This window comes from Caballeronia glathei (assembly GCF_000698595.1).
Classification (GTDB): Bacteria; Pseudomonadota; Gammaproteobacteria; order Burkholderiales; family Burkholderiaceae; genus Caballeronia; species Caballeronia glathei.
Genome location: NZ_JFHC01000022.1, coordinates 57,672 through 108,218, shown reverse-complemented (window position 1 = coordinate 108,218; position 50,547 = coordinate 57,672). Strand labels below are relative to the sequence as shown.

The window sequence follows — 50,547 nt, the reverse complement described above, 5'->3', positions numbered from 1 at the left end:
CGCGTCGAGCGCGGCGAACGGCTCGTCGAGCAGCAGCAAGCGGGGCTCCTGCACGAGCGCGCGCGCAAGCGCGACGCGCTGCGCCTGACCTCCCGAGAGATTGCGCGGCCAGTCGCCGAGCCGCTCGCCGAGACCCACTTCAGCGAGCGCCGCGCGTGCGCGCTCCTCGCTCTGCGGACGCGGCGGCAGGCCGAGCGAGACATTGCGAAGGAGCGATTCCCAGGGAAGGAGGCGCGGTTCCTGAAACACGACGGCAGGCCGGCGCGGACCGTCGATCGCTCCGCCGTCGATCGCATCCAGTCCGCACAGGGCGCGCAGCAGCGTCGTCTTTCCGCAGCCGCTTTCGCCGAGCAGCGCGACGAACTCGCCGCGCCCGATCTGCAGATTCAAACTGTCGATCACGACACGCTCGCCATACGCGCGCCGCAGATTGCGCACGACGACCGCGGGCTTCGTCGTGTCGTCAGGATGCGAACTCATGAGCGTGCCCCCTTCGCGTAGTTCGGATGCCATGCAAGGAGCCGGCGCTCGAGAAAGCGCGCCAGCGCATCGGCCAGAACGCCGATGCCTGCGTAGATCACGATCGTCATCACGATGACGTCGGTGCGGAGGAACTCGCGTGCGTCCATCGCAAGAAAGCCGATGCCAGTGCTGGTCGCGATCGTCTCCGCCACCACGAGCGCGAGCCACGCGGTCGCGAGCGCATAGCGCACGCCCGCGAGTACCGACGGCAGCGCGCCCGGCAACACGATGCGCCGGATCAGCGTGCGTGTGGGCAACCCCATCACGCGGCCAAGTTCCAGCAGTTTCGGATCGACCTGCCGGATGCCGAGCACGGTATTGATATAGATGGGGAACATCACGCCGAGCGAGACGAGGAAGATTTTTCCGGCCTCGCCGACCCCGAACCACACGATCACGAGAGGCAGCGCGGCGAGAAACGGAATGGCGCGCAGCATCTGTATGTTGCGATCGAGGAAGGCTTCCGCGACGCGCGAAAAGCCGACGGCGGTGCCGAGCGCGAAGCCGAGCGCGCCGCCTATCGTGAAGCCCGTCGCCGCGCGCAGGAGGCTCACCGCCATGTCGCCGATGAGGCGCCCCTGCCCGATCAGCACGAACGCGGTCCGCGCGACGCTGGATGGCGCCGGCAGCACTTGCGCAGACAATACGCCGGTGCGCGCCAACGCTTCCCAGATCAGAAGGATCGCGAGCGGCATCGACCACGACACGCCGCGCAGCCACCGCGGCGTACCGGCGCGATTCGATGCCTGCCGATGAGCGCCTGCCGGTCCCGCTCGCGGGCCGGCGGTGTCGTGGGGTTCGAGCGGGGACACCCGGCGGGGAAATACGTCCGACATCGTTAAGGCTCCTCGTTCTTTCGCATGGACATGTCGACGCAGCGCCTGCGTCATGCGTGCGCGATGCGCGTGTCCGAGATCGCACGCACGTCGATGTGCTTCGGCAGCATCGCGTCCCGATACGCGATGTCGGCCACCTTCTGAAGCGCGGCGATGTCATCGTCGGCCACGAAGCGCTGCCTGAGTGCCGAGCGCGCGGTGATCTTCCTGGCGGCATCGAGCGGAAGCCGCGTGAGCGATGCATAGACCTGCGCGTAGGCATCCGGATGGGCGATCGCCCAGTCGCCGGCACGTTGCAGGCGCTGCAGGACATCCGCTATGGCGACGCGCTTTTGCGGGTCCGCGGCGGCCGCACCCGAGGCGGTGACGAAGCCCAGCCCGCTGTTGATGCCCGTGCCGTCGCGCAGCACGCGCGCACCGCGCTCGACCGCGGTGCCGTAGTAGGGATCGAACGTAGCCCACACATCGATGCGTTCGGATTCGAACGCTGCGAACCCGTCAACCGGCATGACAAAGCGCACGCTCACATCGTCGCGCGAAATGCCTGCTTCGGCGAGCGCGCCATAGAGCTGGAACTGCGAGATGCTGCCTCGCGCCGACGATACGTACACGGTGCGGCCCTTGAGTTCCGCCACGCTGCGCAGCGTGGAATTGCGCGGCACGAGGATGCCCAGTTGCGCAGCCGAGCCGACGCGGGTCGCAACGATCTTCAGCGTGGGGTCCCCGACGGCGGCGGCGAGCACGGGCAGATCGCCTGCGGGCGCAAGATCGACTGCGCCCGAGCGTTGCGCTTCGAAGAGCGGCGCCGCGCCCTGGAAGTTGGCCCAGCGAAATGCGTAGGGCGTGCCCTCGAGCACCTTCGCGGCTTCGGCGAGCGCGCGTGTCCCGCCCGCCTGATCTCCCAGCACGAGCGTCACCGACGAGAGGTCCGCGCTTGCCGCCCGCGCCGCGCTGAGCGCAAGGCCGTCGAGCGCGATGGCGGCAGGCGCAGCGGCGAGCATGCGCAGAGCACGGCGGCGTCTTGCGGAAAATTCGGGATCGAAGGCTTGCATAAGTCCTCATCGGCAAAGTCACGATAGAGATTAACCACGCGACTCGACCGTGGGAATCATTCAATTTCGATATGTTTATTCGATCGGCGTGTTTAAGGTTTGCATGTCGCGACGTCGTAGCGATTCCGTTCGGCGCAAGGGATGTACGCGCCGTTTCGGGGCTTCGGCAAGGAGCGGTTCGTTGCTCGTCTACGAGGTTGCTGTCTGCACTTTTGAATTGGTGGCGCATTGCGGGGGCCGTGCGTGTCCCGGCCCGGCAGGCCCCGCTATTCCTGTCCCGGAGAAGGGATGAAGGCTGCCACTTTGAAAATGCTGGACCCGGAGACTTCCGCCACGAAGAAGTTGCGGGTCCGGGTTTGCGGGGCGGACGAAGTCACGATATGCGTTGATGTTGAGGGCGCGACCCCGTGCACGCTCAGGTGCAGGAAATCGTGCAGACCGTCGCGCGTGGCGAACTAAGAGTCGCGACGCGCGTTCGGTCGCGTGCTGCTGCGTCCATGAGGCCAGCTTGCCGATGGAAGGATTGGTGTTGAAACAGGCGTCGGCAGGTCCGCGGGGCTAAGCCCGGACCCGAGCGCCGGCAGTCCGGCTCCTCCGTCACGCGTTCCTGAGCTGCACGCGCTTGATCTCTCCGACGATGACCAGATAGCTGACAATCGCGACCAGCGCGTTGCAGGCAACGAAAACCAGCGCCCCGCTGAAATTTCCGGTGGCCTTCACGATGTAGCCGATCACGATCGGCGTCGTGATCGCGGCGACATTGCCAAACGTGTTGAACATGCCTCCGCTCAGACCGGCAATTTCCTTGGGCGAGGTATCGGCGACCACGGCCCAGCCCAGCGCGCCAAGACCCTTGCCGAAGAACGCGAACGCCATGATCGCCACGACGAGCGTCGAGGAACTTACATAGTTGCAGGCAATCATGGTGGTCGACATCAGCATGCCGACGACGATCGGCGTCTTGCGCGCGAACGTCAGCGAATGGCCCTTGCGGATCAGGTAATCCGATATCAGACCGCCCAGCACGCCGCCGATGAAGCCGCATATCGCCGGCAACGCGGCGATGAAGCCCGCATTGAGGATCGACATGCCGCGCTCCTTCACCAGATAGACCGGAAACCACGTGAGAAAGAAGTAGGTGATCGTCGTGATGCAATACTGGCCGATGTAGACGCCGAGCAGCATCCGGTTGCTGAGCAACTGCTTCATGTAGCCGAGCTTGGGTGCCGCGTTGGCAGCGGGCCCCGTGGACGCCAGGATATCGGCGCTCTTCACGACCCCCGGCTCGACGTCTGCCTGCTCGACGTAGTCCAGTTCAAGCTCCGCTTCGGTGACGCGCTTGTCCTTCTTCGGCCGGTCCATGTCCACCAGCGCGCCGCCCTGCTCGATGTAGTCGAATTCGGCCTTGCTGATTCCCGGATGCTCCCTGGGGCTGTGGATGACCTTGAGCCAGAGCACGCTGACGACGATGCCGACCGCGCCCATGAAGTAGAACACATAGGGCCAGCCGAACGCATGCGTGATCCAGCCCATGATCGGCGCGAACAGCACGGTGGCGAAATACTGGGCGGAGTTGAAGACAGCCGAAGCGGTGCCGCGCTCGGCGGCTGGAAACCATGCGGCGACGATGCGCCCGTTGGCGGGAAACGATGGCGCCTCGCTGAGTCCCACCAGAAAGCGCAGCGTGAAGAGCATGCCGATTGCACTCGCGACGCTGAGGTAGCTGACGGCGCCCTGCAGGAGCGTGAACACCGACCAGATGAAGATGCTCGCGGCGTACACGGGTTTCGAGCCGAAGCGGTCGAGCAACCAGCCGCCCGGCAATTGCCCGATCACGTAGGACCAGCCGAACGCGGAGAAGATGAATCCCATCGTGACGGCGTCGAGACCGAGGTCCTTCGAGAGCGACGTGCCCGCAATCGAGATCGTCGCCCGGTCCGCGTAATTGATGGCGGTCACGAGGAACAGCATGGCGACAATGCCGTAGCGGACACGCGTTGTCTTCAGGTCCATCACACCGCTTGCATTCATCGTTGCATCCTCCATGACGGGCGGCGCTTGCCGGCCGTTGGTCTTCGTCTTCGAGCGCCCGGTGCGGTTGCCTGCGAACACGCGCGGCGCCGTCGGCGCCCGCTGGCGCTCATGTTGTCTGACGTCTGATTTGATATTACCGTCATTTGCTTGGCTTACGAACGCATGTAAACCCCGATATTTGGGCTATTTTTGCCACGTTATTACGTATCTGGCCTCGCCACAGTTATACGATGACCTATATCATCCGGAAATAGATGCATCCCGAACGAGAAACGCGGCCGCAAATCCGATTGCGAGCAGGAGACCGTTTTGCCATGCGTACACTGCCCTAAACATCTAGACGTCTATACATAATCAGACGATAATGAACCGCCAAACCATCCCAGGACCAGCATGCTCAGCTATACAGGCGGTCTCGTCATTTTCGCAGCCCTGCTTCACGCGACCTGGAACGCGATCCTGCATGGCAATCGCGACCGGTTCGTATCAATGACATGGATGAGCATCGCCATTGCGACGATCTCTGCCGCCGTCGTGCTGGTGACGCCTTTTCCGCCAGCGGCCGCGTGGCCGTATATCGTCGCGTCCGGCCTCGTTCATATCGTCTACAACGTCAGCCTCATCTATGCCTATCGCCGCGGGGATCTGGCAGAGGCCTATCCGATCGCGCGGGGCTCGTCGCCGGTGCTCGTCGCGTTCGGCGCAGCGCTGTTCGCAGGCGAGCGCATCGGCGCCGTACACGGTCTCGGGATTGCGATGGTATCGGGCGGAATCGTCGCGCTGGCGCTCCAGGGGCGCCACGTATCGCGCGCGAATGCGCTGGCCGCGCTGCTGACGGGCGCCACGATCGCCGTCTATACGGTGATCGACGGGGTCGGCGTGCGGCTCTCGGGCGGTGACGCCCTCGCCTACACCGCGTGGATGTTCCTCTTCTATTGGCTGATGCCGCTGATCTTCATCGCGGTGCGTGGACCGGGTGCGCTGTGGTCGTCACTGCGCGCCGCGCCGATGGACGTCGGCACATCGCTCTGCGGCGGCGCGGTGTCCATCGCCGCCTATGGCATCGTGATCTGGGCGATGCAGCTGGGCGCGATGGGCGTGGTGTCGGCGTTGCGCGAAACCAGCGTGGTGTTCGCGGTTCTGATCGGCCGGGTGTTTCTGCGCGAGCGGGTCAGCGCGAATCGTCTGATCGCGTGCTTCGTCATCGCAGCGGGCGCGATCTGCATCGGCACCTGAGCACTCCGGGCTGCACACGCGGGCTACTGCTCGACTTTCAGACTCGCACCGAAGAACCGGAGCGCCGCGCCGCCGATAAACTCGTGAATGGCGGAACGGCCGGCGGCCACAAAAACAATGCGGCTAGGTCGCGTCGAGACCGCCATCGACGGTGATCACCTGCCCCGTGATCCACGCCGCATCGGACGATGCAAGCGACACGATCCAGCCGGCGACGTCATCCGGCACGCCGCGCCGCCCCAGTGGAATGCGTGCGCGTTCCTGTGCCTTGACGGCTTCGACCTGTTCGTCCGAGAGCTTCATGCGCTCGGCCAGGAAGTCGGTCTCCGTGGGGCCTGCCGCGACGGCGTTTACGCGTATGCCGTCGGGCGCGAGTTCGAGCGCCCAGCATCGCGTCATGTGCTCCAGCGCCGCCTTGCTGCCCGCGTAGTGCGAGAGCGACGCCGCAGCCTTGTGACCGAAGGTGCTCGACACGTTCACGATCGTGCCGATCGATTTCTTCAGGTGCGGGAGCGCGGCGGTCGCGAGCATCGAAGGTCCGAACACGTTCACCGCAAAGATCTCGGCGATCTGCCCGGCACTCGCCTGAGACAAGGGCAGGATGGCGCCCGCGCCGGCATTGTTGACCAGCACGTCCAGACGCCCGTACCGGCTCACCACTTCTTCGACGGTTCGTGCAGCATCCGCGGGTTTGCCGGCGTCGGACACCAGGTAGTCGATGCCGGGGTGGCTTCGCGAAGCCGATGCCAGCGGCGGCTCCCGGCGCCCGGTGATGACGACGCGTGCGCCACGGCGCGCAAAGCCGACGGCGGCAGCGAGTCCGATGCCGCCTCCGCCGCCGGTGATCAAAACAACTTTATTGTCGAACTGTGTCATGGGGATGCTTTACAAGATTGGCTTAATGTTTGGCGCTGTTCGCGGCGAGGCACCCTGCCAGCGTGGCCGTACTCTTGCGCACGTTGACCCGTGATCTTGAACTGCGCCGACGCGCCGCACATGCAGGTGGGCGCGCCGAAGATGATCGCGTCCATCTCCTCGAGCGACTCCCATTGGTCGTTCGCGCGGATCAGCACGCTGCGGACGCCCTCGACACCGGCGACGGCTTGCGCCTGTCTGGCGGAATGACCGAAACCACGATGGCAGACAACGGCGACTCCAGGGTCGGCAAACCGACTCACATTTCTCGCCCGGGTATCTGGTGTGCGGCTGCGTTATTCGATCGGCATGTCGGACACTGGCATCTGCATGCCGATCGCCATGCGGTTCCAGGCGTTGATCTGCGCGATGGTCCAGCACAGTTCGACGATCTCCTGATCGCTGAAATGACCCTTCAATTCTTCGAAGTCCGCGTCGTGGCTGCGATGCCCGATGAGCTTCGTCATCGTCTCCGTCCAGTTCAGTGCGGCGCGCTCGCGCTTGCTGTAGAGGCTGGTTTCGCGCCACGTGGAGAGGCTGTTGATGCGTTGCCACGTCTCGCCGTGCTTGCGCAGGTCGCGCGCATGCATGTCCAGGCAGAAGGCGCAGCCGTTGAGCTGGGAGACGCGGGTCTGCACGAGCTCCATCAGGACGGGGCCGAGCGAGGACTTCGCGGTGGCGGCGTTGACGCTCGCCATCGCCTGATAGGCCTTGGGAGAGATGTCGGTCCAGTGAAGGCGGGGCTGGTTCATGATATTTCCTTGTGTCATGGTTGGGTTCACAGACATCAAGACGTTCCAGGACGCTCCCTTGTGACATTCAGATCGCGACCGAGCATGGCGGCGATGCGCGCGAGCTTGTCGGGATTGCGCTGAACGTGAATGCGCACGATGCGCTCGCCGTCCGTTTCGAACGACTGCGCTGATTCGAGCGCGCCGTCGATGAAGCGCAGCAGCCCCCATTGGCCGTTCAGCACCACCACTTCGAGCCGCACCAGGCCGGGATATCGAAGCGCGGTGGCGAGGTACAACTGGGCAATGCGTTGCCCGCCCACCATCGGCACGCCGAGGCTCGGCACTTTGCCGCCGCCGTCGCCGATCAGTTGCGCGTCGTCGGCGAGCATGGTCTTGAGGGCGGAGAATTCGCCGCGCACGGCGGCGTCGGCGAACGCGCGCAGCAGCCTCATCTGTGTCTCGCGCGCGACGGTGTGCCGCGGGCGTTCGTCGCGCAACTGGGCTTTGGCGCGATGGACGATCTGGCGGCAGGCAGCCTCGGACTTGCCGAGGGCCTCGGCGACTTCGCCGTAGTCGGCATCGAACACTTCGCGCAGCAGATAGGCCGCGCGAGCTTCCGGGCCAAGGCGCTCCAGCAGCGTGAGAAAGGCGACGGATACATCGTCGGCCCGTTCCAGCACCTGTTCCGGCGACACGGGGGAGTCGGAGAGAAGCGGCTCGGGCAGCCACGTGCCAACATAGTGCTCGCGCTGGATCTTCGCCGAGCGCAGCCGGTCGATGGCGAGCCGCGTGGTGACGGAGACGAGCCAGGCTTCGGCGCTGTCGAGTTGCGCCTGGTCCGTCTCGTGCCATCTCAGCCATGCGTCCTGGACGATTTCCTCGGCCTCGGCCGGAGAGCCCAGCATGCGGTAGGCAATACCCTGAAGACGAGGGCGCAGGCGGTTGAATGTGTCGGTTGCGTCGTTCATACCTACCCCAGAAGTTTGATAGCGCCATTTTGTGATGCGGCGCCTGAATTTGGAGGCCCGAAGCCCCGTTCACGCGTTCGAACGGGCGTGCGCCTGTATGCAGTAGCCGCTCCGTGCCCGTCGGCTTGAACGTTCGGGGATGCGCACGGCGCATGCTTTGCGAAGGGGCGGGCAGGACCTTGCCCGTCGTAGCGCCTGCTTTGCAAGCTTCGGGATCACCGGCAGCGGAAACGTGCAGGCGGATTGTTTCGCTTGTCGAAACGACGGATCGGCCATGCATGGCGGCATGCGGACCCATGCACAGGAATACCGGGTTTCGCGGGTCCACGCAAACGCGATGACCGGCCCGCCTCGATAGAGCCAGCCAGTCCGGTGTTTCAGTTTGTCGCTTCGTGGCGGGGAGGATCAGCGCGCGCGGAGCCGCTGCGCGATTCGGCCAGCGTGCCGGAGACGGGAAAATCGGGGACGCCCGACTGTCGAGCAGGATAGCGTGGTGTATCGGTGCCCCGGCCTCATCCCGCCCGTGCAGGGTTCTGTTCGCGAAGCAGCGAGTCGAAGGCTTCCCGCGCGTCTTTCAGCTCCTCTATCGCAGCAGCGAAACGCGCCAGTTCGAGCGTGGTCGGTGAATGGGACGCGCCCTCTACAAAGTGCACCTCCAGCGCCAGCGAGGCCGCCTGCACTTCCCGCGCGGCATCCGCGACGCGCTCGAGCGCACTCGCCTCGCTTGACTTCTTCTTGCTCTGTGTCATCGGATGCAATCGGGCTAGCGTGCGAAATCCTGCGATGTGAGGTCGATCTTGTCCACCGACAGGCGGCGCGCCTTGCGCTCGGCAATGGCGGAGATCCGCTTCTGCCCGTCGAGAAACGTACGCAGAAGGCGAGTTTCACCGGCTCCTGGCTGTAACCAGAAGTGATCTTCGAGCGCCTCGCGGGTAACTGAACATGTGATCATCCGTCCGCGCATGTCGATCTCGAACTGCACGGCATCACCGTTTCTAATTACCGTCGCCAACGACACAACGTTCGCGTCCACCTTCGCACCTGCGTTCTTCTTTCGTCTTAAACAGCAGCCGCGGCAATTAAACCAGCGGTGCCTCTCTCACTCTTCCCGACACAACCGGAGCGCTAGAACTCCGGGTTGGCGAGGTCGCCTTCCACAATTCGCTCGCCATAAATCTGCGCCGCGGCCAGCGCTTCCGTCTGCGTCGCAAACGGTCCGATGTCCTCCGCGCCTTCGAACGGATAGAGCATCTTTCCATCTGTTTTCCGTACCACCCGCAGTCTTCCGAAGAAACGCCGATAGCCCTTCAGCCGATAGCTCGTCAAGACTTCGAAGTCATCCTCGGTCGACGCCGGAACGCCGGGCCTGAAACCAATGTTGCTCAAAGCTGTTTCCCTTTCTCTGTTGCTCTCAGAGCAATTCCTTGCACACGACCATCATTCTTTGCACCACAGTGCTCGCATGGTTCAGCCCCATCTCTCCCGTGAACAACGCCTGCACGTCCGACTGGCGCACCGTGATACCGGCATCGCGCAGGTCCCGCCTGGCGACTTTCAGCGCCAGCTGGCCCAGTTGGACGCGTTCGAGCCAGTGCATCACGACCGCGTTTCTCGTCAGCCAGATGCGGCAGCTCTTGACAACGTGATCCACGCGCCACTCTTGTGTGAGCGAATGCGAGGCGGCGGCGGTCGCCACCAGGAAGCACAGCAGTTCGGCGCGAGCGCCGGGCCGTTCATCGATATCGTACTTCGACATTCCCTCTCCTACGCAAGTCACCGTGTCATTTATGGGCGGAAGCGCTCTAATCAACGGCGCGGACAGGATCGCGCCTCACGCAACGGATGCTCGCGCAAAAGCAACCGACACACCGTTGCGTCGGTCACCATCCGTCACCAAAACGGGGCAATTCGCTGCTGGCCTTTTCGACAGTTACTGTACATCCACGCGGCAATTGGCGCCAATTGCCGCCTTACGGAAACACGCCGAGCCGATGCGCCGAGCGATGCGTCGCCGGCTCGAATCGCGCGTGCGCGTAGAGACGGCCGGCATCGACTGCCCGGTGCAATGTTTGGAATTTCACGGTGGCCGCGTGCCGCGGAGTGCGTGAGCCGGGCCGCGGATCGATGCGGGCCGGGCGGACAGACGTCTTATTGCAATACGATTACAAAAAAATAGTCGCGACACCGCCATCCCGTTCATCAGGATGTTATCGGCTAGCGGAGCGAGATCCGTGACCGGCAATGAGCGGCGCGCCGGGAGCGTCGCTCTCCCGGGCCGACGATTCGAAGCTCTACAGCGGCTGAATAGTGGAAGCCTGCTTGCCCTTCGGACCCTGCTTGATCTCGAAGCTCACTTTCTGGCTTTCCTGTAGCGACTTGAATCCCTTGCCCTGAATCTCCGAGAAATGCGCGAACAGGTCTTCGCCGCCGTCATCCGGCGTGATGAAACCATATCCTTTCGCATCGTTGAACCACTTCACCGTACCCGTTGCCATTTTCCTGGACCTCTGCAATTGATGGACACACGTTGACCCTGCACTGACGAAGCGCGAACGTCGTCAGTGCATCAGCTTTTTAGCACGTCAGCCTCGGTTATCTCAATGGGCATTTTCGTTTAATTGAATGACAAGATGCCGTTGGTCGATCGCGTCTGTATACCCACGCAGCGTAATCGATTGGCGCGGCCAGAAGCCGCTGCCGGAGGCGTGTATCACTTTGGTGCTTCGCGCGGATTGATGAACCTTTTCTCCATGCCGATGCATGATTCGAGAGCGATGACGAACTCGCGGAAAGCATCCACTTTGAACGCTGCATGCCGATTCGCCGCAGCAAGCCCGTTCCCTGTTCCACGATTGCGCAATCGCCGCCGCTTGCCTGCAGCGGCGGCGACGGTCATTCCGGCCGCCTCGCGGCCTCGACAAGCTGAGAAACACGCCTGATCAGGCGCTCGAATAGTTCCGCGGACGTATTGCCGTATCCGAGCACGAGGCCGTTGTCTTCGGGCAGGGGACGCAGTGCGAAGCTCGAAAGCGGCGCGGGTGCAATGCCGAGACGGCGAGCCGAATCGACGACCTCGCGGTCCGGATAGCACGGCGGGAGCCGCACGGTCAGATGCATTCCGCTATAGCCGCCTCCGATGACATGCGGCACGCTCAGATGCCGCATCAACGCCTCGCGCAGCGCATGCTGCCGTTCGCGGTACAGGCGTCGCATGCGGCCGAGGTGGCGCAGGTATTGGCCACTTTCGATGAATTCGGCGAGCGCGAGCTGCTCGTGGCGGTGGCCGCCGCGCAGCATCTCCTGCAATGCGGTGCGCGTCTGCGTCAGCAGCGCCTCCGGCATCACCAGAAAGCCGAGACGCAGCGACGGAAACATCGTCTTGCTGAAGGTGCCCACGTACAGCACCGGTGCTTGCGCGACAAGGCCCTGCATCGCACCTATCGACTCGCCCGCATGACGGAATTCGCTGTCGTAGTCGTCTTCGATGATCCACGCGCCGTGTTCCCGGGCCTTCGCGATCAGCGCGAGACGGCGCGACGCGCCGAGCACGGCGCCCGTCGGGTACTGATGCGACGGCGTGGTGTAGATGAGCCGCGGCGGCTGGGACGTCCATGCGGCTTCCGGCACGACCACGCCCTCGCCGTCCACGCGCACCGGCACCATGTGGAGGTCGCCCGCGTGCATCGCGGCCTTCGCACCCCGGTAGCCGGGATCTTCGATCCAGGCCGTGTCGCGAGGATTCGCGAGGAGACGCACGCAAAGTGACAGCGCTTCCTGCGCCCCCTCGGTAATCACGACTTGCTCCGGAGCGCAGCGCACGCCGCGCGCGACACCGAGGTGACGCGCGATGGCCGAACGCAGCCCGGGCTCGCCCAGAGGGTCGCCGTAGCCGAGGCTCGACACCCCCGCGCGGCGAATCGTCCGATCGAGCGCGCGGTGCCACGCGCCCAGAGGAAACTGGGACAACGCCGGCACGCCGGGACGCAGCGCGCCCGCGCCGGTGTCGCTTCGCGCACTCGGCAGGATCAACGCAACGCGCGAAGCAACCGGCGGCGCAGGCGGCGTGTCCTCCGTCCGGGAACACAGCGCCGGACGCGACAGCTCCGCCACCCGCGTACCCTTGCGATCCAGCTGCAGAAAGCCCTCCGCCGCGAGCAGGTCGTACGCCGCCGTCACCGTGTTGCGCGAGATCGACAGGGCTTCCGCCAGCGCCCGGGAACCCGGCAGGCGGCAACCCGGCGCGAGGCGCCCGTCCAGCACACCCGTCTTGATCCGATGATGCAGTTGCCGCTGCAACGGCATTGCGCCGCGATCTCTCGCCATCGGAGATTCGAGCAATACCTGAAGCACGAGGGGCGGAGGAGTCGTCGCCATGAAAGATGCGCCAAGGTCCGTGCCGAGGCGCTCGTTCGCGCGTGGCACCATGAGATTGCGAAGCGGTGGAGCTTTTAACGGGTCCACGAATCGCGTAATTTAGCAGACATGTGCTCATCCGAGGAAGCCGTCGTGCCCCAGATCCTGAATCCCTATCAGCAACCCATCGGCGAACCCGTGTCTGGCTGGACCGCGCGTCCGCTGCCCCCTCGCACGCCGATCGACGGACGGTACTGCCGCCTGGAACCACTCGATCCTCAACGCCACGCCGCGGAACTCCATGCGGCGTACAGCGAGGCGCCCGATGGCCGCGACTGGACCTATCTGTCGGTTGGCCCGTTCGAAAGCGCATCGAGCTTTCGCAGCCATGCGGAGCGTTTCGCGCTCAGCGCGGACCCCCTGCATCACGCGGTCATCGACACCCGCACGGGACGCGCCGTCGGAACACTCGCCCTGATGCGGATCGACCCGTCCAATGGCGTGATCGAAGTGGGGCACGTCACCTTTTCCCCGCTCATGAAGCGCACGCCGATTTCCACCGAGGCCCAGTATCTCCTGATGAAGCGTGCGTTCGACGAGCTGGGCTATCGGCGCTACGAATGGAAATGCGACAGCCTCAATGCGCCTTCGCGGAAGGCGGCCGAGCGACTGGGCTTCCAGTTCGAAGGCGTGTTTCGCCAGGCAATCGTCTACAAGGACCGCTCCCGCGACACGGCGTGGTACTCGATCATCGACCGCGAGTGGCCCGCCTTGCGCGCGGCCTTCGCGGCGTGGCTCGCGCCGGAGAACTTCGACGCGCAAGGGCGGCAGCGCAGGTCGTTGACCGAGATGCGCGCGACGCACTCCGCCCGCGCGTAGCTTTTTCCGGCCCGCGACGTGCGATGCCGTCGATGGCGAACGCCCGTGCGGAACTCCTGCCACCCCTGTCGTATGGAATGACCATGAAACTCACGCACCAGCCCGTAATCAAGCCATTCGCTTCCGGCGACTTCGATGCGTGGCTGCCGTTGTGGCGCGGCTATCAGGCCTTCTACAAGACCGACATCGCCGAGGAAACGACCAGCGTGACCTGGACGCGGCTGCTGAATCCCGCGGAGCCGATGTTCGGTGCGCTCGCGCTGATCGGCGATCGTGCAGTCGGCATGGTGCACTGGATCATGCATCGATCATGCTGGACCATCGGCGACTACTGCTATCTGCAGGATCTGTACGTCGACGAGGAACTGCGAGGCTCGGGAATCGGCCGCAAGCTGATCGAGACGGTGTATGCGAGCGCCGCCGAGGCGAAATGCTCGCGGGTCTGGTGGCTGACGCACGAAACCAATACCTCGGCCATGCAACTGTACGACCGGATCGCAGACAAGTCCGGGTTCGTGCAGTATCGGAAAGCGATGGCGTAGGGACATGAATCGGGTGAAGACTCGGGGCCGGGAGGGCCAATCGCCGTGCGATCATCCGTTATTGACAGACTGGTCCATAACCCATATGCTTGATTCATGGTGAGACCAAGAGAGTTCGATCGGGACGAGGCGCTGGACCGCGCTACACGCGTGTTCTGGGCGAAGGGTTATGCCTCGACTTCAACCGAGGATCTGCTGGCTGCGATGAATATCGGGCGGCAGAGCCTCTACAACGCGTTCGGCGACAAGAAGAAGCTCTATCTGGAAGCACTGGAGCGATATCAGCAGACAAGCAACGCCGGGCATCTCGAACGCCTGAACAGTAGTGAATCGCCGCTCGGCGGAATCGAGGCGCTGCTGCTGGGCCTCGTTTCAGACAATGACGACGCCCGCGCACTCGGGTGCATGGGCGTCGGTGCGGTCGGCGAATTCGGGACTGCGGATCCGGACCTTGTCATGCTGCGCAGCAAGGCGGGGCGAGCCCTTTCCAGACGATTGGTCGAACGCCTGCGCGAGGGGCAGGCACGCGGGGAAGTCGATCCTGCCATCGATGCCCGGGAAGCCGCCGCATTCTTGCAAATGACGATGCAAGGCATTCAGCTCGGCGCCCGCGCGGGCGGTGACGCGCGGAATCTGCGTGCGCTGGCGAGGTTTGCAATCCGCCGTCTTGGCGCGCGCTGAGCGATGAGGACCGACGCGCGTTCAATGCACGCCCATTTATGGACTGATCTGTCAATAACGGAGTATCGAGTGAACGAAGGTCGCAAGCTTGCAGGGAAAATTGCCATCGTCTTTGGCGGTTCAAGAGGCATCGGCGCAGCAGCGGTCAGGCGTCTCGCACGAGACGGCGCGAATGTCGCCCTGACCTACGTTTCGGCGCCTGAACGGGCCGCCGAAACGATCGCCGCGATCGAAGCCGATGGGCAGGCCGGCATGGCGATCAGGGCCGACAGCGCCGATCCGGCAGCCATTGAAGCCGCCGTTGCGCAGACCGTCGATCGTTTCGGGAAGCTGGACATAGCGGTCGTCAACGCGGGCATCCTGCGGCTGGGTGACATCGCGACCGTGAGCGTGGATGATCTCGACACGATGCTGAATATCAACGTGCGGGGAGTGTTTCTTTCGATCCAGGCTGCGGCCGCGCGTCTTTCCGACGGGGGCCGGATCATTACGATCGGCAGCAATACGGCCGTGCGGAGCGGGCATCCCGGATCGAGCGTCTATTCGATGACGAAAGCCGCAGTTGCCGTCATGGTGAAAGGCATTGCCGTCGACCTCGCCAGCCGCGGCATCACCATCAACAATGTGCAACCCGGCCCGACCGTCACGGACATGACGGCCGCGCACATCGACGCCATCAAACCCCTCATTCCGCTCGGGCGGGCTGGAGACCCGGACGAGATTGCCGGCCTGATCAGCTACCTCGCCAGCAAGGAGTCGGGCTATATGACGGGCTCCAGTCTGACCATCGACGGCGGCATGGCACTGTGAGCGTCCGGCGATCACTGCTCCGAATCCTGAAGCGGGGAGCCCCTTGCTGATCCGTCGACGCAAGGTTGATGTGGATCAACAAGCGATCGGGAATCGCGCCTAGAGTAAAGCGATTCGCGCGCTTTTTGCGCCTGCCAGGAGATCGAGCATGAAGGCACTCGTTTATCACGGACCGGGCCAGAAATCCCTCGATGAGCGGCCCATGCCGGAAATCGCGGCGCCGACCGACGCCATCATCAAGGTCACGCGCACGACGATCTGCGGCACCGATCTGCACATCCTGAAGGGCGACGTGCCCAGTTGCCAGCCCGGCCGGATACTCGGGCACGAGGGCGTTGGCATCGTCGAGCAGGTGGGTGGAGCGGTCGCGGCGTTCAAACCCGGCGATCACGTCCTGATCTCCTGCATCTCGTCATGCGGAAAGTGCGACGCCTGCCGGCGCGGCATGTATTCGCACTGCGCGACGGGCGGATGGATTCTCGGACATCGCATCGACGGAACGCAGGCCGAGTACGTCCGCATTCCGCATGCCGACACGAGTCTCTACCCCGTGCCGCAGGGTGTGGAGGAAGAAGCGCTCGTCATGCTCTCCGACATCCTGCCCACCGGCTTCGAATGCGGCGTGCTCAACGGCAAGGTTCAGCCCGGCAGCACCGTGGCAATCGTCGGGGCCGGCCCGATCGGCCTCGCCGCCCTGCTCACCGCGCAGTTCTATGCACCGGCGCAGATTGTCATGATCGACCGCGATCCCAACCGCCTCGAAGTCGCGCAGACGTTCGGCGCAAGCGCCTGCATCGATATCGCCCGCGCGGACCCGGTCGCCGAAATCATGACTCTCACGGACGGTGCGGGCGTCGATTGCGCGATCGAGGCCGTGGGCGTGCCCGCTACGTTCGAACTGTGTCAGGCGATCGTCGCGGCGGGTGGCACGATCGCCAATGTCGGCGTGCATGGCGTGAAGGCCGATCTGCATCTGGAGACGCTCTGGGACCGCAACATCACGATTACGACGCGCCTCGTCGACACCGTGAGCACGCCGATGCTGCTCAAGACCGTGCGCGCAGGGCGCCTCGCGCCGATGAAACTGATCACGCATCACTTTCGGCTCGATGACATCATGAACGCCTACGACACCTTCGGCCGCGCCGCCGAGACCGGTGCACTCAAGGTGATCATCGAAGCTGCATGAGGCAGTGCCTCTGGAAGACATGCAGGCGCGGCTCGTTTCGCGTTATTCGAAGGACAGGCGCGTCAAGGAGGCGATAAATGAACACACCCGCACCCAACGCAGGCGTCGAGGGCTTTTCGCGCATTCTTTTGTGCGTCGACGGCTCGCCTGCTTCCGAACAGGCTGTCGCTTTCGTCCGGCGGATGGCGCAGGGCGGCACGACGGTGCGCATCGCAAGCATCGTCGAGAACCCGCGCAATCTGGTTCCGCTCGCTCCGCTCAGCGGATTCGATCTGGGCGCAATTCACGCAGAGATATTGGAGGATGCCGAAGCCGCGCTTGCCCGGGCGCAGGAGGCGTTCGCCGGTTTGCCCGCCACCGTCGAGCCGCACCTCATCGATCTGGTCAAGCAGGGCGGCGACGTCGTGCACGCGATCGCTGCCGCGGCGCACGAATGGCGCGCCGATGTGCTCGTGCTCGGCGCGCGCCAGCATCGCGGCTTGTTGCGCTGGGTCGAGGGCACGGTGTCCGAGCCGGTGACGCGGCTTGCACCCTGCCCGACGATCGTCGTACCGGGTACGGCCACCGGCAACTCGAACACGCCGCCCAAGCGGATCCTGTTTGCCATCGACGGCAGCGAAACGTCGAGCAACGCGCTGCGGACCGGTGCGAGGCTCGTGAGCGAGGGGGCATGCGTTCGCATCGTCTACGTCGTGGATCGGGCGGTGCGCTATAGCGACATCGTGCCCATCACGCTGCTCGAGGACGCCTTCGTCGAAGAGGGTCGCGCGACGCTTGCACAGGCAAAGGAGATGTTCGCCCAATTGCCGGGCCTGGAAACGGTTCCGCTGGAAGCGGCCCTCGTCGACACCGAAACAAGCAACGACGACATCGCGCACGCCATCGTTCGCGAAGCGCAGCGCTGGAACGCGGATCTGCTCGCGCTCGGCACGCACGGACGACGCGGTCCCGCGCGCTGGCTGCTCGGCAGCGTCGCGAGCCGCGTGGCGCGCATTGCCACCACGCCGCTGATGCTCGTGCACAAGGACGAGCAGGAGTAAGCAGGCATACGTGCAAGCCGGCGCGGGTGACTCCGCTGAATCTACGAAATGGGCGTGGAGTGAAACGCGTCAAGAGCCTTCGCCCGCTCCGACAGCGCGTGAAGCGCGGGATACGCGCCAACGCGTGAGGCCGCTGTATCCGGCAGAATGTGTTGCGCGAACTGCCACGCGACGGCGGCAGTAACATCGGCTTGCGTGACGGAACGGCCGAAGAACCACGGGTCTGCCGCAAGCGCGTCCTGTTCGATCAGACGAAATGCCGCGTCCATTTGCGCCTGCACACGCTCGACCCACGGTGCATGACGCTTTTCCTCTGGCCGGAAAAAGCCTTCATAGATGGTCTGGATCGTCTTTTCAGCCGCGGCCAGTGCCAGGCCCGTGACGCGCAGACTTTTGCGGCGTTGCATGGCGTCGACCGGAATGAGCGAACGACCGGGACTCGCGAGCGACTCTGCGTAGTCGATGATCAGCGTCGAGTCGATCAGCATGTCGCCCTCGTCGGTAATCAACGTGGGAGCCTTGCCGACAGGATTGACCTCGCACAATGCATCGAAATTGCGCACTGCGCAAAGCGCCCGACGCTCGAACGGCAGGCCGAGCAATTTCAGCGTGATCGCGACACGGCGTACGAACGGCGATTCGAAGACTCCAACCAGCACCATGGGCTCAACCTCGCCGTCAAGAAACCGAACGCGGGGTCCAGACTGAAACGATCCTGTCCACGATACACCCACTTCCCATGTCACGCCATGCGTTCGGGCGGCAAAGCCCTGAGCGCTTCAAGGCTCTTCAAACAGGCCCTCGCCTCGCGCACCTTTGCACGGCATGCGTTGCTCCGCGAGAGGTCGCCCTTCGATAGCGTGCTGCGCAAGAAACATGATGCCGCGCACGTTCACGGCAATCCGGACCGTTCATGACACGCCTGACCAAGATAACGCCCACCCGATCTGACACGCGCGAGCCTGAATTTGATTGCGGCGTTAAAGCAAACTGCCCCGGAGTCGATCCTTCTACAGACTGGATTCAGGCGCCCAGTTCGTCTTCCAGAAAACGGATCGCAAAGCTAATGACAGGTTGCCTCACACGCAACGACCTCGAAATCCGTTCCCATAACAGTTCACCATCGAGACGATGAATAATAAGTCACTTCATTTTTGCCGCTCGTACGCTGAAAATCGTCTGGACGTCATGCTGGACGACGCCGATCTCCCGCCCGATTCACGGCGTCGATACCTCTGCTGATCGACGTGCTCGCGTGCTTCAACGGAACCATTGTGCGAAGGCCGCCGTCAAGCATGATGGGTTCAGAAAACGGAAGCGAGTAATCGACATGACTCGATCAATGAGTGTTGCCGTTATCGGCATGGGAGGAATCGGCGGTGCGGTAGCAGCCTGCCTCGCACTATCCGGCCGGCACCGCGTGACGGCGTGCGTGCGACGGTCCATCGGCGAGATCACGCTGGACACGGCAGAAGGGTCGGTCCGTCTTGCTCTCGACACGGCAACGAGCCCGGCAAGCGTCAATGCCGTCGATTGGGTACTCGTGTGCACCAAGGCGCACGACACCGCCTCGACGTCGTCCTGGCTCAAGCGGCTTTGTGGCCCGATCACGCGCGTCGCCATGATGCAGAACGGGATCGGACACGCAGACCGGGTTCCGCAGTTCGTCAGCGCATCGGCCGTCGTACCGACCGTGGTCCATTTCAATGGAGAGCGCACCGCGCCGGATCATTTCCGGTTACGGCACGCCAGCCATCAGGACGTGTCGGTTCCCGATACGGAGGCCGGGCGATCGTTCGTCCATCTCTTTGACGGAACCTCCTTGAAGACGGCATGCAGTGCGGATTTCCATACGCTTCAGTGGAGCAAATTGTTGATCAACGCCGCCGCCAATCCCGTCACGGCCCTTACCCGTCAGCGACTCGCCGTGCTACGCAGGGACGACATCCGGACCTTATGTCTGCGGTTGCTCGACGAAGGGGTAGCAGTGGCCCGTGCGGACGGTGCCAATCTCGCCGAAGATGCCGCCCCGCGCATCTTCGATGCACTGATGGAGTATCCACCCGAAGTCGGAACCTCGATGTACCTCGACAGCCTCGAAGGCCGGCCACTCGAAGCCGACGCCCTGACAGGCGCGATCATTGACGCGGGCACCAGATTGGGCATCCCCACCCCGGTCAACGAGACGCTGCTTGCGCTGCTGCACGCCATCAGCGCCCCGGAGGCATAGGTTCGGCTCGGCCCGTGGATGCCGTATTCCGCCGATTCATTCCCGAACCGATTGCGCGAAAACAACTTGAGTCAGGCATTCATGTGCGCATGAACGTCCCGCGATTCTGCAATCCGTTGCGGATCGCGAATCAATCGAAGGACACGAACCGTGACGGGGATCACGTCTTTACTCATGTTCCAGGAAAGCATCGCTGTTCGTCGACTGCGAATCGAAAGAGAATGGCGATCGGGTTTGTGCCTTGTCTTCCGAACGCGGTACGCACTTTATGCCGCGTGAGGCGTATGGCCTTAGACGCCGGCTCGCATGATTCAGCGATCGATTCTTCGCGTCATGCAAACTGAACCCGCCATAGCGAGCGATCGCATTCGGGTATTTGGAATAAAGCTGCAATCGAGTTGTTCTATGTTGCGAAGTTCAAACCGACATAGAGGACTTATGCAGAGCACCAAGCGGATACACACTCTCCCAATCGTTGCCGCAATCGCGATGTTTGCCTCCGCGGCGCAAGCGGATACCGTCGTCAAGATCGGCCACGCCGCTCCATTGACCGGCGAGATCGCGCACCTTGGCAAGGACCAGGAGAACGGGGCACGGCTCGCCGTCGAAGAGATCAACAAGAAGGGCCTGACGATAGCGGGTCAGAAGGTCACCCTGGAACTCGATGCACAGGATGACGCCGCCGACCCGCGAATTGCTACCCAGGTCGCGCAGAAGCTCGTCGATGACAAGGTCGCCGTGGTCATCGGGCACCTGAATTCCGGAACGTCCATCCCGGCGTCGAAGATCTATTCCGATGCCGGCATCGCGCAGATCTCGCCTGCCGCGACGAATCCGCAATATACGTTGCAGGGCTTCAAGACCACGTTCCGCGTGGTCTCGACCGACGCGCAACAGGGCCCCGCGCTCGCGAACTATGCGATCAAGACGCTCAAGGTCAAGACCGTTGCGGTGGTCGACGATGCCACCGCGTATGGCAAAGGCCTCGCAGACGAGTTCGAGAAAACGGCGAAGGCCAATGGCGTCACGGTGCTGTCGCATGAGACGACCAACGACAAGGCGGTCGATTTTCGCGCGATCCTCACCAAGATCAAGGGCGAGCGTCCGGACGCCATCATGTACGGCGGCATGGACGCGACAGGCGGTCCTTTCGTGCGCCAGGCGAAGCAGCTCGCGATCAAAGCGAAGGTCTTCGAAGGCGACGGCGCCTGCACCGAGAAGCTGTCCGAGCTCGCCGGCCAGGGAACAGACAACGTGATCTGCTCGCAGCCCGGCATGGCGCTCTCCAAGATGCCTGGCGGCCCGGCGTTCGAGCAGCGTTACGTGGCGCGATTCAAGCAGCCCGTCCAGATCTATGCGCCGTTTGCCTACGATGCGGTGTACATTGCCGTCGACGCAATGAAGCGCGCCAATTCGACCGACCTCGCGAAGATCCTGGCGGTGATGCCCTCGACCCGGTACAACGGCATCAGCGGACTCACGCAGTTCGACGCGAAAGGCGATCTGAAGACGCCGGTCATTTCGCTGTACCACTACACTGGTGGCAAGAAATCGCTGCTGGACGTCGTCACGATGTAGGCCCTGCTGCGGTTGGGCACGAAGAGTGCGCCGGCTTTGCCGGCGCATTTTTTTAGAGCACGAGATGCGAGACGTTTTGTCGTTAGTGGGCAGGTGATTTCACGGACCGGCTATCATGTGCGGAATCCATAAACCCGCCGCCCCTTGCCGGCAATCCGGCCGGAGACTCCATGGCCTCATCTCAGGAAAGCGTCAGCATGGCGCTGTTTTGCGACTTCGAGAACGTCGCCCTCGGCGTACGCGACGCGAAGTTCGAAAAATTCGACATCAAGCCCGTGCTCGAGCGTCTGCTCCTGAAGGGAAGCATCGTCGTCAAGAAAGCCTATTGCGACTGGGACCGGTACAAGGCCTTCAAGGCGACCATGCACGAGGCCAACTTCGAGATGATCGAGATTCCGCACGTGCGGCAGTCGGGCAAGAACTCGGCGGATATCCGGCTGGTCGTCGATGCGCTCGATCTCTGCTACACCAAGTCGCACGTCGATACGTTCGTGATCATCAGCGGCGACTCGGATTTCTCGCCCCTCGTGTCGAAGCTGCGCGAGAACGCGAAAAAGGTGATCGGCGTGGGAGTCAAGAATTCGACCTCGGATCTCCTGGTCGCCAACTGCGACGAATTCATCTTCTACGACGACCTCGTGCGCGAGCAGCAGCGAGCGACCGAGAAGCGCGAGGCGCGCGATGCGAACGCCGCGGCTGCGCGCTCATCCGAAGAGGAAAGGCAGCCCAAACACGAGGTGGAAGCGCGCAAGGCGAAGGCCATTGCGCTCGCGGTCGAGACGTTCGACGCGCTCGCCTCCGAGCGCGGCGAAAGCGGGAAGATCTGGGCATCCGTGCTGAAAAGCGCGATCAAGCGCCGCAAGCCGGACTTCAGCGAGTCGTACTACGGTTTTCGCGCATTCGGCAATCTGCTCGACGAAGCGCAATCGCGTGGTCTCCTGCGCGTCGGCCGCGACGACAAGTCCGGCGCTTTCGTCTACCGGCCCAGTCAGAATCAGGCCGCTGCAACCGAGGCGGCGAAACCTGCCGAAGCTCCGGTGCCGGAAGCCGTTGCCCCGGCGCCGCAGTCTTCCAGCGAAAAGGGACGCCATCGGGGCCGAAGCGCCCGAAAGCAGGCTCAGGCTCGCGAGCAGGTGCCGTTGATCGAGGAAATGCCTGTAGTCGTTGCGGAGCAGGCGATCGTCGAGCAGAGCGTGATCGAGTTCGACGAGCCGCGTGAGGCGCCGAAGGACGAACGGCCCGCGCCTCGCCGGGGCCGCAAGACCGCGGCGAAGAAAGCGCCGGCCGGCGCCGATCAGGTCCCGCGTGACAAGGCTCAGGCAGCGGCTCCGTCCGTGGATCCGGCGAGCACCGACAAGCCTGTCAAGCCGTCGCGCAAATCGTCATCGCGAGCACGGCCCAAGCGCGAGGCCGCCGCTCCGGAAAGCGGGCGCTGAGCTGGGAGCGCGCGTGCCGCTCGACGAGGCATCGCCATTGCGGCATCGATCCCGTCCAGGCACGCTTCGCCCGCTTGCGAGCCGTTCATTCGACTACGCCAGCGAGATCCTCGATGTTCTTCTCGATACGGCCGCGGGCTTCCCTGATCGCCTCGTCGCGCGTCTTGGCGATCAGCGGAAGGACCACCCCCGTGCCCTTGATGTCGTGCTCGAACTGCACCCATCCGGCATAGACGCACACGCCGGATGCCTTTTGCACCACGTTGAGTGTCACGTCGTACGTGCGTCGCTTGCCGCGCATGCGGGTGTACTGGAACTTGGTGATAACCGGTCTGTACATTGGTTCGCCCTTCTTGCTCCGTGGATCAGTGAGACTCGCTTGCCGACTGACACGCCGCGCGCTATTGGCTCGCGCCCGACGCGGGAGCCGCATCCGATGCGGCGGCGGCCGGCGCCGACGCGGCGGCGGCGTCGCTGGCAGCAGCCGGGGCAGCCGTCTCGCCAGGCTTGTTGCATGCGCCGAGCGCGAGCGCGCCCAGCAGAAGTGCTGCGAGGAGAGATTTGTTCACGATCAGCTCCTTTCATTGGTCAGGCACGAGCAATGCAGATGTGCGCGGCTGCTTCGCCGGACACCGCCGCACGCGTGCACCTGGGTGGAATTCGATCGACGCCCGTCCGAGCGCCGACATTCGCGCCCATGACTACCCGATGGCACGGCCTTCGAACGGACTGCGGGGCATCGGTGCGCCGTCGACGAACGCAGTCGCGCTGCGTACCGCGAACTCATACGCGGAGCTCGGGCTCGCGAACTGGCCGAGATCGCCCAGTGACGTGGATTCGCCGTCCTCTTCCAGAATGCAGGCGCGCGCGATGAAGATGTTGCCGCGCCGTGTGATCGACGGTTGAATCGCCGCGCCCCGGTGATAGATAACCATCGAAATCTCCAATCACGAATAGTCGAAAGGAAATTGTAATGTTTCTTGTCGACGAAGGGGCGAAAGTTACACTTCTCCGGAAGGCATTTACATAGCGGGGAATGCGTCGGCGACAGGAACGACAACGCGCCTGCCGCTTTGACAAGCCGCAGGCGCGCCTCCTGCGGGGCGCGCGAATCTTCCACGCGGCCCCGGGATGAATGACGAGTCGAAAAGATCAGGAATACGGCAACCGCAGACCCGGTTCCGGCCATTCCATGGATACGAGCTGCCCCGTGCCGGACAGCGTAATGAACGCGGTTCTGAGGTCCGCGCCGCCAAAGCAGATATTGGTGACCATCGGATCAGGCAGCATCACCTGCCGCAGCACATCGCCGCCGGGCGTAATCACAGTTATGCATCCCGTCACGAGCGTCGCGACGCAGATATTGCCGTATGCGTCCACGGCCATGCTGTCGAATCGCTGATAGCCGGGCAAGCCGCACACGAGCCTGCCGCCATGCGGAGAAGGATGCGGGTGCTTCTTCGCGCGGCCAGGCTCTTCCAGATCGAAGGCCCACAAGCGCCCGGTTTCGGTTTCCGATACATAGACGACTGAATCGTCCGGTGACAGGCCGACGCCATTGGCTGTCGTCAGCGGGTACGCTACTTCCACGATCATCGAACCGTCGGCGCGCCCATAGTAGAGGCCCGCATGATCGCGGTCGCGCGCGCGGTTCTTGCCGAAATCGGTGAAGTAGAAACCGCCCGCGTGATCGAAGACGAGATCGTTGGGCCCGCGCAGCGGAAAGTCGCCGCAGCGGTCATACAGCGTCTGCAGTTCTCCCGTTGCCGGATCGAAGCGCTCGATGCGTCCGCTCGTGTAGTCGGGATGCACGCCCGCGCGCGTCCTGTTGAATCCCGCAATCGTCTGAAAGAGAAAGCCGCCGTTATTGCAAAGGTAGTACGCGCCTTCCGGCCCGATCGCGAGACCGTTCGGGCCGCCGCCGACGTTTGCGATCACCGACACGGTGCCGTCGGGCGCGACGCGGCTGATGGTCTCCCGCTGAATCTCGACAAACGCAATCGAGCCGTCCGGCAGCGCGACCGGACCCTCGGGAAAGAGCAGCCCGGTTGCAAGGACATTGAAGTTCTGCATTGAATCTCCCGCCAGTTTGCGTTGATACCTGCACGGTCCTTCCGCGGCAATCGACGAACACGGGCGTCAGCGCTTGTCCGCGCGCAGGACATAGCTGTTGTCGTAGGTCGTGGTCAGATCGACGTTCGCCGCGGCCACCGCCGGATCGAAGGCGGCAAGCACGCTGCGCACCGTCTTCGGCGCGTCCTGCGCCATCAGGCCATCCTGCGACAGGCATTGATGCATGTTGGAGTACGCCTTCACGAACACGGCCTTGTCCGCTATCGCATACTGCGGCGGAACGGCATCGGCGATCTGCTGGGGCGTCGCCTGCGCTATCCACTTCTCCGCAGCCACCATGGCGGTCGCGATGGCCTGAATCGTCCGCGGGTTCTTCGCAATGAACTTCTCCGTGGCATAGATGCTCGCCTCCGGGTAGTTGCCGCCGAGCGTCGCCTGCGTCTCCTTCACATTGCGCATCATCGCCAGGGGGAACAGGTCGCCGCTGTCCTGCAGCACGGTCGCCACCGGGTCGTTGGTCATGAGGGCGTCCACCTGGCCGCTGCGCGCCGCCGCGATCGCGCCGGAAGAGGACCCGACGCCGATGATCGACACATCATCGGGCTTGAGGCCCGCCCTGCTCAGCAGATAGTTGACGCCCATGTGGAAGCTGGAACCGGGCGAACTCACGCCGATCCGCTTTCCCTTCAGGTCCGCGTACGACTTGATCTTGTCGTGGCTCGCCCTGGTGACGCCGAACACGAAGCCCGGGCACACGGCCTGCGTGACGAACGACACGATCTTCTGTCCGTTCACGGCCATCGTGATCGTATTCGAGTAGGCGCCCGCCACGATGTCGGCGCTGCCGCCGAGCAATGCCTGCAACGCCTTCGCGCCGCCGCTGTAGACGCCGATCTCGACATCGAGGCCCTGCTGCCTGAAGTAGCCTCGGCTGCTCGCGATCACGAACGGCAAATAGGGAAAGCCCACGCCGGCCGCGGCAAGATGGATCTTCGGCTGCTCGGGCGCGGACTGCGCACTCGCCTCGGTTGCCGAGGTCGCCGCAGTCCCGATGGCGAGGCACGTCAGCAACGCAATCCGGCCCATGCAAAGACGCTTCATGATGGTGTCGCTCCTCAACGCCGGTGAATCGGCCGGCTGCCGCAAAGACGCGCCGCCCGGCGAGCACGCTGGAACAGTCCGGCGACTCGCTCAGTACGTGGCGCGCCCGCCCGACAGGTCGAACACCGCGCCGGTGGTAAACGAATTCTCTTCGCTGACGAGCCATGCAATCATCGCCGCCGCTTCGTTCAGTTCCAGAAAGCGGCCTCGGGGAATCTTGCCGAGCATGTAGCTGATATGTTCGGGCGCCTGCCGCATCGCGCCGGGCGTGCGCGCCACGGCGGGTGTCACGCAGTTCACGGCGATATCGTGCGCGGCAACTTCCTTGCCGAGCGACTTGGTCATCGCGATCACGGCCGCCTTCGCCGCGCTGTAGGCGGCCGCATTCGGATTGCCCTCCTTGCCGGCAACGGACGCCACGTTCACGATGCGCCCATAGTTGCGCGCGGTCATCACCGGGATCACCGCACGACAGCAATGGAACGTGCCGTTCACGTCGACGTCGATCACCTGCCGCCAGTCTTCGAGCGGATAATCGGCAAGGGTCGCGTTGGGTCCGACGATCGCTGCATTGTTGATGAGAATATCGACCCGCCCGAACGCGGCGAGCGTGCCAGCCAGCGCGCGTTCGACGCTGCCGTAATCCGCAATGTCGACCTTCTCCGCGTGCACCGCGCCCTTGCCCGCGTCGCTCAGCTCGGCTTTGGCCTGTTGCAGGCGTTCTTCGTCGATGTCCCAGACCGCTAGTTGCGCACCGGATGCGAGCAGGCGCTGGCCGACGGTCAAACCGATGCCCTGCGCACCGCCCGTCACCACAGCCACGCGGCCGTTCAAGTCGATCGTGTTCGTTTGCAAGATGCTGTTCCTGTTTTCGGGTTGGAGGCGTATTCGCGAGTCACGCATGCCCACTGACCGTCTGTCCGGCGGAGGGCTGCCATCGCATGAAGTGGTCTTCGACGAGCGACACGGTCGTGTCGAGCACCAGCGCGAAGACGGTGAGCAGCAGAATGCCCGCGATGACCGAATTGATGTCGAACACGCCTTCTGCAAGAAGAATCAGATAGCCGACGCCCTTTTCCGAGCCGAGGTACTCGCCCACCACGCTGCCCACGAAGGCAATGCCGACCGCGTTGTGCAGGCTCGAAAAGACCCAGCTCATCGCCGAAGGCAGGTAGACATGACGCATCAGCTCGCGCGAATTCGCACCGAGCATGCGCGTATTGGCGAGCACGGCCGGGCTGACTTCACGTACGCCCTGAAACACGTTGAAGAACACCACGAAGAAGACCAACGTGACGCCGAGCGCCACTTTCGACCAGATGCCGAGCCCGAACCACAACGCGAAGATCGGAGCGAAGATCAGCCGCGGCATGGAATTCATCGCCTTGATGAACGGATCGGTCACCACGGCAAGGAACGGATTCAGCGCGAGCCAGAGACCGCAGGCGAGCCCCAGCACCGTTCCGATGAGAAAGGCAAGGATCGTCTCGACGAGCGTCGTATAGAGATGGGTGTACACCGACCCGGTGACGAACCATCCGGCTATCCGCCGCGCCACGCCGACCGGATCGCCGAAGAAGAACGCCGATATCCATCCGCGGCTGGTCAGTATCCACCAGAGCAGTATGCCGCCGGCAAGCAGCGCGAAACGCGTGACGAGAACAAGAAGCCGGTTGCGTGGGTCAAGGGCGATTGCGCGCATAGCCTTTCAATACCTCCCCTCTCAGCACTTGCCAGATTTCGGCGTGCAGTTGCAGGAACCGCTGCGTCATGCGTATTTCGGAGACTTCGCGCGGACGCCGCAGGTCGATGTCGAATTCCGCGATCGGTCTCGTCGCCGGGCCCGCCGACATCACGATCACACGGTCGGAGAGGGAGATCGCCTCTTCGAGATCATGGGTCACGAATACGACCGACTTCCGGTCCGCCGACCACAGCCGCAGCAATTCGTCTTCCATGAAGTGCCGGGTCTGGATATCGAGTGCGCTGAACGGTTCGTCCATCAGCAATATGCGGGGATCGAGCACGAGCGCCTGAGCGAGACCCGCGCGCTTTCTCATGCCGCCCGACATCTGGTGCGGATACTTGTCTCCGTGTCCTTCAAGGCCGACGCGAATCAGCCAGTCGCGTGCGCTCGCCATTGCGTCGGCCTTCGTCCTGCCGTGAAAAAGCAGGCCCGCCGCGATATTCTCCGCGGCAGTCTTCCACGGCATCAGCGCATCGACCTGGAACAAGTAAGACGCTTGCCTGTTGAGCCCCTGGCCGAGCTTCTGCCCGAACACGCTCAAGGTGCCCGCCGAGGGCTGGATCAGGCCTGCCGCCACGTTCAGCAACGTCGACTTGCCGCATCCCGTGGGGCCGACGATCGAGAGAAACTCGCCGTCGCGAACGCTCAGGTTCACGTCGCTGACCGCGGTGTAGTTTTCGCCGCGGCCTCGGTTGCTGGCGAACGTGCAGGTCACGCCTTCGAAGCGAAGCGCTTCCCGTATTTCGAGCGGACGATCCAGCGTATCGGCGCTGCTCGTGGCGAGCCTCACCGAAGCGTCTCTTCTTTTGATGCCGACTGCCGCAGTGAATGACATGACGGTGTCTCTCTCCATGATGTTCGGCCGATGCATGCGGTCGCCGCGAACGCCGGTCGCCGGCGTTGCCGATACCGACCGGCGTCACGCTCCAGGGCTCACTGCGACAGTTCTTCCAGACTGCGGTTGAGCGTGCGCGGGCCGAACCCGCCCACGGCCACGACCATCACCAGCATCGCCGCGCCGATGAACATGGCAACCCCCATGGTGCCGCCCTCATGAAGGAAAAAGCCGATCAGGAGCCCCGCCAGCGCGGCGCTCACGCGGCTCCACGAATAGACGAAGCCGATCGCGCGCGCCCGGATGCGGGTGGGATACTGCTCCGCCTGAAAGCCGTGGAATACGAACGAGATCCAGTTGTTGAACAGCGTGACCAGCACGCCGAACACGATGATCCAGGCAGGGCTGGTCTGCTTCGCGAAGAACATCATGAAGATGCCGATACCCACGCCCGCCGAGACGATCTGCCATTTGCGCTCCATCCTGTCCGCGATCCAGATGCCGAGCAGCGGCCCGACCGGATTCGCCAGCGCGATGATGAACGCGTATTGCAGGCTCGTGGTGACGTGGATGCCCTTGGAGATCAGCAGGGTCGGCACCCACGCGCCGAAGCCATAGAACGCGATGGTCTGGGTCAGGTTGAACAGCGAAAGGACCAGCGTGCGCTTGCCGTAAGGCGCCTTGAACAGTTCGGAGAATTTGCCGTCGGCCACGACGGGCTCCGAAGGCGGCGCCGGCGGCAAGGCCGTGGCGCCTATGTCACGCGCGATCTTCGTTTCGAGGTCGCGCATGATCCGCTCGGCCTCGCCCTCCCGCCCATGCAGCGAGAGCCAGCGCGGGCTTTCGGGCAGGCCGAGCCTCAGCCACCACGCAGCAACGGCGCCCACCGCGGCGAACATCGCGACCCAGCGCCAGCCGTCGATGCCGAAGGGGCTGATCGGCACGAGCAGCCAGCCGAGCAGCGCCACGACCGGCACGATCAGAAACTCGATGAACTGATAGAACGCGAACGCCTTGCCGCGCCCCTGCGGCGGAACGAGTTCGGTGAGAAACGTATCGATCGTGACCTGTTCGAGCCCGACGCCGATCGCCGCGATGAAGCGGCACAGGTCCACGCCTGCCGCTGTCGTCTGGCACGCCATGGCGGCGGTTGCCAGCGAATACCAGATGAGCGAGAACGTGAACATGGAGCGCCGCCCGAGCCGGTCCGCGACCGATCCGAACACCATGCACCCGAGCCACATTCCCGCGAACGTGCAGAAGACGAAGAAGCCCACGCCGCTGATGCCGAAGAAGCTGCCCGACGTGGTGCCGAACAGCCCGCTCCTGACGAGGCCCGGCGCGATGTAGGCCGTCATGAAGAGGTCGTACAGCTCGAAGACGCCGCCGAGGGAAATCAGAAAGACCAGTCGCCAGAGCGTGCGCGTGAAGGGAAGCCGGTCGAGCCGCGCCGCCACTTGTCCGGAATACGTGTCCACCTGCTCGAACGTCGTGTCGGCATAGATGTCTGTCATCGTCGTCTCCGCACGGCGTGCGATCGCCACCGTGGTTATTTATGTATTCAGGTCGCCGGCACATGGAGCGGGCGAACCGGTCCGCGCCGCGGCGCGAGCCCTCAGCGAAGCGCGGCGAGCATCGCGTCTCCCATTTCGCGGGTTCCCACCCTCTTCGTGCCGGGCTCGTAGATGTCCGCCGTACGGTATCCCTCGGCCAGCACCGCGCTCACCGCGCGCCGGATCCGGGCCGCCGCCTCCTGCATGTCGAACGAGAGGCGAAGCATCATTTCCACCGACAGGATGGCCGCCAGCGGATTCGCGATGTTCTTGCCCGCGATATCCGGCGCCGTGCCATGCACCGGTTCATACAGTCCGAGGCGGCCGCTGCCGAGCGATGCCGACGGCAGCATGCCGATCGAGCCCGTCAGCATGGCGGCGGCGTCCGAGAGGATGTCGCCGAACACATTGCCGGTCACGATCACGTCGAATTGCCGCGGATTGCGCATCAGCATCATCGCGGCCGCGTCGACGAACGTATGCGTCAGTTCGACATCCGGGTATTCCGTGCCGACCTCGGTCATGACGTCGCGCCAGAGCTGCATCGTCTCGAGGACGTTCGCCTTGTCGACCGAGCAGACCTTGCGGTTTCGCATGCGCGCAGCGCGGAAGGCCGCATGCCCGATACGCCGCACTTCGCTTTCCGAATACCGCATCGTGTTGATGCCGACACGCTCGCCGCCTTCGTTCGTGACGCCGCGCGGCTCGCCGAAGTACAGGTCGCCCGTCAGCTCCCGCAGGATCACGATGTCCAGACCATCGACGATCTCGCGCTTGAGGCTCGAAGCGTCCGCCAGTTCGGGAAACAGGAACGCGGGCCGGAAGTTGGCGAAGAGGCCGAGCGCCTTGCGAAGACGCAGCAGGCTCGCGCCGGGGCGCATGTCGAACGGGATCTTCTCGTCGCCTGGCTCGCCCGCCGCGCCGAACAGGATCGCATCCGACTTGCGGGCCAGTTCGAGCGTGGCGGAGGGCAACGGATCGCCGGCCGCTTCCACGCCCGCGCCGCCGATGGGCGCGTGTGCGATTTCGAGCGCGGCGCTTTTCGGAACCACGGCCTGCAATACCCTCAGGGCTTCCGCGGTGACTTCCTTTCCGATTCCATCGCCAGCGAGCACGGCAACTTTCATGTTGTGTCCTTTGATATCTGAGTGTTTCGTGATCCGCCGTTCAATACGCGTAGCGGCGCTCGAATTCCCTGATCCGGTCGAGTTGCGTCAGGGTGTGGCCGAGTTCGTCGAGACCTTCGCTCAGGCAGCGCTTCTGGTATGCGTCGATCGCGAACCCGTGGGACACGCCGTCGGGCGTGGATACCGTCTGACCCTCCAGATCGACGACGACGTGCAGTCCCGGCTGTGCCTCGATCCTGCGGAGCATGCCGGCCACCGCGTCCGCGGGCAGCAACACGACCAGCAGGCCATTCTTCGACGCGTTGGACGCGAAGATATCGCCGACGCTCGGTGCGATCACGGCACGCACGCCGTAGTCATGGAGCGCCCACACCGCGTGCTCGCGTGACGACCCGCAGGCGAAGTTCTCCTTCGCGACCACGATGCGGGCCGACCGGTAGGCGGGAACATTCAGGACGAAGTCTTCGGCCTCGGAGCCATCCGGGCGGGAACGCAGATCGCGAAACAGGTAATCGCCGAAGTTGTCGGAGCGAGGCTTTTGCAGATAGCGGGCTGGAAGGATCTGATCGGTATCGAAGTTGGGCCGCGCGATGGGCAGGGCGACGGCGTCCAGACAGACGAACGGTTCCATCAGTTTGCCTCCGCAAGCATGGGCCGCACATCGGTGAGATGACCGTTCAGCGCCGCGGCGGCAACCATGGCGGGACTCATCAGATGCGTGCGCGACCCCGGTCCCTGCCGCCCGACGAAGTTGCGATTCGTGGTGGACGCGCTGCGCTCGCCGGGGGCGACCGTGTCGCCGTTCGTGCCGAGGCACATGGAACAGCCCGCCTCACGCCATTGAAAACCCGCGTCCGTGAAGACCCGGTCGAGCCCCAGCGCTTCGGCTTCCTGCTTGACGAGCCCCGATCCCGGCACGACCCACGCCTCTACCGATCGCGCGACCTTGCGGCCCTTCACCACGGCGGCGGCAGCCTTCAGGTCCTCGATGCGGCCATTCGTGCACGAGCCGATGAACGCGCGGTCGATCTTCAGGCCATCCATCGGCATGCCCGGTGTCAGGCCCATGTAATCCAGGGCGCGCTGCATCGACACCTTGCGTTCCGCATTCGGCGCCGTTGCCGGGTCCGGTACGCGACCGTCGATGGGCAGCGCGTCCTCGGGGCTGTTGCCCCAGGTGACCATCGGCCGCAGGCTGCTCACGTCGATCGATACTTCCTTGTCGAACGACGCACCCGGGTCCGATGCGAGCGCGCGCCAGCGCGAGACCTCCTGGTCCCAGCGCTCGGCCTGCGGTGCGAACGGCTTGCCTGAGAGATAGTTGAAGGTCGTGTCGTCGGGCGCGATCATTCCCGCGCGTGCGCCCGCTTCGATCGACATGTTGCAGACGGTGAACCGGCCTTCCATCGACATGCCGCGCATCACGGGGCCCGCGTATTCGATCACGTGCCCCGTCGCGCCGCCTGCGCCGATCTTCGCGATGATCGCGAGAATGACGTCCTTCGCGCCCACACCCTGGCCGAGCCTGCCCTCGAGCGTGATGCGCAGCGCCTTCGGCTTGCGCTGCCAGAGCGACTGCGTCGCGAGCACGTGGGCCACCTCGGTCGCGCCGATGCCGAAGGCGAGCGCGCCCACCGCGCCGTGCGTCGACGTGTGGCTGTCGCCGCACACGATCAGCATGCCGGGCCGGCTGAGTCCCTGCTCCGGCGCCACCACGTGAACGATGCCCTGACGGATGTCGTCGAGGCCGAAATAGGTGATGCCGAATCGTTTGCTGTCGTCGCGCAGCGCGTTGGCCATCGCGCGCTTCTCGGGGTCGGCGATGCTCGTCAGGTCGCGGCCGCGCGTCGGCACGTAGTGGTCGGGGGTCGCAAAGGCGCGTCGAGGCGCATGGGCCTGCAAGCCGCGCTGGCGCAGCATTTCGAAGGCGGGCGCCGATCCGTCCTGGAGAAAGTGGCTGTCGACGTAGAGCAGGCTCTGGCCGTCTTCACGTTCGAGGACGTGATGCCCGCTCCATATCTTGTCGAAAAGCGTCCGGGGCGCCGGGGTCGTCAATGTCACTTCGATGTCTCCTTCTGCCGGCGCCGCGGGGGCGCCGATGCGCATGAGTTCGCGCCGGTGAGACGATCATAGGCAGTTCTACCTCGTTTGCAACGATCGATATATCATGGGCGGCATGAGAAATCCTCATGCGAGCCATGCGACGAAAACTTCCACCGCTCAATGCACTACGCGCGTTCGAAGCATCAGGACGTTACTCGAGCTTCACCGGCGCTGCGAAGGAGCTGCTCGTGACACAGGGGGCCGTGAGCCGGCATGTGTCATCGCTCGAGGACTGGCTCGGCGTCAAGCTCTTCCTGCGGACACATCGCGGAATAGAGCTGACTCGCAAGGGCGAGGCCTACATCCGCGCGCTGAGCGTTGCATTCGACCAGATCGATTACGCGACGCGTGAGGCACGCGATCAGACAGAAGGCTCGGTGCTGCGCCTCAAGGTGCCGCCCACGTTTGCCATGCGCTGGCTCGTGCCGCGACTGACGCGATTCCAGTCGATGCATCCCGGCATCGAGCTTCAGGTGACGACCTCGCATGAGCCGGCAAATTTCCGTCAGGAAGACGTGGACGTGTCGGTGCACTCGCATCCCTTTCCGCCAGTCGATTCCGGCCAGCACCGGCTGTTCCGCGAAGTGCTGATGCCGGTATGCAGCCCGAATCTGCTGAAGCGGGAACCGGGCTTGCGCTGCCCCAAGGACCTGGCGCGCCATGCGCTGCTCTCGTCGCGGCATCGTCCGATGGACTGGTCGCGCTGGCTCATCGAAGCAGGCATCACCGAGCTGGACAGTCCCGGCAGTATCGACTTCGACAACGCGGCACTGGCGTACCAGGGCGCCATCGACGACCTCGGCGTGGTGATCGCGGTGCGCGCGCTGATCGAGGACGACCTTCGCACCGGGCGGCTCGTGGCGCCCTTCGACCTGCAGGTGTCCACACCGGGCGGCTACTATCTGGCCTGTTCGCAGGTGAGTTCCAAGTCCCCGCAACTCGTCGCCTTCGAGGAGTGGCTCGTCAAGGAGGCGGAGGACTACGAGCGGTGGGTCCAGCCAGCGACTGAACCCTTCCCGGGCGGTGCGTCAGCAACGCGCTAGCGAAGACCGTTGCGTCCTCTCGTGCGAACGCCCACGAATACGCTGCATGGCCCTGACGTTCGATACGCCCTGCCGACGTGTCCGGAAAGTGGGTGGTGAGGAGCGTCGCGCCGTGTTCGGCGGCATGGCAAGCCGAGGCGGCGCGAGGTCCGCGCCGCCTGGGCATCGACCCATTCGGGGCAATAGACCTGATGGAAGGCAACCGGCGCGGCCATTGCGGCCGAAGGCGCCGCGCGCCTTGAGCGCCCGTCGCGCAGACGGGGCCTGCACAAGTCCCCGTCTGCGCATCGATCGACGCTCAGCCCTTGGCTACGCTCTCGGGCAGATCACGACCGTGATACTTCTTGTAGATCGCGTTGAGGTTGCCGTTCTTCATGTTCGTGCTGACCCACTTGTTGACCCAGTCCTTCAGCTTCGGCTCGTCCTTGTTCATCGCGATGCCGAGATCGAAGTTCTTCTGCTCGAACTTCAGTTCGATATGGCGGCCCGGCGCGCGCCGCTGCATCTCCTGCAGATTGGACGGCGTGCTCGAGAACACGTCGATCTGCCCCGTCACCATGGACGTGATGAGCGTCGCGTCGTCTTCATAGCGCTGGATCTGCGCGCCCTTCGCGAGCTGCGTCGTGAGCGTGTCGTTCACCGTTGCGCGCGTGAGGCCGATCATCTTGCCGTCGAGGTCCGCGTAGTCCTTCACCTTGATATTGTTCGTGCCGCCCACGATGATCGTGATCACCGCATACGGAATCGAAAAGTCGACCACCTTCGCGCGCTCCGGCGTAATCGACAGGTCGGCGATGACCAGGTCCGCGCGCTTCGCCTGCAACGTCGGCACGCGCGCCGCGTTCGTGATCTGCACGAGTTCGAGCTTCACGCCCAGGTCTTTCGCGAGCGCGGCGGCGGTGTCGACGTCCGAGCCCGCCGGCTTCAGGTTGGCGTCCGCGTAGCTGAAGAGCGGCGTGCCCATCGCGATCGCCACGCGCACCACGCCGGCCTTCTTGATGTCGTCGAGTTGATCGGCCAGCGCGCCCTGCACCACGCCCGCGAGCAGGAGGGCCGTCACGCAGGTGCGTGCAATGAATCGGTTCGCTTTCAAGTCTGTCTCCGTTGTTATCGATAAAAAAAAACGTCGGGCCGTTACAGGCCGTTGTCGAGAAAGGCACGCAATTCGGGCGTTCGCGGTGCGTCGAGCATGCTGCCGTCGCCGACTTCCCAGACCTTGCCCTGATGCATGTAGATGATGCGGTCGGCGACGCGCTTGGCGAACGCCATCTCTTGCGTGACGAGCAGCATCGTCATGCCGTCCGCGGCGAGATCCTCCATCACGCGCAGCACTTCGCCCGTCAGTTGCGGATCGAGCGCCGACGTCACTTCGTCGAACAGCATCACTTTCGGCGACATCGCGAGCGAGCGCGCAATCGCGACGCGCTGCTGCTGTCCGCCCGAAAGCTGCTCGGGGTAGGCATCGGCCTTCTGTGCGAGACCGACCTGTTCGAGCACCTTCATCGCCACGCCCCGTGCTTCGTCGCGCGAGCACTTCTTCACGTGACGCAGCGCGAGCATGATGTTCTCTTCGACCGTCAGGTGAGGAAACAGGTTGTAGCTCTGAAACACGATGCCGACTTCGCGGCGCAGGCGGTGCAGATCGACATTCGGGTCGTCGACGCGAATCCCGCACACTTCGATTTCCCCCTGATCGATCGTCTCGAGGCGGTCTATGCAGCGCAGCGCGGTGCTCTTGCCCGAGCCGCTTGCGCCGATCACGGCGATCATCTCGCCCTTCATCACCTCGAACGACACACCCTTCAATACCTGGTTCGAGCCGAACCGTTTGTACACGTCGCCGAGCTTAACGATTGCCGACATTGAGCTTGTTCTCCATCGATTGGCTCCAGCGCGAGAGCGGATAGCACAGTACGAAATAGAAAGCGCCTACCAGTCCGAACACGAGGAACGGCTGGAAGATCGAGTTGTTGATGATCTGGCCCGCGCGCGTCAGTTCGATGAAACCGATCACCGACGCGAGTGACGTCATCTTGATCACCTGCACCAGAAAGCCGACGGTCGGCGGCAAGGCAAGGCGCATCGCCTGCGGAATGATCACGAGCCGCAGGCTCTGCCAGCGCGTGAGCGACAGGCACTCGGCCGCTTCCCACTGCGGCTTCGGCATGGCTTCCACGCAGCCGCGCCAGATGTCGCCGAGATAGGCGCTCGAGTAGACCATCAGCGCCATGCCCGCCGCGACCAGCGCGGGCACCTGAAAGCCGTACACCGAAAGCCCGAAGTACACGATGAAGAGCAGGATCAGGAGCGGAATGCCCTGAATCGCCTCGATGTACACCATCGCGGTGCGCGAGAGCCAGCGGCGCGGCGAGATGCGCGCGAGCATCACGCCAAAGCCGCCGATCCCGCCGAGCACGAACGCCAGCGCGGACAGCACGAGCGTCCACCAGATCGACTGCACCAGATACAGCAGGTGCGCTGCCGTGAAGCCGCCGCTCATGCCGCACCTCCGGGGATCACGGTGTCGATGCGCGCGGTATCGGACGGCGCCTTGCCGGCACGCCGCGCTGCGAGCCGGATCACGCGCCGCCGCTTGAACACGTGCTCGCCGACCGCCCATGCGATCAGCTTGATCAGGAGCGAAAGCGCAAGGTAGAGCGCTGCCACCACGATGTAGGTTTCGAGCGAACGGAACGTATCCGACTGCACGGTGTTGGCGACCGCCGTCAGTTCTTCCGCGGAGATCTGCGACGCGATTGCGGACGCCTGCATCATCAGCAGGAACTGGCTCGTCAGCGCCGGATACACCTTCTCGATGGAAGGCTGCAGCATCACATGCCAGCCGATGCGCCAGCGCGAGAGCCCGAGGCACTCGGCCGCTTCGATCTGCCCGCGCGGCACCGACTCCAGCCCCGCACGGATGATCTCCGCGGCGTAGGCGCCGATGTTGATCGTCATCGCGAGCGTGGCGGCGGCGAACGTCGGCATGCGCAGGCCGATGCTGGCGAGGCCGAAATAGAGCAGAAAGATCTGCACGAGAAACGGCGTATTGCGCACGGACTCGATATAGATGATGCACAGGCGCGACAGCACGGGCACCTTCGCCCGCTTCGCAAACGCGACCAGCATCCCGACGATCACGCCGAAGCACACGGCGACGCTCGTCATCTTGAGCGTCAGCCACGCGCCTTTCAGGAACGTGGGCCAGTAGGGCAACAGCGGACTGAAATCTGGGACAAACGTCATTGCAGCAATGTCTCCGAGTGTTTGAGTCATCCTCTCCCCCTGCTGAAAGGAGATCGGACAGGCTAGACGTACGACAACTGACTAATTAGCACTCCCATTGCCCTCGACGGGTTCGAATGGCCCGGCTTGCGTGAACACGCCGCCCTGCAACACGGCGACGGGGTCGTCGGCGGCGGGTGGCGGCGCAGCTTCGACCTTCGCGCGAAACTGTTCGGACGAGTCGCGCGGCTCGAAGCCGAGCACCGCCGCGTGACGGTTGTCCCACCACGTGAGCGCATTCGCGGACGCACCGAACACGATCGTGTGGCCGACGCCGGGCGTGAACAGGCTGCGCCGCAGCAGGTCGTGCAGGTCGTCGTAGCTGAGCCAGCTCGCCATCATGCGGCGGTCTTTCGGCTCCGGGAACACGGAGCCGATGCGGATGCTCACGGTCTCGATGCCGTAGCGGTCGAAGTAGAACTGCGCGGTGTCCTCGCCGAACGACTTGGACAGGCCGTAGTAGCCGTCCGGCCGCTTCGGCGCGTGAGCGTCGATTTTCTCGTCCTGACGGTAGAAGCCGGTCACATGATTCGAGCTGGCGAAAATGACGCGCATGACGCCGTGACGCCGCGCGGCCTCATAGAGATTGAACACGCCCTTGATGTTGGCTTCGAGAACTTCTTCGAAAGGCCGCTCCACCGACACGCCGCCCAGGTGGATGATCGCGTCGCAGCCCGCGACCAGCGCGTCGACCGCCTGCCGGTCCGCGAGATCGCACGCGACGATTTCCTCATGGGCCGCAGCGTCGTCGGGCAATGCGCGCGGCAGGTCGGACAGCCTCACGCGCGTGGCGAACTCGGCCATGCGAGGCCGGATCGCTTTGCCGATGCCACCCGCCGCGCCCGTCAGCAAAAGACGGCCATACGGCGAACGGTTGACCTGATTTTCCATTGGTGTCTGCTCCATCGAGAGGTATCTGCTTAGGGAATACCCTCTCTTTCTTGTACGTTGTCATATGACGCTGGATGCATAAAATCATTTACGGCTGATTTTGTCAATGAGCGCCGGGGTCCGGGTGGCCGGAGCACTGCGGCGTCGCGCGCGTGGAGGAGGGGCAGCGTGAGGAGGACAGCGGTTGCGATGCAATCCGTTCGACTCACGACAAAAGGGCGAGTGTGCGTGCCGATGCCGCATCGTGCGCGGCCGAAGGCGCGTGCGATGCGGACGAGTGTCGCTACACGGCTCAGGAGCAGAACACCGGCGAGGGGGCATTCGAGTGCGGCCCATCGGGGCGCGTTTTCGTGGCTGTCGGCTTCGATTGCGCGCCGCATTCCACGACGCCGTACCCAGGACGCCATACCCAAGGCGCCTCGGGCGTCATGCGCGCGGCGCCAGCGGCAGCGAAACCGGCAGCGGCCGCGCGGGCCAGGCAGGTCAGGCAGGCCAAGCAGGCCGGCATCGATCGATCACCGGCCATTGGCGGCCGTCAAGGCCTCTGCAACGTCGCGGGAAGCTCGCCCAGGGGGGCGCCCATGGGCCGCAGGCGGATAGCCGGGTCGAGCCGCTTCCAGGCGAGGGCCGAAGGATCGGCGGCCATCGGTCCCGGTGCCTTGGCGACCAGTATCGAATCGGCGATCGCCTCGAAGTCCGCGCGAAAGTGCACGGAGCTCTTGTTGACCAGTATCTCCATCCGCTCCGGCTCGATGCCCGCAACACGGTAGAGATTCCTGTCGAACATCTGCATCTTGATCGTGCTGACCGCGATCCTCACGCCGTCGATACGAAGGCACGCAACCGGCCCGAGCTCGCCTCGCATGCCGTTCATCATCGGACCATCGAAGCGGAAATGCCCGTCGGAGAGGTGCTCCACTTCGAAGGTCCCGACTAGCGGCTCGTCGCCGTGCACGCCCGAGCGGCCCGCCAGCGCGAGTTCGACCGTGCCGCCGACACCCGCCCGGTGCGCGGCCGCTGCTGCTTGCGCGTCCCATATCAGGCCGACTGCCGCGTTTTGCGCACCGTTGCGAAGGAGCGCGCGCACCATGCCCATCGTGTTCGAGTCGCCGCCCACGCCCGGGTTGTCCTGCGTGTCCGCGATGATGACGGGCTTCGCCGCATCCCGGCCAAGCCGCATGGCTTCGACCACGGCCTCGTCGGGCGTGAGGAAGTGCACCTCCCAGCGGGGTTCGTCCGCCACGATCTTCTGGTAAAGCGCCTCGACGGCCTGAGTCACCGCACGCTCGTCGAACCCGTACCCCCAGACCACCGGACCGCATTCGGGGAAGTCGGCGGCGGGAAATCCCGGGGCGAAGGAGAGCGAGACATCCTTGTCCCGTTCGAGCAGCGCAAGCTGCTCATACAGGCCGCGAGCGGGCTCGACGAGCGTGCACATGGCGTTCACCGGAATCAGGAACGGCACGCGGCGCGCCGCGTATTTCATGCTGCCGCCTTGCGCGACCAGCCGTTCGAAGACCCGGAAGGTGCGCTCGCCCGTCGCGGCCATATCGACGTGCGGATAGGTCAGATAGGCGACCAGTGCGTCCGCGAGATCGAGCATCCGCTGCGTCACGTTGGCGTGCAGGTCGAGCGATGCGACGAGCGGCATGCGATCTCCCACGACCGCGCGCACGCGCGCGAGCAGTTCGCCTTCGCCGTCGTCGATATGCTCCGCCACCATGGCGCCGTGCAGGTCGAGGTAGATGGCATCGAAGGTCTCGGACCTGACCGCGTCCAGAATCTCGCCGGCGATGCGTTCATACGCGTCCCGCGTGACATGCGCCGACGCGCTGGCCCCGGCCCAGATCACCGGGATCAGTTCGTGCCCCGCGGCCTCGGCCTGCGTGATGAAGCCGCCGATCGGCACGTTCACGTCGCGCAGGTTCAGGACGTCGGCGCCGCGCACGAGCGGCGGAAAGCCTTCGCCCTGCACGAAGCTCTGATAGGACGCCTTCGTCGGCGCAAAGGTATTCGTTTCATGCTGGAAGCCTGCAATCAGGATTTTCATTTCATGCTCGCCTTGTTTGAGACGTGAGGGAAAAGCGTTGATGTCGTCCGGATGCGCCGGGCGGGATCACGAAGGAGAGACGCGCGGACCCGCCCGGGCGTTCATGCGCGCGACGGAAGCCTGTTCGCCACCAGCAGCAGCGCGGCCACGGCGAGCATGCCGGCGATGACGAGAAGGCCAACGTGCATGCTGCCGGTCGCCGTCTTGGTCCAGCCGATGATGGCCGGCCCCCAGAAGCCCCCGGACAGCCCGATGGTGTTGATGAGCGCGATGCCGCCCGCAGCCGCGGCGCCCTTGATGTACTCGGAGGGAATCGCCCAGAACACCGTATAGGCGATCCACATCATGGCCGTGGCGAACGTCAGCAGGATCAGCGTCGCGACCAGATGGCCGTCCCAGAAGATCGTGCACGCAAGAAGGACCGCGCCGAGCAGCGCGGGCACCGCGCTGTGATAGCGCCTTTCGCCCACGCGGTCGGATCTGCGCCCGCCGAAGTACATGCCGAACGCAGCCGCCACATACGGGACGGCGACATACCAGCCGAGCTGGATCGTGTCAGTGACACCCTGGTCCCGGAGGATCGAGGGTAGCCAGAAGCTCATCGCGTAAATCGACGAAATGATGCAGAAATAGGCAAGCGCGAGGACGTACACCCGCACGTCGCGGGCGACTGCCCGGAACGAATGGTCACGCGGCGCGGTAGAGCCGGCGAGTTCGCCCGCGAGCACGCGCTTGTCTTCGGCGCTCAGCCACGCGGCATCCGCGGGCCGGTCCGGCAGGCAGAAGAAAGTGACCACGCCGAGGACGATGCACGGCAGCGCTTCCAGCAGGAACATCCATTGCCAGCCGTGCAGGCCGCCGGCACCCGCGAACGAGGTCATCAGCCACGCGGAGGCGGGCCCGCCGATCACGCCGCCGATCGGGCCCGCGAGAAACACGATCGCGATCGCTCGCGCCATGCGCGCGGGGCCGTACCAGTAGGACAGGTAGAAGATCATCCCGGGGGCGAAGCCCGCTTCGAAGATCCCGAGGAGAAAGCGCATCGCGTAGAACATCGGCACGTTGCGCACGAAGAGCATGCTCGCCGACGTGATGCCCCACAGCACCATGATCCGGCTGAAGGTCTTGCGCGCGCCGATTTTCGGCAGCATCAGGTTGCTCGGCAACTCGAACAGCACATAGCCGATGAAGAAGATGCCTGCACCCACGCCGTAGGCGGCGTCGGAGAATCCGAGATCGTGCTGCATCTGGAGCTTGGCGAAGCCCACGTTCACCCGGTCCAGATAGGCGAACATGTAGCAGACAAGCAGGAAAGGCAGAAGCCGCCAGTTGACCTTGCTATAGACGGCCGAGATGCCGTCGCGCCCCTCCAGGGCCTGGACTGTTGACATGGTTGTCTCCGTTGCTCGATCGGTCGTTATGAATTCGCATGGCCCCATGGTGGCCACACGAAAACAATCGAACAAGAGCAACTAAGTTCACATGTCGTTGCTCATTGGACAACGCAGGGGAAATCGCGCGATGAGCGTTGCGGATCGCAGCTGTCAGCCGAGCCCGTCCGGAGCGTGAATGGCGCCGATCAGCAGGTCGAGGAACGCGCTGACAGGCTTGGGCAACGTGCGCCCCGCCATGGTCTGGACCTGCAGCGTGCGCTGGTGCAGCTCCGGATTGCTGATGGGCACGGCGGCCAGCCGGTCGGGCTTCAGGCGGCTGCGCACCGTCAGATAGCCGGCCAGCGTGACCGCGTCCGTCCGCTGGACGAAGCTCTGCAGCGCCGCGTGGTAGTTGCTCACGAAAATCGGCTCGAAGTTCAGGCCTTCGAGGCTGCACGCGATATCGAACAGTTGCCTGACCGTGACGCCCTCCCCGTATATGGCGAGCGGCCAGGGCACCAGGTCGGCGAGCGACACGGCGTCTTTTCGCGCAAGCGGGTGATCCTGCGTGACCAGCGCGTAGATCGGCGCCCGCTGGGCGTAGTGGACGCTCACGTCCTTCTCCGGCGAGACGCTGAAGCACACCGCGACGTCGGCCGTGCCGTCGCGAACCCGCTGCGTCGCCTCCGACGGCGCCGACACTTCGAGCTGAAAATGCGTGGCCGGATGCGTCTTCAAAAAGCGCGCGAAGACTTCCGGCAGAAAGTCGCGCGCCACGCCTTCCGAGCTTGCCACGCGGATCGTGGCCCGGCCGCCCGTCGTGAGGTCGCGAATCTCCCCGGTCACGCGCTCCTGTTCGAGGATGCTCCGGTGCGCATGCGCGGCAAGGAGCCGCCCCGCCTCGCTCAACACCATGCCGCGCGGCCGGCGCTCGAACAAGGGCGCGCCGACCTCGTCCTCCAGCTTCGCGATCTGCCGGCTCAACGCCGACACCGCGACGAACAGCCGCTCGGACGCCTTGCTCAGCGAGCCGCTTCGCGCAACTTCGAGGAAATACCGCAGGGCCGTGCTGTGCATCGTGAACGCCTCGTCAGGTTTGCCGTTTCGGCAACGGAATCTGCGAAATATTGTGATTGTCCATAAATATCGGCGACATGAAGATCCGCGTGATCGATTTCCATCAAGCATCGGCGCCCCGGGCGGTGCCCTTACCGGAGAGAGAATTGACACGCGACATCGCCATTCAGGCTGCGGCCGGGCTATACGATTCCGGCGCCTTCCTCGAAGACCTCAGTCGCCGGGTCGGCTATCGCACGGAGAGTCAGGAGCCGGAAAGCGGCCCGCTCTTGCGCGCGTACCTGACCGACGAGATCGCGCGTGTGCTGACGGAACTCGGCTTCCGTCACCGGCTGGTGGAGAACCCCGCGCCCGGCGCGGGACCGTTTCTGGTCGCGCATCGCCATGAAGGCGACGCCCTGCCGACCGTGCTTACCTACGGCCACGGCGACGTGGTGCGCGGCTACGACGCCCAGTGGCGTGACGGCGTATCGCCGTGGGAAGTCACGGTCGCAGGCGAACGCTGGTACGGCCGCGGCACCGCCGACAACAAGGGCCAGCACAGCATCAACCTCGCCGCGCTCAAAGCCGTCCTCGATGCGCGCGGTGGACGGCTCGGCTTCAATCTCAAAGTGCTGTTCGAAACCGGCGAGGAAACGGGCTCGCCCGGGCTTCACGCAGTATGCGAGGCACTGCGCGACGAGCTCGCCGCCGACGTGCTGATCGCCTCCGACGGCCCGCGCCTGGGCGCCCGGCATCCCACGCTCTTTCTCGGCTCACGCGGTCTCGTGAACTTCAGGCTCGTGCTCGAATGCCGCGACGGCGGCCATCATTCGGGCAACTGGGGCGGCCTGCTTCGCAACCCGGGCGTGGTGCTCGCGAACGCGATCGCGTCCATGGTGGACGAGCGCGGACGCATTCTCGTCGAGGGCCTGCGCCCTCCGGCGATACCGAAGCCGGTGCGGCAGGCACTCGAAGGCCTCACCGTGGGCGGCAATCCCGGCGAGCCCGAAGTCGACGAAGACTACGGCGAGCCCGGCCTCACGCCCGCCGAACGCGTCTTCGCATGGAACACGCTCGAAGTGCTGGCCTTCAAAACGGGCAACCCGGAAAAGCCGGTCAACGCGATCCCGCCGCACGCGTTCGCGTGCATGCAGCTGCGGTTCGTGGTCGGCACCGACTGGGAAGACCTCGAATCGATCGTGCGCCGGCATCTGGATGAACACGGCTTCGCGCAGGTCGGTGTCGAGGTGGAGCGCGGCGTGCCGGCCACCCGCGTGGACCCGGAAAACGCCTGGGTCCAGTGGGCATTGCGCTCGCTGGAACGGACCACGGGACAGGCGCCCGTGCTCTTGCCCAACCTCGGCGGCACGCTCCCCAACGAGGTGTTCGCCCACATCCTCGGCATGCCCACGCTCTGGGTGCCGCACTCCTACCCCGGCTGCTCGCAGCACGCACCCGACGAACATCTGCTTGGCCCCGTCGCGCGCGAGGGACTGCGGATCATGGCCGGGCTCTTCTGGGACCTCGGCGACACCGACACGCTTCGACACGCGACACAACCAGCGAGGGGTGCATGATGAGTTCGGATTCCGCCAGCCAGGCCTTGCCCGGCGTCTCGAGCGACACCGGCATCTACCGGCTGATCGTCGCGACGTCGGTCGGCAACGCGCTCGAGTTCTACGATCTGGTCGTCTACGGCTACTTTGCTTCCACGCTTTCCAGGCTGTTCTTCCCGACGAGCGACAAGACCGTCTCGCTGCTGCTCACGCTCGGCACCTTCGCGCTTTTGTATCTCGCGCGTCCCGTCGGTGCGTTCGTGCTGGGCTCGTATAGCGACCGCAAGGGGCGCAAGGCATCGCTGACGCTGTCCATCGGCATGATGACGCTCGGCACCGGCATGGTCGCGCTGATGCCGGACTATGCCGCGATCGGCGTGATCGCGCCGATCGGCATCTTCCTGTCGCGGCTCCTGCAGGGTTTCTCGGCAGGCGGCGAGTTCGGCAGCTCGACGGCCTTCCTGATCGAGCACGTGCCCGAGCGCAGCGGCTTCATGTCGAGCTGGCAGTTCGCGAGCCAGGGCGCGAGCGTGCTGCTCGCTTCCGCGTTCGGCGCGGTGCTCACGGGCACGCTCGACGCGCATCAGCTGGAAAGCTGGGGCTGGCGCATCCCGTTCCTGTTCGGCATGCTGATCGGCCCGATCGGGTGGTATATCCGCCGGCATATCGACGAGACGCCCGAGTTCGAGCACGCGGAAAAGGCTGTCTCGCCGATCCGCGAAGTGCTGACCGAACAGAAGGAACGCGTGCTGGTGTCGATCGGTTCGCTCGTGCTGACCACGACCGCGAACTACATGCTGCTCTACATGCCGACCTACGCGGCGAGGCAGCTCGGGCTCGCGCCGTCGTACGGCTTCATCGCGACGCTGGTCGCGGGATTCATCGTGATGATGCTCACGCCGCTCGTGGGCCACTGGTCCGACAAGGTAGGGCGCACGCGCATCATGCTGGGCGCCGGATCGCTCTTTTTCGTGACCATCTATCCTGCGTTCATGTTCATGAACGCGCATCCCTCGCTGCTGACGTTGCTGGCAGCGGTCATCTGGGTCGCGGTGCTCAAGGCGGTCTACTTCGCGCCGATCCCTGCCCTCATGTCCGACCTCTTTCCGACCCGCACACGCACCACCGGCATGGCGGTCGGCTATAACCTCGGCACGACCATCTTCGGCGGATTCACGCCGCTCGCGGTGGCTGCGCTGATCGCCGCGACGGGCAACAATCTCGCTCCCGGCTTTTATTTGATGATCGCCGCCATGGTGAGCCTCTTTACGCTCGTGTGGGCGCGAGTGCGCCTGAAGGCACATTAACCCGCAGGAAAAATCAGGCATTCGAACAGGAAAGATATGCAGAAAGACTTGCAGCAGGCCGTGCAGTTCGCCATCGACCACGAATCGCTCTGGGACCGCAACGTGGACGGAGTCTGGGGCGTGCATCCCAGCGATCCGCCGCCGTGGAACCGGCTGCTTGGCCCCGTGCACGATCGCGGCCCCGTCTCCGGAGCCATTTCGCTGGACGGCCGCACGCTCGCCACGTGGGGCGAACCGGATCGCGCCGACCTGACCTTCAGCATCGCGAAGACGTATCTGGCGCTGCTGGCCGGCGTCGCGCATGACCGCGGCCTGCTTCCCGACGTGGATGAACCCGTGCATGTGCGCGTGCCGGGCATCGGCTTCGATGATGCGCACAACGCCGCCGTCACCTGGGCGCAACTGCTTCAGCAGACGAGTGAATGGCAAGGCGAGTGTTTCGGCCTTCCGGATCAGGCCGATCATTTTCGCGCAGTCACTTTCGGCAAGGCACCCGAGGGCAGGAAAGGGGATCGGCGCACGCTGCAAACGCCCGGCACATACTGGGAATACAACGACGTGCGCATCAACCAGTTTTCTCTCGCGCTGCTGCACCTGTTCCGGCGCCCCTTGCCCCACGTGTTTCGCGACGCGATCATGCGCCCGCTCGGCGCGAGCGAGAGCTGGCGCTGGGTGGGTTACGACCATGCGTGGGTGAACATCGGCGGCGAGCGGATGCCGTCCGTTCCCGGCGGGACGCATTGGGGTGGCGGCCTGTCGATCAGCGCCAACGATCAACTCAAGGTGGCACGCCTCTTCGTCGAAGAAGGCCGAGTGGACGGGCGCCAGATCCTGTCACGCGAATGGCTCGCGCGAATGCGCGCGCCATGCGCGATCGCGCCGTTCTATGGCTATCTCGTGTGGCTCAACCACGAGCGGCGCGTGTTTCCGAGCGTGCCGGCGTCGAGCTTCTTCGCTATCGGCGCGGGCAGCTCGTTTACATGGATCGAGCCCGAGCGGCGGATGGCGGTCGTGGTCCGCTGGCTGAATCCGGACCACGCCGACGAATTCTTCGGTCGGGTTCTCGCCGCGGTGGATCGCTGAGAAAGCGCTCTCCAACGCCGACGGGGCCGCATGTCGCGGCATTCATGCGGGTTGGCGCGAGCAAATCCTCGACATCCCACGCGAAACGCGCCGTTTCGCGTGGGATTCGAAATGGCGTGAACTCAGCCCTTGACGCCCTTGAAGGCGGCACGCCTTTCGGCGCGCTCATTCGCAAACGCAGGACTCAACGACGCGTCCAGATCACTGCGCTCGACGCCCGTGCCGCATACCGGGCACACGTTGCCCAGCCCGACGTCATGTCCGCATGAGCGGTGTGTGAAACGCACGGCGATTTCTTCGTGCTCGTCCTTGCACCAGGTCTCGCCCCACGCGCGCAGCGCATGCACGACCGGGTAGAACGACCTTCCCTTTTCCGTCAGCCGGTACTCGTAGCGCAGCGGTTTTTCATTGTACGGATGACGCTCGACCATGCCGTCGGATTCGAGCGACTTCAGACGGGTGGCGAGCATCTGCGGCGTCGCCCCGGTCTGAATCTGGATCTCTTCGAACCGCGTGGCGCCCATGAAGAGCTCTCTCAGGACGAGCACGGTCCACCGGTCGCCAACGATATCGAGCGACCGGGCAACCGGACAAACCGTGCCCGCTTTCTCCGCGTGTCGTACCACGATCCTCTCTCCTGTTCACTATTAATTTCATAGTAACACTGTTTCACTCCCTGCGTGCATACGCACAAGCGGGCGTTTCCCGGCGCTTTCAGGCCGCATCGTCCGATCTAGGAAATCAGCTCCAGACCGCGTCTCGCTTGACACTATGATTTTCATAGTGATATCTTGCCGTCACGATGTTCGATTCGTGAGACGTCACGAATCATCCGACGATGCAGCGAGGCGCCGACTGCGGAGCGCGGAATTCCTTCCTCCCCTTCTCTCACACTGGAGAACCGAAATGGCCGATTCCCTCTATCGCGCAGAGCGCACGGGCCTGCTGCTGGTCGATCCCTACAACGACTTTCTGTCGGAGGGCGGCAAGCTCTTTCCGATGATCAAGGAAGTCGCAGACGACGTGCGTCTGCTCGACAACCTGCGCGATGCCGTCGCGGCGGCGCGCAAAGCCTCTATCCGCGTGTTCTTCGTGCCGCACCGTCGCTGGCAGCCGGGCGACTACGACGGCTGGGACCATCCGAACCCGACCCAGCGCGCGGTGCAGCAGCGCCACACGTTCGCCAAGGGCACGTGGGGCGGCGAGTGGCATCCCGACTTCGTGCCGCAGGAAGGCGATATCGTCATCAAGGAGCACTGGGCCCAAAGCGGCTTCGCCAATACCGACCTGGACTTTCACCTCAAGCAGCAAGGCATCACGCACGTCGCCGTGGTCGGCCTGCTCGCCAATACCTGCATCGAATCGACGAGCCGCTTCGCGATGGAACTCGGCTATCACGTGACCCTCGTCCGCGACGCGACCGCAGCGTTCACAAAGGAAATGATGCACGCGGCACACCAGCTGAACGGCCCGACATTCGCCCATGAAATCCTGACGACGGCAGAATGGCTCGCCGCGCTTCCCGCCTGAACGAAGGAGAGCGACATGCAAATCAACGGAAAGCTCCTGATCGGAGCGCAGGAAGTCTCCGCGACCAAGGGAACGATGAAGGCACTCGATCCCGCGACGGGTGAAGCGATCGAACCGCCGTTCGCCCTGGGCGGGAGCGATGAGGTGGAGCGGGCGGCGCAGCTCGCCGACGAAGCCTTCGATAGCTACAACCGCACGACGCTCGCCGAACGCGCGCAGTTCCTCGAGCGCATCGCCGACGGTCTCGACGCCATCGCGCCCGAGCTCGCGCGCCGGGCATCGCTGGAAACGGGGCTGCCTGTCGCGCAACTCGAAGGAGAGGCCGCCAAGTCGGCAACGCAGTTCCGGCAGTTCGCCGCGGTGGTCCGCCAGGGGCGCTTTCGCCAGGCCACGATCGATCCGGCACAGCCTGATCGCGCGCCGCGCGCCCGCATGGATCACCGGATGCAGAAGATCGCGCTCGGACCCGTCGCCATCTTCGGCGCCAGCAATTTTCCGATCTCCTATTCGGTTGCAGGCGGGGACACCGCGTCGGCCCTCGCAGCCGGCTGCCCGGTCATCCTCAAGGCGCACAACGGACACCCCGGCGCATCCGAACTCATGGGCCGGGTCATCCGGCAGGCAGTCGCCGAGTCGGGACTGCACGAAGGCGTCTTTTCACTCGTTCGCGGCGGCGGCAACGAGATCGGCGAGGCGCTCGTCGATCATCCGCTCGTCAGGGGCGTCACGTTCACGGGCTCGGAAGCCGGCGGCATGGCGCTCTATCGACGCGCTCAACTGCGTCCCGACCCGATTCCGGTCTTCACCGAAATGACGAGTGTCAATCCGACGTTCGTGCTGCCCGCCGCGCTGGCTGCGCGCGGCCACGCGATCGGCGACGGGTTTTCCGAACGCATGCTGGTGACGGTGGGCCAGGCATGCCTGAAGCCGGCGATCCTGCTGGCCATCGACGGCCCCGGATACGACGGGATGAAAGCGGCGATGGCCGCGCGAGTCGAGGCCATGGCCGCGCGCACGATGCTGACGCCGGGCATCCACGAGGCGTACCGCAGGAATGTCGCACGACTGGGCGATGCAGGCGCCGCGCGAATCGCCGCGGGCGGCGCATCGCAGGGCCCCTGGGAGGGACAATCCATCCTGTTCGAAATCGAGGGCGCGCGCATGCTCGACGACCCCTCGCTCTCCGAAGAGGTGTTCGGTCCCGCCGCGCTCCTCGTACGCGTGGCGGATGCTGAACAGCTCATCGCGATCGCAAAGCAGTTTCGCGGACAGCTTTCGGCGACGATGCAGATCGATCACGCCGATCTTTCCCTCGCGGAACGCTTGCTGCCGCTGCTCGAACGGCGTACCGGCCGCATCGTCGTCAATGCGTTCTCGCATCCGCAGGAGGTGTCCCACGCGTCGATCCACGGCGGTCCGTTTCCGGCCACCTCGGACAGCCGCTTCACCTCGGTCGGCATGACCGCGATCGAGCGCTTCCTTCGCCCGGTGTGCTATCAGGGCTTCCCGGATGCGCTGCTTCCAGAAGCGCTCCGGCAAGGGAATCCGCTCGGCATCTGGTGTCTCACCGACGGCGAGCTTTCCAAAGCCTGAACGGCGCCGCCTGCGAAAAGCATCCTCATCCGCATCCCGTACTCCGGGCCGCGGGTGCGGCCGCAGCGGCAAACCCTCCCACTGCATCCTTTCGCGCCGACCGGAAGCCTCCGGCGGTCGGCAACCGAGCGCTTCGACGATGCCTTAAACTGCGCCTGACACCACGATCCCCGCCGCATTCGCGAATACAGATCATGCAATTG

54 protein-coding genes (1 of these 54 cut by a window edge) are annotated in these 50,547 nt (G+C 64.4%); 17 read left to right on the top strand and 37 right to left on the bottom strand.

The genetic code is table 11. From position 1 onward, the window contains the following. The 4 genes from BG61_RS15915 to BG61_RS15900 all read right to left on the bottom strand — a co-directional run. The coding region (locus BG61_RS15915) for an ABC transporter ATP-binding protein (protein ID WP_035941718.1) at positions 1-480 on the bottom strand (480 nt) is incomplete at its 3' end. Continuing rightward, a complete protein-coding gene (locus BG61_RS15910) occupies positions 477-1,217 on the bottom strand; it encodes an ABC transporter permease subunit (RefSeq protein ID WP_051672564.1) in 741 nt (246 codons plus the stop codon). The genes BG61_RS15910 and BG61_RS15915, both read right to left, overlap by 4 nt. A 191-nt stretch (positions 1,218-1,408) precedes the next feature. Beyond that, positions 1,409-2,410 (bottom strand): ABC transporter substrate-binding protein, encoded by a 1,002-nt coding sequence (locus BG61_RS15905; RefSeq protein WP_035934503.1) that lies wholly within the window; start codon positions 2,408-2,410, stop codon positions 1,409-1,411. A gap of 597 nt (positions 2,411-3,007) precedes the next feature. Then, on the bottom strand, positions 3,008-4,441 hold the full coding sequence (locus BG61_RS15900; RefSeq protein WP_035934639.1) for an MFS transporter: 1,434 nt from the start codon (positions 4,439-4,441) through the stop codon (positions 3,008-3,010). 396 nt (positions 4,442-4,837) lie between these two features. Between BG61_RS15900 and BG61_RS15895 the strand changes: the two genes are divergently transcribed. Further along, complete coding sequence (locus tag BG61_RS15895) at positions 4,838-5,680, top strand: DMT family transporter (protein ID WP_035934502.1); 843 nt, start codon at positions 4,838-4,840, stop codon at positions 5,678-5,680. A 123-nt stretch (positions 5,681-5,803) separates the two neighbouring features. Here BG61_RS15895 and BG61_RS15890 read toward each other — a convergent pair whose 3' ends face one another. The 11 genes from BG61_RS15890 to pdxR form a co-directional block, all read right to left on the bottom strand. Further along, a complete protein-coding gene (locus BG61_RS15890; protein WP_035934501.1) occupies positions 5,804-6,556 on the bottom strand; it encodes an SDR family NAD(P)-dependent oxidoreductase in 753 nt (250 codons plus the stop codon). After that, a complete protein-coding gene (locus BG61_RS41920; protein WP_129572183.1) occupies positions 6,553-6,858 on the bottom strand; it encodes a flavodoxin family protein in 306 nt (101 codons plus the stop codon). The genes BG61_RS15890 and BG61_RS41920 overlap by 4 nt, the downstream gene beginning before the upstream one ends. A gap of 33 nt (positions 6,859-6,891) precedes the next feature. Next, complete coding sequence (locus BG61_RS15885) at positions 6,892-7,347, bottom strand: carboxymuconolactone decarboxylase family protein (RefSeq protein WP_035941717.1); 456 nt, start codon at positions 7,345-7,347, stop codon at positions 6,892-6,894. 35 nt (positions 7,348-7,382) lie between these two features. Continuing rightward, complete coding sequence (locus BG61_RS15880; RefSeq protein WP_035934499.1) at positions 7,383-8,297, bottom strand: RNA polymerase sigma-70 factor; 915 nt, start codon at positions 8,295-8,297, stop codon at positions 7,383-7,385. Positions 8,298-8,809: 512 nt separating this feature from the next. Continuing rightward, entirely contained in the window at positions 8,810-9,046 is a 237-nt protein-coding gene (locus BG61_RS15875) for a hypothetical protein (protein ID WP_035934497.1), read from the bottom strand. Positions 9,047-9,060: 14 nt separating this feature from the next. Further along, positions 9,061-9,279 (bottom strand): DUF1488 family protein, encoded by a 219-nt coding sequence (locus tag BG61_RS15870; protein WP_232256293.1) that lies wholly within the window; start codon positions 9,277-9,279, stop codon positions 9,061-9,063. 143 nt (positions 9,280-9,422) lie between these two features. Beyond that, the gene (locus tag BG61_RS15865) at positions 9,423-9,683 is read right to left on the bottom strand and encodes a DUF6723 family protein (protein WP_035934495.1); all 261 of its coding nucleotides are present in this window, start codon (positions 9,681-9,683) and stop codon (positions 9,423-9,425) included. A 25-nt stretch (positions 9,684-9,708) separates the two neighbouring features. Then, complete coding sequence (locus BG61_RS15860; RefSeq protein ID WP_035934494.1) at positions 9,709-10,053, bottom strand: hypothetical protein; 345 nt, start codon at positions 10,051-10,053, stop codon at positions 9,709-9,711. 535 nt (positions 10,054-10,588) lie between these two features. Continuing rightward, entirely contained in the window at positions 10,589-10,792 is a 204-nt protein-coding gene (locus tag BG61_RS15855) for a cold-shock protein (RefSeq protein WP_035934493.1), read from the bottom strand. Positions 10,793-11,007: 215 nt separating this feature from the next. Continuing rightward, complete coding sequence (locus BG61_RS15850) at positions 11,008-11,193, bottom strand: hypothetical protein (protein ID WP_035934492.1); 186 nt, start codon at positions 11,191-11,193, stop codon at positions 11,008-11,010. Next, positions 11,190-12,671, bottom strand: coding sequence for a MocR-like pyridoxine biosynthesis transcription factor PdxR (pdxR, locus tag BG61_RS15845; protein WP_035934638.1), 1,482 nt, complete (start codon positions 12,669-12,671; stop codon positions 11,190-11,192). The genes BG61_RS15850 and pdxR overlap by 4 nt, the downstream gene beginning before the upstream one ends. Positions 12,672-12,803: 132 nt before the next feature. Here pdxR and BG61_RS15840 point away from each other — a divergent pair, with 132 nt between their 5' ends. From BG61_RS15840 to BG61_RS15815, 6 genes are all read left to right on the top strand, one after another. Then, a complete protein-coding gene (locus tag BG61_RS15840; protein ID WP_232256291.1) occupies positions 12,804-13,529 on the top strand; it encodes a GNAT family N-acetyltransferase in 726 nt (241 codons plus the stop codon). Between the two features lie 83 nt (positions 13,530-13,612). Next, entirely contained in the window at positions 13,613-14,071 is a 459-nt protein-coding gene (locus tag BG61_RS15835; protein WP_035934637.1) for a GNAT family N-acetyltransferase, read from the top strand. Between the two features lie 96 nt (positions 14,072-14,167). Continuing rightward, positions 14,168-14,752 carry a TetR/AcrR family transcriptional regulator gene (locus BG61_RS15830; protein ID WP_035934490.1) on the top strand — a complete coding sequence of 195 codons (585 nt, stop codon included), beginning with the start codon at positions 14,168-14,170 and terminating at the stop codon, positions 14,750-14,752. Positions 14,753-14,821: 69 nt separating this feature from the next. Further along, entirely contained in the window at positions 14,822-15,562 is a 741-nt protein-coding gene (locus BG61_RS15825) for an SDR family oxidoreductase (protein WP_232256288.1), read from the top strand. Positions 15,563-15,710: 148 nt separating this feature from the next. Further along, a complete protein-coding gene (locus BG61_RS15820) occupies positions 15,711-16,751 on the top strand; it encodes a zinc-dependent alcohol dehydrogenase family protein (RefSeq protein ID WP_035934488.1) in 1,041 nt (346 codons plus the stop codon). Between the two features lie 77 nt (positions 16,752-16,828). Beyond that, positions 16,829-17,791 carry a universal stress protein gene (locus BG61_RS15815; RefSeq protein WP_035934487.1) on the top strand — a complete coding sequence of 321 codons (963 nt, stop codon included), beginning with the start codon at positions 16,829-16,831 and terminating at the stop codon, positions 17,789-17,791. Between the two features lie 41 nt (positions 17,792-17,832). On the opposite strand, the gene BG61_RS15810 is transcribed toward BG61_RS15815, so the two are convergent. Continuing rightward, positions 17,833-18,453 (bottom strand): glutathione S-transferase family protein, encoded by a 621-nt coding sequence (locus BG61_RS15810; protein WP_035934486.1) that lies wholly within the window; start codon positions 18,451-18,453, stop codon positions 17,833-17,835. 680 nt (positions 18,454-19,133) lie between these two features. Between BG61_RS15810 and BG61_RS15805 the strand changes: the two genes are divergently transcribed. From BG61_RS15805 to BG61_RS15795, 3 genes are all read left to right on the top strand, one after another. After that, positions 19,134-20,021, top strand: coding sequence for a 2-dehydropantoate 2-reductase (locus tag BG61_RS15805; protein ID WP_206540593.1), 888 nt, complete (start codon positions 19,134-19,136; stop codon positions 20,019-20,021). 438 nt (positions 20,022-20,459) lie between these two features. After that, positions 20,460-21,599 carry a branched-chain amino acid ABC transporter substrate-binding protein gene (locus BG61_RS15800; protein WP_035934484.1) on the top strand — a complete coding sequence of 380 codons (1,140 nt, stop codon included), beginning with the start codon at positions 20,460-20,462 and terminating at the stop codon, positions 21,597-21,599. A gap of 170 nt (positions 21,600-21,769) precedes the next feature. Continuing rightward, on the top strand, positions 21,770-23,035 hold the full coding sequence (locus BG61_RS15795; protein WP_075584165.1) for an NYN domain-containing protein: 1,266 nt from the start codon (positions 21,770-21,772) through the stop codon (positions 23,033-23,035). An 85-nt stretch (positions 23,036-23,120) separates the two neighbouring features. Here BG61_RS15795 and BG61_RS15790 read toward each other — a convergent pair whose 3' ends face one another. From BG61_RS15790 to leuC, 12 genes are all read right to left on the bottom strand, one after another. Next, positions 23,121-23,375 carry a hypothetical protein gene (locus BG61_RS15790; RefSeq protein WP_035934482.1) on the bottom strand — a complete coding sequence of 85 codons (255 nt, stop codon included), beginning with the start codon at positions 23,373-23,375 and terminating at the stop codon, positions 23,121-23,123. Between the two features lie 61 nt (positions 23,376-23,436). Beyond that, on the bottom strand, positions 23,437-23,604 hold the full coding sequence (locus BG61_RS43650) for a hypothetical protein (protein ID WP_169743306.1): 168 nt from the start codon (positions 23,602-23,604) through the stop codon (positions 23,437-23,439). A 132-nt stretch (positions 23,605-23,736) separates the two neighbouring features. Continuing rightward, entirely contained in the window at positions 23,737-23,970 is a 234-nt protein-coding gene (locus BG61_RS15780) for a hypothetical protein (protein ID WP_035934480.1), read from the bottom strand. A gap of 217 nt (positions 23,971-24,187) precedes the next feature. Beyond that, a complete protein-coding gene (locus BG61_RS15775; protein WP_035934479.1) occupies positions 24,188-25,108 on the bottom strand; it encodes an SMP-30/gluconolactonase/LRE family protein in 921 nt (306 codons plus the stop codon). Positions 25,109-25,174: 66 nt separating this feature from the next. Beyond that, on the bottom strand, positions 25,175-26,209 hold the full coding sequence (locus BG61_RS15770; RefSeq protein WP_232256282.1) for an ABC transporter substrate-binding protein: 1,035 nt from the start codon (positions 26,207-26,209) through the stop codon (positions 25,175-25,177). A gap of 90 nt (positions 26,210-26,299) precedes the next feature. After that, complete coding sequence (locus tag BG61_RS15765; RefSeq protein ID WP_035934634.1) at positions 26,300-27,064, bottom strand: SDR family NAD(P)-dependent oxidoreductase; 765 nt, start codon at positions 27,062-27,064, stop codon at positions 26,300-26,302. 40 nt (positions 27,065-27,104) lie between these two features. Beyond that, on the bottom strand, positions 27,105-27,911 hold the full coding sequence (locus tag BG61_RS15760; protein WP_035934477.1) for an ABC transporter permease: 807 nt from the start codon (positions 27,909-27,911) through the stop codon (positions 27,105-27,107). Beyond that, positions 27,892-28,791, bottom strand: coding sequence for an ABC transporter ATP-binding protein (locus BG61_RS15755; protein WP_081868086.1), 900 nt, complete (start codon positions 28,789-28,791; stop codon positions 27,892-27,894). Before BG61_RS15755 ends, BG61_RS15760 begins: the two co-directional genes overlap by 20 nt. Before the next feature lie 98 nt (positions 28,792-28,889). Further along, a complete protein-coding gene (locus tag BG61_RS15750) occupies positions 28,890-30,305 on the bottom strand; it encodes an MFS transporter (protein ID WP_051672562.1) in 1,416 nt (471 codons plus the stop codon). Between the two features lie 101 nt (positions 30,306-30,406). After that, the gene (gene leuB / locus BG61_RS15745; protein WP_035934476.1) at positions 30,407-31,471 is read right to left on the bottom strand and encodes a 3-isopropylmalate dehydrogenase; all 1,065 of its coding nucleotides are present in this window, start codon (positions 31,469-31,471) and stop codon (positions 30,407-30,409) included. A 40-nt stretch (positions 31,472-31,511) separates the two neighbouring features. Then, the gene (gene leuD, locus BG61_RS15740) at positions 31,512-32,102 is read right to left on the bottom strand and encodes a 3-isopropylmalate dehydratase small subunit (RefSeq protein ID WP_035934475.1); all 591 of its coding nucleotides are present in this window, start codon (positions 32,100-32,102) and stop codon (positions 31,512-31,514) included. After that, a complete protein-coding gene (leuC, locus tag BG61_RS15735) occupies positions 32,102-33,538 on the bottom strand; it encodes a 3-isopropylmalate dehydratase large subunit (RefSeq protein WP_370818078.1) in 1,437 nt (478 codons plus the stop codon). Before leuC ends, leuD begins: the two co-directional genes overlap by 1 nt. A gap of 122 nt (positions 33,539-33,660) precedes the next feature. On the opposite strand from leuC, the gene gcvA reads away from it, so the two are divergent. Further along, the gene (gene gcvA / locus BG61_RS15730; RefSeq protein ID WP_081868084.1) at positions 33,661-34,617 is read left to right on the top strand and encodes a transcriptional regulator GcvA; all 957 of its coding nucleotides are present in this window, start codon (positions 33,661-33,663) and stop codon (positions 34,615-34,617) included. 298 nt (positions 34,618-34,915) lie between these two features. On the opposite strand, the gene BG61_RS15725 is transcribed toward gcvA, so the two are convergent. The 8 genes from BG61_RS15725 to BG61_RS15690 all read right to left on the bottom strand — a co-directional run bounded on the left by BG61_RS15725 (position 34,916) and on the right by BG61_RS15690 (position 43,293). Then, complete coding sequence (locus tag BG61_RS15725; RefSeq protein ID WP_035934473.1) at positions 34,916-35,710, bottom strand: transporter substrate-binding domain-containing protein; 795 nt, start codon at positions 35,708-35,710, stop codon at positions 34,916-34,918. A 41-nt stretch (positions 35,711-35,751) separates the two neighbouring features. Beyond that, positions 35,752-36,480: an amino acid ABC transporter ATP-binding protein gene (locus BG61_RS15720; RefSeq protein WP_035934472.1), complete on the bottom strand. Its 729-nt coding sequence runs from the start codon at positions 36,478-36,480 to the stop codon at positions 35,752-35,754. Beyond that, positions 36,464-37,117 (bottom strand): amino acid ABC transporter permease, encoded by a 654-nt coding sequence (locus tag BG61_RS15715; RefSeq protein WP_035934471.1) that lies wholly within the window; start codon positions 37,115-37,117, stop codon positions 36,464-36,466. The genes BG61_RS15720 and BG61_RS15715 overlap by 17 nt, the downstream gene beginning before the upstream one ends. Next, complete coding sequence (locus tag BG61_RS15710; RefSeq protein WP_035934470.1) at positions 37,114-37,863, bottom strand: amino acid ABC transporter permease; 750 nt, start codon at positions 37,861-37,863, stop codon at positions 37,114-37,116. Before BG61_RS15710 ends, BG61_RS15715 begins: the two co-directional genes overlap by 4 nt. A gap of 81 nt (positions 37,864-37,944) precedes the next feature. Then, positions 37,945-38,793 carry an NAD-dependent epimerase/dehydratase family protein gene (locus BG61_RS15705; RefSeq protein WP_035934469.1) on the bottom strand — a complete coding sequence of 283 codons (849 nt, stop codon included), beginning with the start codon at positions 38,791-38,793 and terminating at the stop codon, positions 37,945-37,947. 535 nt (positions 38,794-39,328) lie between these two features. Beyond that, positions 39,329-40,843 (bottom strand): M81 family metallopeptidase, encoded by a 1,515-nt coding sequence (locus BG61_RS15700; RefSeq protein ID WP_035934468.1) that lies wholly within the window; start codon positions 40,841-40,843, stop codon positions 39,329-39,331. Positions 40,844-40,944: 101 nt separating this feature from the next. Beyond that, positions 40,945-42,234 carry an MFS transporter gene (locus tag BG61_RS15695; protein WP_035934467.1) on the bottom strand — a complete coding sequence of 430 codons (1,290 nt, stop codon included), beginning with the start codon at positions 42,232-42,234 and terminating at the stop codon, positions 40,945-40,947. A 153-nt stretch (positions 42,235-42,387) separates the two neighbouring features. Continuing rightward, a complete protein-coding gene (locus BG61_RS15690) occupies positions 42,388-43,293 on the bottom strand; it encodes a LysR family transcriptional regulator (RefSeq protein WP_035934465.1) in 906 nt (301 codons plus the stop codon). 146 nt (positions 43,294-43,439) lie between these two features. Here BG61_RS15690 and BG61_RS15685 point away from each other — a divergent pair, with 146 nt between their 5' ends. Genes BG61_RS15685 through BG61_RS15675 form a run of 3 tightly spaced genes read left to right on the top strand, consistent with a single transcriptional unit; the run spans position 43,440 to position 47,221 of the window. Beyond that, the gene (locus BG61_RS15685) at positions 43,440-44,852 is read left to right on the top strand and encodes a M20 family metallopeptidase (RefSeq protein ID WP_035934629.1); all 1,413 of its coding nucleotides are present in this window, start codon (positions 43,440-43,442) and stop codon (positions 44,850-44,852) included. Beyond that, the gene (locus BG61_RS15680; RefSeq protein ID WP_035934627.1) at positions 44,852-46,138 is read left to right on the top strand and encodes an MFS transporter; all 1,287 of its coding nucleotides are present in this window, start codon (positions 44,852-44,854) and stop codon (positions 46,136-46,138) included. The genes BG61_RS15685 and BG61_RS15680 overlap by 1 nt, the downstream gene beginning before the upstream one ends. A gap of 36 nt (positions 46,139-46,174) precedes the next feature. Then, entirely contained in the window at positions 46,175-47,221 is a 1,047-nt protein-coding gene (locus tag BG61_RS15675) for a serine hydrolase domain-containing protein (protein WP_035934464.1), read from the top strand. A 122-nt stretch (positions 47,222-47,343) separates the two neighbouring features. On the opposite strand, the gene BG61_RS15670 is transcribed toward BG61_RS15675, so the two are convergent. Continuing rightward, entirely contained in the window at positions 47,344-47,847 is a 504-nt protein-coding gene (locus BG61_RS15670) for a winged helix-turn-helix transcriptional regulator (protein WP_035934463.1), read from the bottom strand. A 280-nt stretch (positions 47,848-48,127) separates the two neighbouring features. On the opposite strand from BG61_RS15670, the gene BG61_RS15665 reads away from it, so the two are divergent. The 3 genes from BG61_RS15665 to BG61_RS15655 all read left to right on the top strand — a co-directional run. Next, positions 48,128-48,751 (top strand): cysteine hydrolase family protein, encoded by a 624-nt coding sequence (locus BG61_RS15665; protein ID WP_035934462.1) that lies wholly within the window; start codon positions 48,128-48,130, stop codon positions 48,749-48,751. A gap of 15 nt (positions 48,752-48,766) precedes the next feature. Further along, positions 48,767-50,344, top strand: a complete 1,578-nt coding sequence (locus tag BG61_RS15660) for an aldehyde dehydrogenase (NADP(+)) (RefSeq protein ID WP_035934461.1) — start codon at positions 48,767-48,769, stop codon at positions 50,342-50,344. Between the two features lie 194 nt (positions 50,345-50,538). Beyond that, positions 50,539-50,547: the start of a GNAT family N-acetyltransferase gene (locus tag BG61_RS15655; RefSeq protein WP_035934460.1), read on the top strand. 429 nt of this gene lie beyond the right edge of the window; the window shows 9 of its 438 coding nt (coding positions 1-9); its start codon is at positions 50,539-50,541; its stop codon lies off the right edge, out of view.

What these genes read in the sequence shown, in the direction of transcription:
- BG61_RS15715 (WP_035934471.1), bottom strand. Translation starts at nt 37,117, where the DNA reads ATGAGCGGCGGCTTCACGGCAGCGCACCTGCTGTATCTGGTGCAGTCG.
- BG61_RS15770 (WP_232256282.1), bottom strand. Translation starts at nt 26,209, where the DNA reads ATGAAGCGTCTTTGCATGGGCCGGATTGCGTTGCTGACGTGCCTCGCC.
- BG61_RS15705 (WP_035934469.1), bottom strand. Translation starts at nt 38,793, where the DNA reads ATGGAAAATCAGGTCAACCGTTCGCCGTATGGCCGTCTTTTGCTGACG.
- BG61_RS15850 (WP_035934492.1), bottom strand. Translation starts at nt 11,193, where the DNA reads ATGACCGTCGCCGCCGCTGCAGGCAAGCGGCGGCGATTGCGCAATCGT.
- BG61_RS15755 (WP_081868086.1), bottom strand. Translation starts at nt 28,791, where the DNA reads ATGTCATTCACTGCGGCAGTCGGCATCAAAAGAAGAGACGCTTCGGTG.
- BG61_RS15695 (WP_035934467.1), bottom strand. Translation starts at nt 42,234, where the DNA reads ATGTCAACAGTCCAGGCCCTGGAGGGGCGCGACGGCATCTCGGCCGTC.
- BG61_RS15675 (WP_035934464.1), top strand. Translation starts at nt 46,175, where the DNA reads ATGCAGAAAGACTTGCAGCAGGCCGTGCAGTTCGCCATCGACCACGAA.
- BG61_RS15690 (WP_035934465.1), bottom strand. Translation starts at nt 43,293, where the DNA reads ATGCACAGCACGGCCCTGCGGTATTTCCTCGAAGTTGCGCGAAGCGGC.
- BG61_RS15710 (WP_035934470.1), bottom strand. Translation starts at nt 37,863, where the DNA reads ATGACGTTTGTCCCAGATTTCAGTCCGCTGTTGCCCTACTGGCCCACG.
- BG61_RS15805 (WP_206540593.1), top strand. Translation starts at nt 19,134, where the DNA reads ATGAGTGTTGCCGTTATCGGCATGGGAGGAATCGGCGGTGCGGTAGCA.
- BG61_RS15910 (WP_051672564.1), bottom strand. Translation starts at nt 1,217, where the DNA reads ATGCCGCTCGCGATCCTTCTGATCTGGGAAGCGTTGGCGCGCACCGGC.
- BG61_RS15780 (WP_035934480.1), bottom strand. Translation starts at nt 23,970, where the DNA reads ATGGTTATCTATCACCGGGGCGCGGCGATTCAACCGTCGATCACACGG.
- BG61_RS15795 (WP_075584165.1), top strand. Translation starts at nt 21,770, where the DNA reads ATGGCCTCATCTCAGGAAAGCGTCAGCATGGCGCTGTTTTGCGACTTC.
- BG61_RS15790 (WP_035934482.1), bottom strand. Translation starts at nt 23,375, where the DNA reads ATGTACAGACCGGTTATCACCAAGTTCCAGTACACCCGCATGCGCGGC.
- BG61_RS15810 (WP_035934486.1), bottom strand. Translation starts at nt 18,453, where the DNA reads ATGGTGCTGGTTGGAGTCTTCGAATCGCCGTTCGTACGCCGTGTCGCG.
- BG61_RS15680 (WP_035934627.1), top strand. Translation starts at nt 44,852, where the DNA reads ATGAGTTCGGATTCCGCCAGCCAGGCCTTGCCCGGCGTCTCGAGCGAC.
- leuB (WP_035934476.1), bottom strand. Translation starts at nt 31,471, where the DNA reads ATGAAAGTTGCCGTGCTCGCTGGCGATGGAATCGGAAAGGAAGTCACC.
- BG61_RS15885 (WP_035941717.1), bottom strand. Translation starts at nt 7,347, where the DNA reads ATGAACCAGCCCCGCCTTCACTGGACCGACATCTCTCCCAAGGCCTAT.
- BG61_RS15665 (WP_035934462.1), top strand. Translation starts at nt 48,128, where the DNA reads ATGGCCGATTCCCTCTATCGCGCAGAGCGCACGGGCCTGCTGCTGGTC.
- BG61_RS15855 (WP_035934493.1), bottom strand. Translation starts at nt 10,792, where the DNA reads ATGGCAACGGGTACGGTGAAGTGGTTCAACGATGCGAAAGGATATGGT.
- BG61_RS15905 (WP_035934503.1), bottom strand. Translation starts at nt 2,410, where the DNA reads ATGCAAGCCTTCGATCCCGAATTTTCCGCAAGACGCCGCCGTGCTCTG.
- BG61_RS15775 (WP_035934479.1), bottom strand. Translation starts at nt 25,108, where the DNA reads ATGCAGAACTTCAATGTCCTTGCAACCGGGCTGCTCTTTCCCGAGGGT.
- BG61_RS15800 (WP_035934484.1), top strand. Translation starts at nt 20,460, where the DNA reads ATGCAGAGCACCAAGCGGATACACACTCTCCCAATCGTTGCCGCAATC.
- BG61_RS15875 (WP_035934497.1), bottom strand. Translation starts at nt 9,046, where the DNA reads ATGACACAGAGCAAGAAGAAGTCAAGCGAGGCGAGTGCGCTCGAGCGC.
- BG61_RS15720 (WP_035934472.1), bottom strand. Translation starts at nt 36,480, where the DNA reads ATGTCGGCAATCGTTAAGCTCGGCGACGTGTACAAACGGTTCGGCTCG.
- BG61_RS15895 (WP_035934502.1), top strand. Translation starts at nt 4,838, where the DNA reads ATGCTCAGCTATACAGGCGGTCTCGTCATTTTCGCAGCCCTGCTTCAC.
- gcvA (WP_081868084.1), top strand. Translation starts at nt 33,661, where the DNA reads ATGCGAGCCATGCGACGAAAACTTCCACCGCTCAATGCACTACGCGCG.
- BG61_RS15660 (WP_035934461.1), top strand. Translation starts at nt 48,767, where the DNA reads ATGCAAATCAACGGAAAGCTCCTGATCGGAGCGCAGGAAGTCTCCGCG.
- pdxR (WP_035934638.1), bottom strand. Translation starts at nt 12,671, where the DNA reads ATGGCGACGACTCCTCCGCCCCTCGTGCTTCAGGTATTGCTCGAATCT.
- BG61_RS15750 (WP_051672562.1), bottom strand. Translation starts at nt 30,305, where the DNA reads ATGACAGACATCTATGCCGACACGACGTTCGAGCAGGTGGACACGTAT.
- BG61_RS15900 (WP_035934639.1), bottom strand. Translation starts at nt 4,441, where the DNA reads ATGAATGCAAGCGGTGTGATGGACCTGAAGACAACGCGTGTCCGCTAC.
- BG61_RS15860 (WP_035934494.1), bottom strand. Translation starts at nt 10,053, where the DNA reads ATGTCGAAGTACGATATCGATGAACGGCCCGGCGCTCGCGCCGAACTG.
- leuD (WP_035934475.1), bottom strand. Translation starts at nt 32,102, where the DNA reads ATGGAACCGTTCGTCTGTCTGGACGCCGTCGCCCTGCCCATCGCGCGG.
- BG61_RS15700 (WP_035934468.1), bottom strand. Translation starts at nt 40,843, where the DNA reads ATGAAAATCCTGATTGCAGGCTTCCAGCATGAAACGAATACCTTTGCG.
- BG61_RS15880 (WP_035934499.1), bottom strand. Translation starts at nt 8,297, where the DNA reads ATGAACGACGCAACCGACACATTCAACCGCCTGCGCCCTCGTCTTCAG.
- BG61_RS15835 (WP_035934637.1), top strand. Translation starts at nt 13,613, where the DNA reads ATGAAACTCACGCACCAGCCCGTAATCAAGCCATTCGCTTCCGGCGAC.
- BG61_RS15815 (WP_035934487.1), top strand. Translation starts at nt 16,829, where the DNA reads ATGAACACACCCGCACCCAACGCAGGCGTCGAGGGCTTTTCGCGCATT.
- BG61_RS15830 (WP_035934490.1), top strand. Translation starts at nt 14,168, where the DNA reads ATGGTGAGACCAAGAGAGTTCGATCGGGACGAGGCGCTGGACCGCGCT.
- BG61_RS15760 (WP_035934477.1), bottom strand. Translation starts at nt 27,911, where the DNA reads ATGCGCGCAATCGCCCTTGACCCACGCAACCGGCTTCTTGTTCTCGTC.
- BG61_RS15890 (WP_035934501.1), bottom strand. Translation starts at nt 6,556, where the DNA reads ATGACACAGTTCGACAATAAAGTTGTTTTGATCACCGGCGGCGGAGGC.
- BG61_RS15820 (WP_035934488.1), top strand. Translation starts at nt 15,711, where the DNA reads ATGAAGGCACTCGTTTATCACGGACCGGGCCAGAAATCCCTCGATGAG.